Consider the following 55,479-nt stretch of genomic DNA (forward strand, 5'->3'; position numbering starts at 1 on the left):
CAAACGTTCCAAAAGCGCACTGCCTATCGTACCTGTTGCTCCCATAATAACTATCATTTTTATCTTCTCCTTTTGGATGAAAAATTAGTTGTGACGGCAAGACGCCACCGCCATGTCACTATCGTGCTTGCTATGAATCCAGACAACGGGAAATCGATCCAGACACGACCGACCCAGGCCAAGTGATCGATGGGAATAAAAATTCCCAGTAAATCTGATGTCACCCATGCGGCGAATAGCCCCAACAAAGCCCCGGCCAACGCGAACATCCCTACCACAACCAAGTGAGGTGCGCCGATGATCCATCGTTTACGGCCTCCTCGGCTGCGCAACCAAAGGCCAAGAATCAAAGCCACCAAGGCCGATGTTCCACCGATTGTGGTTAAGGCCCCTATTTGGAGCCCCTTGTCGGCAGAGATCAAGCCCCCAATACCTGCCATGATCGCAGGAGCAGCATAGGCCATTACAACTTCACGCCATAGTACAAAAGTCTTTTTCTTGGAACCAGCAGCCTTGATGCCGTAAACACCATCTATCTGATTCGGGTAGTTCATTTTGTTCATCTAGTTACTCCTCCTTACTTTTCTAAATAGTTCTGCGATTCATTTCAGTAATATAATGATTAGGAACCTAACTATATAAGAGTAAAAATAGGCTAGCTTCACTAGCCCGTTCTACTCATTACTGATGTTTCCCTTTGGTTTCCGAGCCTAGTTCGCCCGTAAGTGCTGAGATGCCTTGTGTAACTCGGCCTAGCAGGTCGAGAAATACGCTGCGCTCCTCGATATTGAGTAAGCCCACCATGGCCTCCAGCCGAGCGAAATGCTCAGGAGCCATTTCACGGAGCTTCTTCGCGCCTTCCTCCGTCAAAATAACCGATCTCTGACGTCCATCGTCTGAGCTTGATCGCCGAGATACTAGGCCATCTCGTTCAAGAATGTCGATAAGACCAGTCACTGTAGCACGTGTAACGCCTAGATGCTCCGCTAATTGCGAAGGCAACTCTTCTCCTTCGTTATCTTCAAGATCTGCCAATAAACGATATCGCCCTGTTGATAAACCGAATCTAGAGAAATGAATCTCCGAGGCATGTCCAAGCTTGGCTCCCGCTGCCATTAGCCTAGACGCGACGAGTATAGCCTGTGCGTCTATGTCTAGGTTATAGCGATCAATCTGCCGCTTGGATTGTACAAGCGAGGGAATAGCGTCAATGTCATTCGTTACTTTATTATTGTTGTTCATATATGTAGTATGGCTCCTAATTACTTTTGTGTCAACACATTGTTATAACACTTAAGAAAATAAAATAAAGGGTTCTACATATTATGCATGACTAATATGTGGAATCCTTTATGTTTAACTATCGTTCGCCGTTAGGTTAATGGTAAAACCTGGAAAGCCGATGGTAGCAATGGCCAGACGATTAATCTCCAGATCCACGGGTGATGCCTTCGCCAGCGGTATCTGATTGCTAAAGCTACCTGATACTCGAAACCTTCATTAGTGAAATCTAATCCCGCCCACTGATCATTGAAGAGTTCAAAGAGCGTCTGTAGGCGGTGGCGGTTGATACAGTCACAGCGATGTCGGATAGCAAGCTGGTATTCAGGTTTAAGGACTGCTCGGAAGTTGAAGGTTAAATTGCGCAGATTACTACATTCATACCGATGCCTACACCGATGTATAAGTCGGAGTGGGCATCGGTATTTTTATGTTCTTTACACTGTCTGGTTTCATGTACGCAGAAACTTCTCCACGACTTACTCCTTCAGCGACAAATAATGCTTGATCGGAAAGGGAAATGCTGAGCGGGCGATCATCATCTCCGAAGCAGAATAAAAACAGGACGCCGATTTCTCGAAACTTATAATTACCAGCCGACAGGAAATTACTCGCTGCTCCTGTCTTTCTGCTCCCTATTTTTCTGTCAGTCAGTAATCTGTTTCATGATTGGATTAAGCTCGAAAAAGAGAATGTATCCGTTAGATACGGTTATGAATTTATATCTTACTTTTCAATCAAAGTATTCAACTTGAAACACTACCTTGACAGTCATGGTAGTGTGTCGTATTATACAAACATGGAGGTTGATTACATGAGTGAGAACAAAATTACATCCGACCTGCTGCGAGGACATACCGATACGATGATTTTACGGCTCTTATCCGAAGCTGACCGCTACGGCTACGAGATTGTCAAGCTGATTGCCGAGCGCTCAGACGGCGAGTATGAATTAAAGGAAGCCACCATGTATTCGAGCGTCCGGAGGCTTGAGGCCGACGGTGATATCGAGTGGTATTGGGGCGATGAATCACAGGGTGGTCGGCGTAAATATTTTAGGATTACCGAAAAGGGCAAGGATGCTTACGCCCGCAACAAAAGCAATTGGGAGTACGCAAAGCGCGTGCTTGAAAACTTATTATAAGGAGAGTTGATGTATGAATGAGAAATTGACCAACTATTTGAACGGCGTTTTCGCACCTTACGATGGGGTAAAAAGCGTTACCGAATTAAAGATTGACCTGCTCTCCGATTTGCAGGAGCGGTACCGTGAACTCAAAGCCGAGGGCAAGGACGATGAAACGGCTTTTGAGATGACCATTGATAGCATCGGCGACATTGAGCAAACGGTACAAGAGGTGGCTAACCTCTCCCGCTCGCTGGAACGGCAGGTACTGACAAACTTTAGCGCGAGCAACCTGCCAATGAGCGACTTTGCGGGCGTTATTGCGCATAAAGGAAATTTTACATCGAGCGCGTTACGCGGTTCCGACTTTGCGGGCGCAGACTTGACCGGCAGTTCGTTTAAGACCAGCGACATACGTGAAGCCAATTTTGACGGCGCAAATCTGACCGACTGCAACCTATCCGCCAATGATCTTTCGAATGCAAGCTTCAATAAATCGATCCTTGTACGCACCAACTTCAGCATATCGGGGCTGGACGGAGCAAAATTCACAGGCGTAAAACTGACCGACGTCACGCTAACCAAGACCGACCTTAGAAAAACAACCTTTGAAGGTTGTATCTTTGACGGCGTGGTCTTCAAATATTCCGACCTGAGCGGGCTGCGTTTTGACGGGCAAACATTTATCGGCGTTAAGTTTGACAAGTCGGCAATAAACGATGTTTCGTTTAGGGGCGCTACGCTCAAGAATGTGTCTTTTCAGGCGTATTTTTCGTTGACCAATAAGTATTACCGTGCTATCAAAACCATCTGCTTTGACGGCGCAGTCATGGATAAGCTGACCTATGCTACGCTTAAAGGCATGGGGGCCGATTTGTCCAAGGTTACTGTTCGATAAGGAGGGGGAAGTTATGCAAAATAATTCGATTCAAGTCATTGGACTGCAAAAATCCTACAAGCAGCATCAAGTCCTAAAGGGCGTAGATTTCGAGGTGGAAAAGGGCAGTATCTTCGCCCTGCTCGGCTCCAACGGGGCGGGCAAAACAACGGTTGTCAAAATCCTCACTACGCTGCTCAAACAAGACGGCGGCACCGCCACCGTCAACGGATTCGATGTTGCGTCAAAGCCCGACAATGTGCGGCAGGCGATCAGTCTGACCGGACAATTCGCCGCCGTAGACGAGATACTGACCGGACGGGAAAATCTTATCATGATCGCCAAGCTACGATACCTCAAAAATCCGCGTCAGGTTGCGGACGATTTGCTTGCACGCTTCGGCCTGACAGACGCCGCCGACCGCAGGGTTTCTACTTATTCGGGCGGTATGCGCCGCAGGCTCGACATCGCCTTGAGTATTGTCGGCAAACCTCAGATCATATTCCTCGACGAGCCGACCACTGGGCTTGACCCCGAGGCGCGCATCGAGGTTTGGAAGATTGTCAAGGAGCTTGCCGACGGCGGCACGACGGTACTTCTAACCACGCAGTATTTGGAGGAGGCTGAGCAGCTTGCCGACCGAATTGCCATTCTGCACGAGGGCAGGATTATCGCCAGCGGCACGCTCTCGGAGCTGAAACAGCTTTTCCCATCCGCAGAGGTAGAGTATGTTGAGAAACAGCCGACTTTGGAGGAAATATTCCTCGCAATCATCGGCAACAAGGAGGGAAAGTAAATGGAGCGGATAGAGAAACATTTTTTCAGTAATATGAGCGTCATGCTTGGACGTTCCATGCGCCATATTACCCGCAGTATGGACACCATTATCACGGTCACCATCATGCCGATCGCGTTTATGTTGCTGTTCGTCTATGTATTCGGCGGTGCAATTGACACCGGAACGGATAACTACGTGAATTATCTGTTGCCCGGTATTCTTCTGATTGCCATTGCTAGCGGTATATCCTATACGGCCTTCCGCCTGTTTACCGATGTGCAACGGGGCATATTCGAGCGGTTTCACACCATGCCGATTTCACGTTCTACCTTACTGTGGGGGCATGTGCTGACCTCGCTGGTATCCAACGCCATATCGGTTGTCGTCATCATTCTCGTAGCTTTGATTATGGGCTTTCGTTCATCGGCAGGGATCATGTCATGGCTTGCCGTAGCCGGCATACTCGCACTGTTTACGTTGGCATTAACTTGGGTCGCGGCGATTGCCGGACTGACCGCAAAAACGGTGGATGGTGCAAGCGCCTTTTCCTACCCGATTATCTTCCTTCCGTTTATCAGCTCAGCTTTTGTGCCGACCGAGTCGATGCCGTCGGTCGTTCGCGCCTTTGCCGAAAACCAGCCGGTGACCTCGATCGTGGAAGCCATTCGTGCGCTACTGTCAGGTCAGCCAGTGGGCAATGATATATGGGTCGCGCTTGCGTGGTGCGTCGGGATTTTGCTCGTATCATATTTCTTTGCAATGTGGGTGTATAAAAAGCGGGTGTGAAAAAAAGGACAGCCTTTTCTGTATTAACAACAGAGAAGACAGTCCTGTAGAATAAATTCTATACCTATATAAGGGCACAACTGATGAGCAGTGTAAAAATACGAATGCCGTTATAAACATTTATACTGGGCTTACATCTAGAGGGTATTTATCCGAGTTGTCGAGCTGTGGTCGCTAATGTTGAAAATGTCATATAACATCGATTTGAGGCGCAAAATCCAACGTATCGAGGCGCTCGTTTTTTTGCGAAGCTCAAATTAATCGCTCTACAGGAATTCTAACGAGCAGCATCCCACGGGGCACGATAGTTGTATAAAAAATATTGTTGAGCAGGCTACCGCAGTCTGCTCATTTTATTAAGTTAAAACAAAACTTTATCTTGAATCCCCTTCAAAACCACCATATTATTTATATTTTATTAAGGGGTGAAGGGGAATTGAATAATGTCTATTTCATAGATTTCTTTCCTTAAGGCCCGTAACATCAGGTAGTCGAGTCGAGTACCATCTACACGATATTCTTCGCTCGCGCCATCTTTATTGCTTCTTCGCGGTTGTTGACGCCGAGCTTCGAGTAGAGAATCGAGCAGTAATTGCGGATCGTTCCCTCCGATAAAAATAACTTGGCAGCGATCGACTTGTAGCGAAGTCCGTCTGACAGATGACTCAGAATTTCTATCTCGCGTTTCGTAAGCCCGTACGGATAGTTTTCCGGACTTGAGCCGATCTTTTCCAACTGCTCACGTTGACGCTTCATCTCTTCGAAAACTCGCGTCGCAACCGATTGGTCGATCCAGGTTCCTCCGTTATAAATAAGTTTTAAGGCTTCCTTCATCTCTCGGGGATGAGTCGACTTCAGTATGTATCCTTCCGCCCCGCACTCTAATGCAGTTGCTGCCTGCAAGGAATCCTCGAACGTTGTCATGAACACAACCTTCATTAGAGGCCATCGTTGTTTTACCTCGAGTAAAGTTTCAAGCCCGCCCATTCCTTGCATACGAATTTCCATTAGCACGATATCCGGTTGGGATCGCTCACAATGTTCTAATGCTTCTCGCCCGTCACCTGCCGTACCAACGACGATAAAATCAGCATGCTGATCCAAAATCTGCTTCAAGCTGTCGGCTATGATCACCTGATCATCAACGATCAGCAGGCGGATCGCGTCATGTACAGGCTCGGTCTGCAACGGAATATGACAGATGATAAACCCGGAATGTATCGACAGTGTGCCGTGAAATTGTTCAAGCCGTTCCTTCATCCCACCCAGCCCAAATCCGAATTGGTTTTCTTCCATGCCGATGCCGTTATCTTCAATCTGTAACCGGAGTTGCTGACTATCGAAATGCAGCTGAACAGATATCACGTTCGCTTGACCGTGCCGAACTGCGTTGGTTAGAGATTCTTGAAGGCAGCGATGTAGACAAAAGTTTATTTTTTGCGTCACGAGGGTCTCACTGCCGATCACACGGAATTTGACCGTTGTACCTGTCGACTTCATGAACTCTTCGCTTAACTGCTGTAACGACTCACTTAACGAATGGCTGAGCGGAGCATGAGAGAGCTGGTGCAGATGTTTTCGGATATCAACCAGACTGTGCTGAGCGATACCGACAAGCGAATCAATCCTCTCGAACTGCGAATTCGGTACGGTCGATCGCAGCGATTCGACACCGATGATAAGCGAGGTAAGCGAATGGCCAATCGTGTCATGCAGCTCATGTGACAGTCGGCTGCGCTCCTCCAGCAGCGTAAGCTCCTCAATCCGCTTAATATGCTGCTCCAGTAGCTGTTTCTGCTCTTGAATGATTCGGGCTTGCTGATGGGACTGAATTAAGATATTGAACGCAAAGCCGATGGCAAAACCTAGGCTGCAGCTAACGATGAACTCAAACGGGAGACGATCAGCGATCCAACCGTTCAATACCGGGAATACGATTCCACAGAGGATCCCTGTCCACACATAAGTTGTTCGACTGCTCGCCAATCCGATCGTTATCACGAGCAAGACAAATGACCATAGCAGTTCTGGAGCTGCGTAGGCTAAATAAAGATAAAAAAAGCCCGTTGCCATGACTTCAATAGGAAGATACCAAGCTTCTTTTCTATAGCGGACGATGAATGGAACGAGGTAAATGACGAGAGCAAAAGAAAGTACAAACCCAAGCGACCCAGTGATCAAGGACGGATTGACAAAACCAGCGCTTGCGATAATGACCAGCCAAATTGTTCGTATGGCTACAAGTATCCAATCATACCAGAACCATTTCTTCATGATAGAGAACACGAATTATGCACACCTGCTTGTATGTTTTTTGATAATCAATTTCCTATTGATTCAGACCCTATCATGCACCATTACATCTTGACTCGTCAAGCGAAAGAGGGGGAACGGTTGGGAACCTGGCTGCAGGAAGCACGTCACATGAGATATTGACGATTTGTCATATGGCTGATGTGACAGATTTAAGGGCGATGTCATCAAAAGTTTGGCGGTTTCATCAATAGCCGTTTTTACAAATTCGGAGGTAAGGTGAAGGAGTGAATCAACACAACATTCCAAAATAATAGGAGCGATGCATATGAAATCATTCATCAAGCACAAAAGAGTTGCACTTACGTTAACAGCGGTATTGGCGGTTGCACCGGTATTTCCTGCTTATGGCACACTGCATGCAGCGGGTCACACGGCAACCTATCAAGCGATCGATAAAGCTGCCAATAGCGACAATATTCCAGGTGTTATCGTTACTGTGAAGAATGGAGATGCGGGCTGGTCCTACGCTTCCGGTGAAGGGAATATCGAAAGAAACCATAAAGTGGACGCCGACTCCGCATTCCGAATCGGAAGTACAACGAAGACGTTTGTCGCTGCGGTTGTCTTGCAGCTTGCCGGGGAGAAGAAGCTGTCCCTTGATGATACGGTGGAGAAATGGCTGCCGGGGCTCGTACAGGGCAATGGGTACAACGGCAATAAGATTAAGATTCGTCAATTGTTGAATCATACAAGCGGACTTCCAGACTACTTGACGCCAGAGCTTAGAACGAAATTACTCACGAATCCAGGTGAAAATTATACAGCTGAACAGTTAGTCGCCATCGGTGTGGGGCTAAAGCCAGTAACAGGGTGGTCATACTCGAACACAAATTACGCGATTTTGGGTCTCATTATCCAGAAGTCTACTGGGGAAACCTATGCGGAGCAGATTAAGAAACGAATTATTGAACCCCTTCAATTGAAAGAAACGTTCCTCCCAGGCAACTCGATGGATATTCCGAAAAAAAATGCCCGCGGTTACTTGGACACGGGAAATAAATTAGTAGATATTACGCTGCTTAACCCATCATTTACTAATGCCGCTGGGGAAATGATCTCGACAGGGGAAGATATAACGACGTTTTTCCGTGCCTTACTTGGCGGCAAGCTGTTGACACCGGAGATGAAGAAGGAGATGCTGACTAGCACAGTCGATTCTCCATTTGGGCCTTATGGACTTGGCATACATCAAACAAAGCTGCCTAACGGCACCAGCGTATGGGGACATGGCGGCGGTATTCCCGGATTTACCAACTTTGCGGGCGGAACGGAAGACGGTCAGCATGTCATCTCGATCAATATCAATGTACTGGGAGATGCGGTTAAACACATTGACAATATTATAGCATCGGAGTTCGCAAGCGAACCCAAAAAAGAACTCACGGAAAAGGAAAAGAAAAGCAAGCATCGGGAAGATGTCAAACGCGTCATGGATGAAGTGGTAACAAACAAACGCGTCCCAAGTGTCGTGGCTGGCGGGCTGCAGGATGGGGGACGCTGGTCCTACGCTACAGGTACAGCCAGTTACGAAGTACCAAGCCGGGTAGAACCAGATTTTTCATTCCGTATAGCAAGCATCACGAAGACATTCACCGCTTCCGTTGTATTGCAGTTGGCTGAGGAGAAACAATTGAGTCTGGATGATTCAGTCGAAAAATGGCTGCCAGGCGTCGTAAAGGGGAACGGGTATGACGGTAACAATATCAAGATTCGTCAGTTATTGAACCATACAAGCGGGCTTGCGAGCTATACGGATGACAATTTGCGGGATATAATCTTGCCTCAAAATCCTTTCCGTTACTATTCCGTCGACGATCTTATCGGCTTGGCACTTGCAAAGCCGCCTGTATATGCACCGGGGAAGGGATGGAACTATTCCAACGTCAATACGATACTTGCCGGCAAAATTATTCAGAAGGTAACCGGGGATACGTATGCGGAACAGATCAGGAAACGGTTCATCGAACCGCTCGGGCTGACGGAGACGTTCGTCATGGAGAATAGCTCCCATATTCCGAGTAAGCATGCCACGGGATATAATATGGATAGATCGGGTCATTTGTATGATTTGACTGAAATGAATCAATCCTGGGCAAATGCAGCCGGAGATATAGTATCAAACGTCAAAGATTTGACCACCTTCTTCAGTGCGCTGTTAGGCGGAAAGCTACTAAATCAAGAGATGATGGACCAGATGCTCACAACAGTAGATTCACCTATGGGTAAAGTCGGACTAGGGATTTTTGAAGGGAAAACACCGGACGGGCAATCCTATTGGGGGCATGCCGGCGGTACTTTCGGATTTGAGACGAGAGCCTTCGGACCTCTAGGTGGGAAGCATATTTTGGTAACGGCCATCAACTCGGTAGGACCGGACGCTACTGCGGCTCACATTAAATTACTCAACAAGGAGTTTGGTCGTTAAGTTTAAAGCCGACATCGCGCTCTTTATTTGAGGGCGGGTGTCGATTTTCTTAAGTGAATCGTAGTTGTCGCAGGACAAGAACATATACGCTTATGAAGTCGCGGAAATCGCGGCTTTTTTGTTTTAATGATGTAGGTTCTTAGATTTGAACTTGGTGAACCTACGACTCTTGCAATTGCCCTGACTCCCGGCGCCGCCGACTCATGAATACCAAAGACAATGCAATTACCGTGAGGATAATCCCAAGCACTTGAAATCCCTCGAAGCTGAACTTACCTCCCATTACGACACCTATTAACAATGAAGAGAGAATGGTTCCAAGGTATCTTGATGTATTAAATAATCCGGATGCTACACCTATTATTTCTTTTGGAGAACTTTGGAACATAGCTGCTTGCATACCTACATTGTTCAACCCGTTGCTAATACCGAATGCAGCCAAAGCCAAACACACGCTGATAACCGGTGAAGTTTGATTCAATGTCACGAGCCACACCGAGCCAAATGTCATCAGAATTGCAGACACCAGCAATGCTGGCCCTGGTCCTGATTTATCGATCCATCGTCCTGCTATTGGAGAAGTAACTAGCGAGCAGAGGCCTAGGGTTAGCATAAGTATCCCTGTTTGGAATTCGCTGACATGGCGTACCATTTGCAAGTAGGACGGAAGCCCGAAAAAGAGCGAGTAATAAAGTACGTTAACGAGCATAAATTCCACATTAACCCAAGTCATCGCAGGATATTTGGCGAATGTGCGTAAAGGAATAAAGGGTGACGTCGCTTTTAACTCATGTCGTACGAAAGCCGCAAGTAGAACGAGGCCTATCAGCAAGACAATGACATTTCCTAATGAGATATGCCCAGATGACTTTGCTGAGAGTAATCCAACGAGTAGGGCAACCAGACCTACTGTGAAAAGTAGGATTCCTGACGCATCCATCAAATCAAACCATTTACGAAGGGACATGCCCGGTGCAACGGATGTTGACGGTTCGTCCTTAGGAATATTCCTCCAAGATAATAGAAAGCTTACTACCACGAATGGAATATTGACGAAAAAGATAGCAGGCCAGCCCCACCAGTGTATGATGACCCCACCAATAAAGGGTCCAATTGCTGCCGCTCCGGATAGGAATATGGACAAAACAGACAGCGCTGTCGCTTGTTTTTCCGTAATATGAATTCGTACAATGGCCATTCCAACGGCAACCATCATGCTTGTTCCGATGGCTTGCACAACGCGGAACATGATGAGCCACGCGAAGTTTGGTGATAACGGAGCTAATAATGATGCAATGAAGGCTACAACAAGCCCGGTAAGGAATATCTTCCTGCGACCGAATAAATCGCTGGCCCTTCCCATGACAGGTTGAGCGATGCTACTTGCAATGTAAAAAGAAAAGATAATCCAGGAAACACCTGTAAAGTCTAGTTGAAACACATTTTGCAGACCTGGAATGGCAACAGAAACCATCGAAGAATTTAAAGGGTTCAATAGTATCCCTAGACCAACTGAAATCATTAACCACCTGCTGCGAACACTCATTTTGAATCCTCCCAAAGCTTATTAATGTCATCGTACTTGAAATCGATTATTCATTCCAACGCATTTCATGTTATGATCTCATAGACTTGAAGGAATGAATGGAGGTGCGAAATGGAACTTCTTCAACTGCAATATTTCCTCGCGGTAGCTCGTTTGGAACATGTGACCGAAGCTGCACGAAATCTGCACGTTACTCAATCATCATTAAGCAAAACGATTCAGCGCTTGGAGGAGGATCTGGGGGTCCCTTTATTCGATCGTGTAGGGAGAAAGCTGCGATTAAATGAGTTCGGAAGCAGATTTCTTCGCCGTGCAGAAAGGGCTTTGTTTGAATTGGAGCAGGGGAAACAGGAGCTTAGCGATTTATCCAGCCCGGAACATAACTCACTTGAATTAGCGGTGACTACCGCTAGCACATTACCAAATATCCTTCGCGAGTTTCGGAAAAAGCGACCCGATATTCAATTTCATGTGCAAATGCTGACCACGCAGGAAATGGTTACACTTCTTGATAGAGGAGAGGTGGATTTTTGCTTGTCCTCACCTCCTATAGAAGGGGATGACATCGAATGTCAAATCGTGTTGATCGATCCAATCCTTGTAGCCGTTCCAAAGGGGCATCGGCTGGCAGATCGAAGCAGCGTCTCCTTGACGGAGCTAAGGGATGAATGGTTTGTCGGTGTAAAGAGTGGTTATGGAACTCGCGATTTAATAGATTCTGTATGCCAATCGGTTGGATTTGTGCCTAAATATGTGTATGAGGGGGATGAACCTGCAAGGCTTAGCGCTCTTGTAGAAGCCGAAATTGGCATAGCCTTCATACCAGGCACGGCAAGGAATTCACGGGAAGACATCAAATATCTCCAAGTAGAGAATCACGAACTGGTACGGGAGATAGCTTTATTATGGCACAAGAGTCGGTACATTTCGCGGGCTGCTCTGGAATTCCGTGAGGTGGTTGTAGAATATTTTGGAGCGATATCCAAACAGACAATTTAGTCATGCTGCACAACTAATTGTTGGTAACAAACTAGTCATTGAAGTGATCAAACTGAAAGAAGCAAAAACGATAAATATCAATGATATTAAATTGTGCCATCGGTTCAAAAAGCAGAAGTCGGTCAACGTAAAATATGATGGATTCGGTAATTGGGATGGTGACGTGTTTAGCGTATTCAGTTCCAACGTTAAACAAAATTAATCATAAGATGCAGGAACAATCAGTTAAACTCCCTCAATATGATTTATTTTTCTCACTCAGGCTCATGAATTCGCAGGATTTCATCTTTAGCTAAGTGTCAGATAAGAAGGAAACAGAGGAGCCTGTAGTAAGGCATTAAATTTAGAAGATGTGGAAGATGGCGATTTAATTCATATTGATGATGATACGAATGAGGTTGCGAATGGTGTAATTGATGTCATGGCGTATTGGCATGAAAAATTACATCGTTCAAAAATAATTTTTTATTTTAGGAGAGAACGACATGGAAGTTTTTGCAGAATATTTAGCGCATATTGATAACCCACAACATCGGGACCGAACGGAAGAAGTTTTGGCTTGGGTAACTAGGAAATTTACAAATTTAAAGCCAAAAATTGCGTGGAATCAGCCTATGTTTACCGATCACGACACATTTATTATTGGCTTTAGTGTAGCCAAACATCATTTGGCTGTTGCCCCTGAAAGTGCAGGGATTAATCATTTTTCTGATGAAATTGTGCAGGCTGGCTATGATCACACCAAGCAGTTGGTACGTATCCGGTGGGATAGTCCGGTTGATTTCTCATTACTTGAGAAAATGATCGAGTTTAATATTTTGGATAAGGCAGACTGTTCAACTTTTTGGCGGAAATAAAAAAATCGGGTTATGATATCACTGAAAGTCTACCACTGAACACTTAAAGTTTGCCGCTGAGCCGAGAGAAATCCAGGTATCCACTCCTGCATTTCTCTCGGCTTTTGCTTTCCCCAAAGCATTTTTCTCAATTTATCTAAAACTATAAAACATAAAAATCCTTGCCATGACAGCATTTCCCTCGATTTTCTCGGTGATAATTCAAGGGTTTCTCGTACAAACCTACCAACAAAAAGAGAGGAAATAAAGTATATTGGGTATAGTCGCTCTGCACTTATTGAAGGTAGCAAATGTTACGGAGAATTGTTTGTGACTTTAGTATATAATCCACCTGTTAATAGTAAGTTAGGTGAGTTAGAAACTGAACCTATAGAAAAGAACAGAACGGGGGATATTATGAAGTTTGACCGCATGTTAAGCATTTTAAATATACTATTGAACAATGAGAAGATAACCGCTAACGACCTAGCCGAAAAACTAGAAGTTTCTAAACGTACTATTTTTAGAGATATTGAAACTTTAAACATGGCAGGAATACCAATAGTTACATATCCAGGGATAGGTGGGGGCATAGGAATATTAGAAGGCTACAAATTAGATAAAAGCATTCTGTCAACGGATGACATGCAAAATATTGTGATGGGATTAAAAATACTCCAAAGTTTTGAAAATGAAGATATCATCGAACGATTGATTACAAGAATATCTCCTAACACTGAAGATATTGCGCTGATGGAAAGCAATGTAGTTATTGATTTATCGACTTGGTATTCAGATGGATATACGCAAACAATGATGGATGATTTTAAAAAAGCCATCTTGAGAAAGAATCGAATCCGTATAGAATACCATTCGAAAAATAAATATAGCATACGCACAATTGAACCCTATAAACTTATCTTTAAATATACCGACTGGTATTTGTATGCCTTTTGCACAGAGAAACACGATTTTAGATTGTTTAAAATCAATAGAATTTCATCATATAAATATATTGAAGAAGTATTTACGCCTATGCCAACAAAAGATATTTCTATGGATTTTAGTCATAAAGATAATTATTTTGGAGAAACAAAGAATTACCCATTGCAAGAGATAGTTTTGGAATACAAAGCGTTAGATAAAGATTTTTTAATTGATAAGATAGGAGCAAGAAATTTTACGGAAGATGGTAAATATATTATCTTCTATTCTTCTAATACGAATTGGGCGGTTGAATTAATTATTAGTTTGCAGGATAAGGTCAAAGTTATAAAACCACAATCCATAAAAACAGAGGTTACAGATAGAATAAATAAAATGCAAGAGCAATACAAAAGATGACACGCTGTTGTCATCTTTTGTGCTATATAATCAAATTAAAAGGAGTGTTACGATATGAAAAAGGAAGTTTTGATTTTTATTTCTAATGGATATGCTGATTGGGAAGCTGGTTATATAAGTGCTGAACTAAATAAGCCAGAAAGCGAATGCAAAGTAAGCACAGTTTCTTTAAATAGCGACAATGTAAAATCTATGGGCGGATTTACTGTTATTCCTGACTATAATATAGACAGTATACCCTCCCAGTTTGAAATGTTAATTTTAATCGGTGGTACAACTTGGAAAGATAATTCAGCTATTACTCCAGTTATTGAAAAATGTATACAGGATAGGATCCCCTTAGCCGCTATATGTGATGCAACAACCTTTTTGGCAGAACATAGCTATTTAGACAACATTCCTCACACTGGAAATTCATTGGATTATTTAAAGAAATTTGCTCCTAATTATAAAGGGGACGCAAATTTCATAGAACAACAGACAGTTTCGAGTGACAATATCATTACGGCTAATGGTACGGCTTCTTTAGAATTTACAAGGGAAATTATGAAGAAGTTAGATATTTCGCCAATAGAAACAATTGATGGATGGTATCATTTTTTTAAAAATGGTTTTTATCAATCATAAGGAAGAAACTTTGTAGATAAATGGCTAAGGGAGAATCTGAAAAGATGTTTCCATGGCTGAATTGTTTTTCCGAATATGATAATTATGGCCCCAGACGATCACCTTCTGATCCTTTTACACATTATCAATGAGACTAGACCGAGCTTTCATTGCTCCCCGTCGGGTAGCGAATGGCTACCGTGTATATACGGACGATTATCTATTGAAGATTAAGCTTATTAAAGACACCAAATCATTAGGTTATTCGTTAAGGGAAATCCAAGAAGCACATTCACAACTATTTGCGATCGTTTTATATTTGGATGAGTAATTAGGGTTATAGTGCGGGGGAACGTATCTGCTTTGGGGGATAGCACTAAAATAAGCAATACTAGTAAAAGCTAGCATTGCTTATTTTTTTATATACACTCATCTAATTAATTTAATATTATTTTGTATAGTTATCAAAATAACCTTGTATAAAGATAACCGGCGTACCTTTATCTCCGCTTCCTGAAGTTAAATCGGATAGAGAACCTATAAGATCAGTAAGTTTTCTAGGTGTAGTACCTTGTGCTTCCATCGATCCTACAAGATCGGATTCTTTATTGTTAATGTATTGAGATATCGCTTGTTTAAGTTCTTCGCCTCTTAAATCTGCAAAGTTATTATCAGCAAGATATTTTAATTTTACTTCATTAGGTGTACCATCAAGTCCTGATGTGTAAGCTGGTGATACAACTGGATCAGCTAGTTCCCATATCTTACCTACCGGGTCTTTGAATGCTCCATCTCCATAAATCATGACTTCAACATTTTTGCCAGTCTTTTCTTTGAGCATATGTTGTATGGTATCAACTATAGGTTGGCAATTACGTGGGAACAGTTTAACACTGTTTTCAGTTGATTTATTTGATCCTAGCAGACCGTAAGCTTCATTACATCCACTACCATCAATAGACTCTGATAATATGTTATCGAGGCTATAAATGATGACCCCACCATTGGCTTTTAATATTTTCTTCGTTCTGAATCTTGTATGTATATCACAAGTCAGAACATTCTTTGTGTAATCTAAAATGGTCTTTGGATTATTTGAGAATATCACTTCACATTCAACACCATATTCTTCAATTAACGATTTATAATAATCAATATAATCAACACCAGTAAAAGGATGTTTATTATATCCAAAATGATCACGGAATTGTTGTTCTGTTAGAACATCTGTCCAAGGATTAATTCCTTTTTCATCAAGCATGTCTAGATCTACTAAGTGATTACCAACTTCGTCAGATGGATAGCTTAACATTAAAACAATTTTTTTAGCGCCTTTTGCAATACCACGGAGACAGATTGCAAAACGATTGCGACTTAAGATAGGGAATATGACTCCAACCGTTTCTTCACCAAATTTTGAACTAACATCTTTAGCAATATGATCGATCGTAGCGTAGTTACCTTGAGCGCGAGCAACAATTGATTCTGTTACAGTAACGATATCTTTATCATTAATTTTAAAGCCTTCAACTTCTGAAGCTTTTAGCACACTATCTACAACGATTTCCTCTATGCTGTCCCCTTGATTTATGATGGGGCAACGAAGACCTCGAACAACGGTTCCAACTACTCTTTCCAATATAATCGCTCCTTAAAAGGACTAAAGTTTATACAAATTACTTACCTACTTGTAATATACATCGGTTGAGTGATATAAGTAAAATGAATATATCGAATGATAGGTATAAGGAGTGCTTATATGATAAGTAAATTAGATTTATATAAAGTATTTTGTAAGGTAGGAAAAAGTGAAAGCTTTTCTAAGGCAGCCAAAGATCTCTATATGACACAACCAGCTGTTAGTCAGGCGATCATGCAATTAGAAAGAGAATTAGATATACGCCTTTTTAATAGAACGCCTAAAGGGGTATCTTTAACAAATGAAGGCAGTCTTCTATTTGAATATGTCAATTCTGCTATTAATTTAATTGATGTTGGGGAAGAAAAGATTCTAGAATTTAAGAATTTAACGACAGGGGAATTAAAGATAGGTGTAGGAGATACGATTTCTAGATATTTTTTACTTCCATATCTGGAGGCTTTTCATAATGAATATCCGAATATTAAGTTTAAGATTGTTAATGGTACAACATTAGAGCTCTGTTCTATATTAAAATCAGGAGAGGTTGATATTGCTATTTGTAATTTACCTCTTGATGATTCTACATTAGAACTAAGACCATGTATTGATATTCATGATATTTTTGTTTGTGGGGAGAAATACAAGAATATATTATCTAAGCCATTAAGCCTCGATGAATTAGTAAAACTGCCATTAATATTACTTGAAACGAAATCAAATTCCAGAAGGTATGTAGAGGATTATATGATAATTAGAGGTATACAGATTTCGCCGGAATTTGAATTAGGCTCACATGACTTATTATTGGAGTTTGCTAAAATAAATTTAGGAATAGCATGTGTGACGAAAGAATTTTCCCAAGAGTATTTAAATAAAGGATTATTGTATGAAGTACAATTAAATGAAGCAATACCAAAGAGAAATGTAGGAGTATGTTTTTTGAAAAGTGTGTCTCTATCACCAGCTTCAACGAAATTTGTTGAGATCATAGAAAATAAACAGGTGTAAAATAATCTCGATATAGGTTTATGAACGGGAAACGGGGATTTAAAGTGATGGAAAGCGACATACAACAGGCTGACCGTAACACGTCTCCATCAAGCGCCAAACTGCGATGCGCTTGATGGAGGGACGCGTATAGGTCAGCCTCTTTTGTAGGTGTAGCCCGTTCTAGAACGGGCTCATGCTAATCGTATTCAATTTCTCGCCTGATTGATCATAATGGTAATACCAAAACTCGCAGGTGTTGTTTGGACCGAGAATTCAATAAGGTGTAAGGAACACAAATGGCCATGTACTTACTCATATAGATGGTATTTGGATAAATCTCCACAACAAATGAACTTTCAGCATAGGCTATTCGTATTATAGTTATTCTACTAGAAAAAGCGTATGGGGAAGAAGATATGACGCTGTTCAAAGTTCTATATACGCCAAAGAAGGGGTGAAGGAAGATGCTCACAATAAAACATTTTACCAAGAGCTATAAGGGTGGTAAAAAGGCAGTAAACGACTTGAATTTAGTGGTCGAGAAGGGCGATATTTACGGCTTTATCGGACATAACGGTGCAGGAAAAACAACGACAATCCGGGCAGTAGTTGGTGTCCTTGACTTTGAAGAAGGGGATATTGAAATTGACGGCATTTCGATTAAGAAAGATCCAGTTGCCTGCAAAGCGGTTACTGCGTATATTCCTGATAACCCGGATATATACGATCATCTTACCGGCATACAGTACTTAAATTTTATTGGCGATCTCTTTAGCGTATCCAAAGCAGATCGTGAGTCACTCATTAAAAAATACGGCGATGATTTTCAGATTACAGCCAATTTGGGTGATATGATATCCTCGTATTCTCATGGCATGAAGCAGAAGCTCGCTATCATCTCTGCTCTCATTCATAAACCAAAGTTGTTAGTGCTGGATGAGCCCTTTGTTGGACTTGATCCAAAGGCTGCTCACATGTTAAAGACAATCATGGTAGATCTGTGCAGCAATGGTAGTGCAATCTTCTTCTCAACCCATGTACTGGATGTGGCAGAAAAGCTCTGCAATAAGATTGCGATCATTAAAGCGGGCAAATTGATGACCCATGGCAAGACAGAAGATGTAAAAGGTGACAACAGCCTTGAAGATGTGTTCCTGGAGTTGATAGACAATGATTAATATATGGAGATTAACGAAGGTACAGTTACTTTCTTCATTTGGCTTGAATAAAGCATTGCATACGCGCGATGGTAAGGAAAGACGCAAATTACTTCTGCTGAGCATAAGTATTCTAATAGGTGTGGTCATGATGGCAGTGGCTTCATTTGGATACAGCTTCATGATGGCACGGACCTTTGAACAAATAGGCCGTATGGATCTGCTGCTTGCCATTATGATGGCTGTAACTTCTATTATCGGGTTCTTTACAACGATCTATAAAGCAAGTGGAGTATTATTTGGCTTTAAAGACTACGACTTGGTCATGTCGTTGCCTATCAAAACAAGCCATGTTGTAGCGAGTCGTGTTCTTCAGCTCTATGTGCTGAATTTATTCTTTGCTTTGATGGTGATGCTGCCAGCTGGAGTAGTTTATGCAATAAAAGTGAATCCTGGAGCGTTATATTTTCCGTTTTTTCTGATTACATTCTTGTTTATTCCGTTACTACCCATCATTGCTGCAACCATAATTGGCGCACTGATTAGCTGGATCTCCTCCCGTTTTAAAGCGAGTCGAATGATCAGCCTCATATTAACCTTTGTCGTAATAATTGGTGTTATGATTGGTTCGTTTCGTATCAATGGAAACGAGCAGGTACTTGCTGATATGAGTACACAATTGGCAGATATGATATTTAAGCTGTACCCTCTTGCAGCCATGTATGTAGATGCCGTTTGCTCGTATGAGATTGGTTCATTGCTATTATTTATTGCGATATCTGTGCTTGCGTTTATGCTGTTTACCACTGTACTTGGCACAAGATATAAAGCTATTCATACAGGCTTAACGACCTCTCATGCAAGCAGCAAATATATAATGAAACCACTAGAAACATCATCACCTTTTCGTGCACTTTATAAGAAGGAGCTGCGTCGATACATTAGTTCTTCCTTATATGTGCTGAATACGAGTATTGGCATGATTTTTTTACTCGTGATGTCGATTTCTTTATTGTTTATTAGCTCGGAGAAACTTGGGCAACTGATAGAAATCCCGCAATTGTCCGATTACCTGAGCAAACTGGCTCCACTGTTCGTTTCTTTGTTCGTAACTTTAAGCTGCACAACGTCAAGTTCCATTTCTCTTGAAGGTAACAATTTATGGATACTAAAAAGCTCACCTGTATCGAAACAAAACATACTGCTTAGCAAAGTTGCGGTGAATCTCACCATCACAATGCCTATCTCGATTATCAGTTGTGTGATGCTCATGATATCGTTGCGTACTGGATGGATTGAAAGCTTGCTATTGCTTGTTATCCCATTGATATATGCCTGTTATTCAGCGATGATGGGAGTTATTGTCAACTTGAAACTTCCTAACCTAGTGTGGACAAGCGAAGTTACGGTGATAAAACAAAGTGCATCGGTCATAGTGTCCATGTTGATTGGCTTCATCAGTCTAGTGATTCCATTGGGTATATCGCTTATTCTATCCCATGTAAATGGCAATCTCATTTTGTTAGGCATTGGAATAATGATAATGGCGGTATGCAGTGTGATGTATAGATACATCCAGACAAAAGGGGAGCAGCTGTTTCAGGCTCTTTAACAATTAACATAAAGTGTGGAGGTAACCTTGCTTCTTTTCTTTGATCGTGAGTAAGGGAAACGCCCATCTTAAAGTGAAATGACAAAAGAGGCCTTCTCGCTGTTACAGCGGAGAGCCTCTTTTTATGATTTCAGGTGTAGGTCAAGTGGGGGGCAAGAGCGAGCCTCTAGAATCGCATCACTCTTTTGAAGCAGTCTTCAAAAGGAGGTCCTTGAATATCGCTTTATAGAACCAAGCAAGAATAGTAGATGCTCTAGTGTCTTTACTGGGTTATGGTATTTATCTTGAGAAACGCTTGAGTTCAAAGCACCGTACCATTTTGTGTAATCAATCGCAGTAAACTTGACAACGTAGTGGAGTAAATCGAGTCACTTCTATGAACAAACCATACGTGCAAATCCCGATACCCTTCAGGCAGGCGATGGGAAGCGATTATTCCTGCCTCTTCCGCCTTGGCAATCGACGACTGTGGTAGCATAGACACGCCGAGGCCAGCGGATACCCCACCTAAAATCACTTCTAACGTACCAAATTCCATAATCTGATAGTTAGTAAATCCTTTTTCACTTAGGAAACTCTCAGCCTTTGTGCGATGCGTGCATCCAACATCGAAAAACAACATCGGCTTCGTAAGCAATTCGCGCATGTCGCTCTTTCCGGGTTTCGAAATAAGCACCAACTCCTCTTCGAAAGCCGCGACATGTCCTATATCTGGATGGTTAATTGGTCCATAGACAAAGGCTCCATCTAGTTCGTAATCCAACACCTTTTGTATGAGACCATGCGTTGCACCCGTTATGAGCGATAGATTGACGTCGGGATATAGCGAGTGATACTCGGTCAGTAGAGGAGTCAGGTGAATGACCGCTGTCGTCTCGATAGAACCTAACCGGAGAGGACCAGCAGGATGTTCCGAGTATTGTGTGGATTTCACAGCCTCGTCCATCAGAATCAGAATTTTATTCGTATAATCCAGCAAGTTCTCTCCTGCCGGCGTTAATGTCATCCCCCGATTGGATCGACGAAAAAGAGGTATTTTCAACTGAGCTTCAAGGTACTGAATCCGGGTGGTCACATTGGACTGTACATAGTTCAAGACTTGCGCGGCCTTCGTTATGCTGCCCTCGCGAGCGACGGCTTGAAATATTTTCAAATCTCCGCTTTCCATTTCCATGTCACCTGCTTGGTATGATTATTTATGATAGTCACATTCGATTTTATCCATTTTACTGAATTATTTCCTCTGTGTACAATTCAATATAGATTCACGAAAAACGACTTAAGGGAGGAAACAGGATGAAAGCAATCGTACATGCGGGCATGAGTGGGCTGAGGGGTTTGACATATGAAGATGTCACTGATAGACAGCCGGGCTACGGAGAAGTGAAAGTGATGCTGAAAGCTGCAGGGTTGAACCATCGGGACTTGTTCCTCATGGCAAATAGAACAGAACGAGATGCCTCATTGATTATCGGCTCGGATGGTGCAGGCAGAATTGAAACAATAGGAGAAGGCGTATCCAATCTTACAATAGGTACCGATGTAATCATTAATCCGTGTATCGGATGGGAAACTGTCCACAATGTTCCGTCCGTTCTAGCCATTGTAGGCGGTCCTTCAGATGGTACATTCGCCGAGTCTATTATCATTCCTGCACAAAATGTCGTCAGCAAGCCATCTTACCTGTCTTGGGAAGAAGCGGGCGTGCTGTCCTTGTCCGCCTTAACGGCCTATCGGGCTCTGTTCACGAGAGGCCGCTTACAGCAAGGTGAACATGTTCTCATTCCTGGCATTGGTGGAGGTGTTGCAACTTATGCCATGCTTATGGCTTCGGCGGCAGGTGCACGAGTCAGTGTCACATCACGTAGTGAAGCGAAGAGACAAGCAGCACTTGCATATGGAGCTGAACATGCATTTGACAGTCATAGCAATTGGAAGGACAGTATGGGTGGGGACACCGTGGACCTCATCCTCGACAGCATTGGGCCTGCTACGTTCCAACACTACTTTGATATTATTAAGCCAACCGGACGTATCGTCACGTTTGGAGCAAGCTCCGGAGACCAATTGGAGATTCCGATGAGGGCCATATTTTTTCCTCAAATTAGTATCATTGGTACGTCAATGGGAAGCAGCGAAGAGTTCGATGCTATGCTTCAATTTATGGAACTCCACTCGCTCCGTCCTATTATTGATAGTGTGTATCCATTACATGACACAGTTCAAGCCTTTCACCGAATGCAGCAGGGGGAGCAATTAGGTAACATAGGGATAAGAATAAAGTAGCGCACGCTTGTACGGTGAAAACAGAAACATGAATTTTTTTGAATCGTATTTGTAACCTTTGAGAACTCCGTTGGCACTTCTATATAATACGGAAGAAAGGAGCGGGGGAGAGCATGCTTCATTGTATTGAAGACGCAAAACAAGGAGATCGGCAAGCTTTTGAACATATCCGCGTCTTAAAGGTATTTCCCGCTTATAACGAATCATCGGTACCATTTCAAAACAGTGATGTTGTTTTAACGGGGTTTGGAAAGAACGTTATGGATGGAAATGAGGACTGGGTCGAGAAGAAAGGGATAGATGAATGGTATGGCGGGGTGCATCTACAAGGATACTTTCAGCGATGGCGTTGGAATTCGTCCCTACAAACGATTCAGGATATAGGCACTGAGGTGTAACTTTGTTTATGAACAACCAAAGGCGAAAAATTTTCCTGCAATATGTCATACAAGAATTTAAAGGACACCGACATGGTGTCCTTTAAATTTGCCATAAACGTAATTAATCGTTGGTTTAGAGCCAAATCCATGTCACTGAGCTAGAAGGAGAAGCAGGAAGAACTATGCGACAGTCGGTTTTTCCAATGCTCGCAAGCTTAGAGACGTATCGGTTGAAAGCATGTTCAAATCCTTCAGCTCTTGGAGCGAGGTGATCGTGGATCGTCTGAATAAGGCGCGTAGGAGGAAGCGTTATCATTAACAGCCTGGAGGAAGATGTGACGACAATGGTCTTCTCCTTGTTCGATACAGGCATCGATATTGCTTGATGCCTGATCGGTGAAATCGCGCTCTATTACGAATTACTTAAGCAATGTAAGTGTCGCTTTTATCGCATTATCAACAAATGATCGCTGTGGACGAGACTTCATCATTACGGTTAGTCCTATTAACGCTATGATTAGCGCCTGCGCTAAAGACTTTGCGTCTGTATGGGTCTCGAGCTCACCTGATTGTATACCTCGTTCAATGGTTTCTTGAAATATGACCGATAGGTACATTTGATGTTCCCTTGTCAGAATTTCAAATCTCTCATCATGAGGCGCAAGTTCGACCATTGTATTGATGCAAAAGCAGCCCCGACTAGGATTTTCTGCATATTCCTCAGCAACCACATTTTCAAAAAAAGTGGAAAATGCTTCTTTTACAGATGAATGGTTTTGAAGTCTAGTTCGTACATCGGAAGCACGGGACATCGTGTATTTGCGCAGCGCGGCTTCGAACAATTCTTTTTTGTCTCCAAAGGCAGAGTATATACTGGGGCGTTGAATGCCCATTCTGGAAGTTAAATCGCTTAATGAGGTAGCCTCATATCCCTTCTCCCAAAATAGTTGCATAGCTGCATCTAATACTTTTTCTTCGTCAAATTCGCGGGTTCTTGCCATTATGAATACCTCTCATTACTTGATTTTTTCTTTATTGCTCAATGATCCCGATTGTAGGTAACTGCCAATTGTCTCTATTTACGTACCGAACAGTATATTATAATTTTATAATTTACCGTTTACTTTGTCAAATATAGGTTGGTTTATCCTAATAAGAGAAGATGGAATATTAAAATATAACGAGTGAAATCAAATATTATTGTTGACAGCAAGAGTAACCGTGAGATATATTTACTGGGCACTATAACATACCGATCGGTACAGTATGATGCTCAGCATCTAAAATGAATGGAGGTAAGGTGTGAACAAAATGGAGGATGTTATAGAAAAAGTAGCAGTCAATGCCGATATAAAGGCGAATTCGTCACAGGTGCCGGTGATCACGTCTGATTCAGGTCATCATGCTTCTATGTCTCGCTATGTGACCCTATTGTTTGCTGCTGCCTGCGGGATGTCAGTCGCCAATATCTACTTCGCACAGCCACTACTCGATAAGTTGTCGATTGAGTTTGGTATTGGCCATTCCATCATAGGCATTGTTATTACCGTTACGCAGATCTTTTATGGATTGGGACTGCTGCTGCTGGTGCCGCTTGGAGATTTGCTGAACCAGCGCCGCTTGATTATCGGGCAGATGTTATTATCCATAATAGCTCTGGTTATCGTTGGAACTGCCTCCACCAGTATGGTGCTATTCGCAGGTATGGCCTTGGTGGGACTGCTTGCCGTTGTGACACAGACTCTTGTTGCGTTCGCAGCGAATATGGCTGCCCCTGCCGAACGAGGACGCGTCGTTGGCATGGTAACAAGCGGGATTGTAATAGGCATACTTCTTGCGCGGTCCATTGCAGGAATATTAACGGATCTTGCGGGTTGGCGTTCCGTATATCTAGTCTCTGCTGCGCTGATGCTTTTTATGGTTTGTATGTTTTTTAGGGTGTTGCCCAATGTTGAGCGCGAGGTAAAGTCACTGTCCTATCCTCAGCTGCTTGGATCGGTGCTTATGTTGTTTATACAAGAACGGGTGTTACGCATCCGCTCTGTTCTGGCCCTGTTGATTTTTGCTGATTTCAGCATTTTGTGGACTTCCCTCGTACTGCCCCTTAGCACGCCGCCATTATCTCTTTCGCACAGTGCAATTGGAGCATTTGGTCTTGTAGGAGTAGCTGGAGCGTTAGCTGCAGCACGAGCGGGGAAGCTGGCTGATCGAGGTTACGGACAGAGAACGACGGGTATTGCTTTGATCCTATTATTAATTTCATGGTTGTTCATCAGCTATACAGAGCAGTCGTTATTCGCATTAGTTGTTGGTATTGTTCTGCTTGATTTGGCAGTGCAGGCCATACATGTCACTAATCAAACTATGATCCTTCCATTGCGTTCGGAGGCACGTAGTCGTCTTACTGCCGGGTACATGGTGTTCTATTCGATCGGCAGTGCTAGCGGTTCAATTGCTTCGACCCAAATGTATGCGCACTATGGCTGGGAAGGAGTATGCTTACTCGGGGCCTCTGTCAGTGCTTTAGCTCTTCTATTTTGGGTAATGACCAATCGCGCTACGGCTGCGGCATTAAAATAAAAAAAAATTTGTGATTTGTAAAAGGAGAGATTACACGTGGAAATAGGTATTACTTCGTTTGTAGAAACAAAGCCGGACGTTAAGACAGGGGAAGTCATAAGTCACGCACAGCGATTGCGTGAAGTTGTCGAGGAAATTGTCCTTGCCGATCAAGTGGGACTTGATGTGTTTGGCGTAGGTGAGCATCACCGGCAAGATTATGCAGCATCCTCACCAGCAATTGTACTGGCTGCGGCTGCAGCGCAGACGAAACGGATTCGGCTGACCAGCGCAGTGACGGTACTTTCTTCCCTTGATCCGGTGCGCGTTTTTCAGGATTTTGCTACGCTCGACGGCATTTCAAATGGACGTGCGGAGATTATGGCGGGCAGGGGTTCCTTTATCGAATCATTTCCATTGTTTGGCTATGATTTGAATGACTATGATGAGCTGTTTGAAGAACATCTGGAATTGCTTCTTAAAATACGGGAGTCCGAAAAAGTAACCTGGAAGGGCGGGCATCGGCCAGCGATTAACCATTTGGGCGTGTATCCACGGCCCGTTCAGAATTCTTTACCGATATGGGTTGGCAGCGGGGGCAGACAGGATTCTGCTATCCGTGCAGGTCTGTTAGGACTGCCACTGATACTGGCGATCATTGGTGGAAGTCCCACGGATTTTGCACCGCTCGTGCAGCTTTATAGGAAAGCAGCAGCGCACGCTGGTCATGACCAATCGCGGCTTAAGGTTGGGTCGCACTCGATAGGATTTGTTGGAGAGAGTACTGAACGAGCTGCCGATACATTTTTTCCTTCTACCATGGCAGGTATGAATAAACTCGGCAAGGAGCGGGGCTGGGCGCATTATGATCGTTCTAGCTACGATGCCGCACGCAGCTTTGAAGGTGCACTATATGTCGGCGATCCCGAGACGGTTGCCCAGAAGATCATTCACCTTCGCAAAAATGTAGGCGTTACACGCTTTATGCTGTATGTACCGTTAAGCACGATGCCGCATGCCGATGTGATGCGAGCTATTGAGCTGCTAGGAACAGAGGTAGCGCCCCGGGTTCGAGAGGAAATAACCAAGTGGGAAGCTGAGACGGAAAATGGATCATCATTCAATTTTGATTCATAAAACCACAATTGATTCGAGAGCACATTTAATTACTAGGAGGAATTGACATGGATTTTGAAAGTCGGATATTGCCTGAATTAAGACCAATAGTAGCACAATTTCCTGGTTTTCAATTAGAGGAAAATTTAGAGTGGAGCAGGAGCTTGTTGTCGAGTCCTCCTATTGAGAAGTCGGAGCACGTAAGCACGACAAGCCGGATGATTCCGGGCGCAGCTGGTGAGATACTGGTCAAAATTTACGAACCCGCCCAGCGAACTGGTGCTAATCTTCCGGCTATGCTGTGGATTCACGGGGGAGGTTATGTGTTGGGGCACCCCGATATGGACGATGCTTTGTGCGAACGCTTCGTGCAGGCGGCTAAGTGCGTCGTCGTATCGGTCGATTATCGACTTGCTCCCGAGCACCCCTATCCAGCTGCCATCGATGACTGTTATGCCGGTTTGACTTGGATGACGGGCGAAGCTGAGTCGCTGGGAATCGATTTGGATCGGGTCGCGATTGCCGGTGCAAGTGGGGGCGGTGGTCTGACCGCAGCGCTTGCTTTAATGGCTCGCGATAAAGGCGGGCCAGCTCTCATATTCCAAATGCCGCTGTATCCGATGATCGACAACCGCAATATTTCGGCATCGAGCCATGAAATTACAGCCGATAACGCAACCTGGAACCGGACGAACAATTTGGCGGCCTGGAGCATGTACTTAGGAGAGAGTACCGACGCCAGCGAGGTATCCCCATATGCGGTGCCAGCGAGAGCGGAAAGCTTGGCGGGGCTGCCGCCGACCTATACTTGCGTAGGCCAGGTCGATCTGTTCCGAGATGAGACGATCGAATATGTGACACGCCTTGCGCAAGCGGGCGTAGACGTCGAATTTCATCTGTATCCCGGCACCTTCCACAGCTTTGAAATGATCGTTCCGCAAGCGGAAGTGAGCCAGCGTGCCAGCCAAAGCTATGTGGATGCGATGGCGAGAGCACTTAATCCTTAAACAATTAATGGAGCTGTCTCCAAAGGTTTTTGTTCTAAATTAAATAAATGGCATCTCAACCCAAACAGTCCCGATGAAGTGTTCATTCATCGGGACTGTTTGCATATAGGACTCATGAACTTCGTTTACTCATAGAATTTGACCACCCACCATCGTCCATAGAACTTGAAATTCATCATCCAATAGGACTAGGTCGGCATCGAAACCAGATGAAATTTCGCCCTTTTGTTGAAATCCGAGAATATTGGCCGGGGTAGTTGAAGCCATCTGTACGGCATCTATCAAGGAAATTCCGGTTTCGACAGTATAACGTAATGCTTCATTCATGGTAACTGTACTGGAGGCTAGCGTCCCATCCTCTAGCCTCGCAATGCCACCCTCTACCGTGACATGATGGCCTCCAAATATATAATTCCCATCGCCCATACCCATGGCTTGTAAAGCATCTGTGATTAAGACCATTCCTTCTGGTCCTTTTATGCTATGCATCAATCGAATGATAGCAGGATGTAGATGGACATTATCCACAATTGCTTGAAGACTCACATGTTTCTCTTCGAAAGCAGCCACAATCAGACCCGGATCTCGATGATGAATCGGTCGCATGCCATTAAAACAATGCGTAACATGACTTGCACCAGCTGTAAAGGCTTGTTTGGCTTCCTCATATGTGGCATCAGAGTGAGCGATCGATATAACGACTCCTTGTTCTTTCAAAAAGGAAATTAAGTCCATTGCTCCTGGTAACTCAGGAGCAATAGTAACCATCTTAATGAGGGAACCTGCTTCCTGAAAAATGATTTTCATTTCTTCTAGGTTGGGATGCCGTAAATACTTTTCATTCTGCATTCCTTTTCGCTTCGGATTCAGATAAGGTCCCTCTAAGTGAATCCCTGCGATCTTTGCTCCTACTTCTTGTCCCATTACACGCTTGACACTACGAATCATTTCTAGAAGATCCTCCATCGTAGAACTAACAGATGTAGCCAGAAATGAGGTGCATCCCGTCGAAGCACAAGCACGTGAAACTTCTTGAATACTCTCTTCAGTACCGTCCATCATATCCAAACCATTGGCACCGTGGATATGAACATCTATCATCCCTGGTACTAACAAATGCCCTCTAGCATCAATCAGTTCATGATCTCCCTCTAGAATAGGAAGATCACCTGTGTCAATCCTCATGATTTTTCCTTCAGAAATCCACACATTGGCTGTTGGAACGATACTGTTTCGAAGTACCATTTGTACATTATGCAAAATATAATTCATAAAAAATCCTCCTCTTCCCTCTGGGTATCAATCTTGCTTTCGAACCTCTTCATGTTCTTCCTGACACTCAATAACAGTGATGTTCTTCTGATCGAGAACTTCTCTTATTTCACTCGGAATTTCTCGATTTGTAATTAAAATGTCAACGAAATCAAAGTCTAGCCGATGAACAGATTTTCCAATAAATTTTGTGTGATCAGCCACTACGATAACCTGATCCGATCTTCGGGCCATTTCTTTCTTTACTCGGACATCTTCTTCATATGGATAATAGAGTCCATCAGATCGGATTGCCGATGCTCCAATAAAGGCTTTATCAGCATGAATTTCACTTAGTTTATCGATAATGGAAGAGCCATATAAGAAACGGTGTTTTACATTCAAGTAACCACCGAGAACATAAATTTGAAGATCCTCACGATTCGATAAGATCCCTACGTTATCAATCGAGTGCGTGACAGCCGTAATATTTTTCGCGCTAATTTGTTCTGCGACAAATTGTACTGTGGTTGATACGTCTAAAATCACAGTCTCATGGTCTTGGATAAGTTTTGCCCCAAACTTGCCTATTCTTTGCTTACTCTCGGACTCATCAATCAAACGATCCTGATAAGATAACATTTCTTTCTGTAACTCAGGTAACGATAGCCCCCCATGAGTTCGAATAACAACGCCTTCTTGAACTAATCTAACAATATCCCTTCGTGCAGTATCCCTTGATACTTCAAATTGCGTACATATATCTATAACACTCATCGTTTGGTGTTGTTTCAAGTATTCGAGTATTTTTAACAATCTTTCCTCTTGATACACAATACATGCACCTCCTTATAAGTGATTATAATTATATTTATAAGTATTTACAAGTATATTTTAATTATGTTTAAGCATATATAAGTGTTTATTCCTGACAGTTGAAGAATATAACAGTACGTCTAGTACCTACCTCTTACGTGCTATTCATGAGTCTACTGAAAGACTTACATTTTGATTAGGTTTGTGGTCTTCTTAGGCTATATTTTAATCCATTAGTTTCAATATTCGTTTGAGGTTAACGGTGAATATGGCAGGACTTTGGAAAAGAGTGGAGAGAACCATTATGAGGGAATTGCAGACTTTTAGAAATATTTACAAATATTCGACTTATATGATGAAAATAAATTCTAATTTTAAAAAATGACAAATTTCGACAGCATATGACCTCGGTTAAAGACTATACTCAACTATGCTCAGCATAATAAATTTATGAAAGGGGGGGGGATTTTGAAATTTATTAGAATTTTGTTACTAATTTCAAGCTCTGTATTAGGAGTCGTTAGTTATTTCTTAATTCTTAACATTATTTTTACGATAGGAGATAGGGAGAGTGTATTTACACAGAGAAACCCCATAGTTACTGTAACATCAATTCTTTTATTATTAATAATTATTGTAAGCTATATTGTACTATTTATTAGGCCGAGTAAAAGAGGAAATGAAAAATTTATAATAATAAATATTGTAGTATATTTCTTTTTTCTAATTAGCACACCATATTTTCAGACACTTAAACTTGAAATTAGTCATTATTTGAAGACACCTTCATCACAAGCTCAACAGGATATCATTAAAAGTTTTGGGTTAGAACTTAAAAAAAATCAACTTCCTTATGAAATTGATTCAAAATTAAGTGAAAAAAGAACACATGAGGAGATTATTAGACATGTGGTTATTCTCAATAAAAATGTAGAGGGGAAAATCAAAAAAAGTGAAATAGATGCAATATTGAGTAAGACGCCTAATATTAATCTTAAGTTACGAATTTATGACAAAAATAAACAAGAATATGTATCTATTATCATAGATGAATATAGAAATATTATATATTGTAATCCAGTCGATTTTTGTGAGAATAATGACTAAATGAAATCTAAAGGGGAAAAACATGGAAAAGGTTACCTTGACGATTAAAATGTAAGCGGATACACTGAATACAAATATATGAAAACTGAAGGTGAGAGATGGTATGGAACAAATAATTCCATTATTTATCGTGACTGGTGCAAGTGGATCAGGTAAATCCTACGTTATCAATGAGTTGAGAAAAATATTGCCAGACTATGATATCTTTGATCCTGATGATATCCGTGAGTTTATTTCAGATGATACTGTAATACAAAACATCTGGCTTCGTGTTGCGAGAAATATTGCTGAAAGTGGTCGCATGACCATAATATGCGGTACAGAGATGCCAGAGGATATTGCAAAGTGTGTGGATTTTTCTTATTTCAAGCACATCTATTACCTGAATTTACATTGTGATGAGGAAACTCGTGAGAAACGATTACGTCAAAGAAACTGGTCAGAAGAAATGATTCAAAACCATAAAGATTTCGCCAAATGGCTGGTCGAAAACGCTGATAAGGCATATATGCCTCACATGCCGATCGTAGACACTTCTAATACCGATGTAAGTGAAATTGCTGCACAAATAAAAGAATGGGTTATTAAATACTCATAGCTTTACTGAGAAAGAAATCTTATGAATTTAGTGATTAGACGGTTTTAAGTCGGAAAGAGACAAATGATAACCTAGAAAAAAGATCAAGCAAACGGAATACGATAGTTACATAAAGACAGCGGTATCTGTTCTGCTTGAAATAAAAAAAATTGTACGTATATTTGAATTCATAGATGGTATAGTAATATAATATTCAAGCAACACACATAGGAGGTATAAATGATGTCAACACCACACAATACAGCACAAAATGGAGAAATCGCGAAAACAGTATTAATGCCAGGAGATCCTTTGCGAGCAAAATATATCGCAGAAACATATTTAGAAAACCCAACGCAATTCAACACGGTACGAAATATGTTTGGATACACCGGAACCTATAAAGGTGTAGAAGTATCAGTAATGGGTTCTGGAATGGGAATGCCAAGTATCGGTATTTATTCTTATGAATTATACAAAAGCTATGGCGTAGAAAATATCATTCGTATTGGTAGTGCGGGAGCATATACAGATAAATTAAATTTGTATGATTTGGTTCTTGCAGATAGTGCATGGAGTGAATCTACATTTGCCTTTGTGCAAAGTGGAGTAGAAGGAAATGTACAACTACCAAGTGAATCATTAAATGAAAAAATGGAAGCAGCTGCTAAGCGCATTAACAAACCACTCATGACTGCAAGAATCCATTCAAGTGATGTATTCTATCATGAAGATAATGTGCCTAACCACAATGATTTCTACAATGAACATGGATGTGTCTGTGTAGAGATGGAAAGTTATGCATTGTTCCATAATGCGAAAGTATTAGGTAAACATGCTGCTTGTATTCTTACAATCTCAGATTCACTAGTAACACATGCTGTAACAACCGCAGAAGAAAGACAATCTTCTTTTAATAACATGATGGAAGTTGCATTAGAAGCGGCGATTTCTATTGCACACTAAAGAATTTGTAGTAGATTAAGATGCATGTTTTGGACGGGTAAAGTAAACTATATATACAACAAAACTTAAAGCCGAGCAGAAATCAGGTGATTACTCCTGATTTCTGCTCGGCTTTTTACACTTAATTGAATTAACCATCTGTTTTATCGACTGACCATAATCACCATGTTTACTGAGGGGATGAGTAAGAAGAGTAGCAGATAAGCCACTAACCTAGTTTGAACCATGTAATAGCCAGTAGAAAAGCTGTGCATTGGCTTATAAGCCAATAAAAAAACAATGAAAGCTTAGTGATAGCTCTCCTTAACTAGTGAAAGCGATAATTCGGCAATTAAAATTAAGCACGGTAATTGCTCTTCTGCTACATCTGGTTCACAAAAAAAATGCTCCTCTTGAACACAAGAATATCCAATTATTAACAGGGTTAAAACATTAAATATAAGTATGAGGAATAAGTAAACAAAAGTATCATTTTTTGGTTATTAATGATAAAGTTGTATTAAAATAGTGTTCTTTGACAAATCAATAGACTCATAGATTGCAACAAAATAATTATCCTTTTACTAGATTAATTACACAAATTCACGAATTACCATCTTTGGTATCGAGACATGTAACATCGTCAGTTTTCCCCCAACAAGTAAGACTACACGTTAATTTATAATCACATACCCTATTACGAACTCAGCATTCGTACTCAATCCACTCGAATAAGTACTATTTAATTCAATCTACTAACCTACTAACTCACATATCTCAGATGATTTCTATTAACTTGGTTTTTTGGTGTCTCCAGTTAAGGCATTGAAGCATTATTTATGCTGTTAAAGATTATCTCTATTTAATATTCCATAAGGGAGCGTGTATTTATGTTTAGAGAAATCCATAAGTCCAAAATCCATCGTGCAGTTGTAACAGAAGCAAATTTAAATTATGTAGGAAGCATTACGATCGATGAAGATATTCTAGATGCGTCTAATATCATTGAGAACGAGAAGGTACAGATCGTTAACATCAATAACGGAGCAAGACTAGAGACATATGTCATTGTTGGACCAAGAGGATCTGGTGTTGTTTGTCTAAATGGAGCAGCTGCTCGGTTGGTACAACCTGGTGATCTGGTGATTATTATCTCGTACGCAATGATGGAAGAGAGCGAAGCAAGGAATTACAAGCCTAATGTAGTTATTATGGATGAAAATAATCGCATCGTAACGGACTCTTATAAAGAGCTGCATTCCACTACGGTTTAATATCTGAGACGAAAGTAGGGGAGCTAAATGAGCTTAGTCCACAATCTCTCGCAAGTACTCCTTGCAAGTCTAAGAAATGGTGCTGGAATAACGTTTTGTGAAGCGGGAAGAGAGCGATTCATGTCGTATGGTCAGCTTCTCGAGACTGCTCAAGTGGTATTAGGCCAACTGCAAGAAAGAGGAATGGGGGTTAAAAGTTATGTTGTACTCCAGACAGAAGACAATGAACGGTTTATTGTTCTGTTCTGGGCCTGTGTATTAGGCGGAATGATCCCAGTTCCGCTTACGGCGGGACGAACGGATGAAGGACGAAGAAAGCTACTCCAAGTAAGTAAGCAGCTTGGTGAACCGTATTTGCTGTGTGAGCCCGACATTTGGGAATCTGTTGTCGCTTATTGTTCGAAGAATGAAGAGGATCATGCAGTAGAGAAGCTCCAGAGCAGAATGATGTATATCGAAGAAGTGATGGAAGCTGGAGTTGGGCTTGGTCGACGGGGTAGCATTTATGATTCAACAGAAGAAGATGTAGCCGTTATACAGTTCACCTCAGGCTCAACAGGAGATCCTAAAGGTGTTGTATTGACGCATGGTAACCTGTTGTCGAATATGCGAGCGATCATGGCTGGGTCACAATCAACAGAAGCAGATTCATCTCTAAGCTGGCTACCGTTAACCCACGATATGGGCTTAATCGGATTTCATCTGACCCCAATTCTAGGGGAAATGAATCAATGGCAAATGCCTACGTCGATGTTCGTGCTTCATCCAATGAAGTGGATGGAACTGACGAATAAACATCGTATTACTTGTTTGTCATCGCCAAACTTCGGATATGTTCATTTTCTCCAGCACTTTAAAGCTGAGTCAGCGCTGCATTGGGATTTATCTTCAGTACGTCTTATCTTCAACGGGGCAGAGCCAATATCAGCGACTCATATTCGGCAATTCATTGTGCACATGAAGCCATATGGGCTTAATGAAAATTGCATTTTCCCCGTATATGGATTAGCCGAAGCTAGCTTGGCTGTGACGTTCCCACATGTGGAGGAAAGGTTAAATACACTTTACTTGAACAGGAAGAGTCTCAATATCGATGACGAGATACAAATCATTTCATCTGAGGATCCAGATTATATCGAAATTGTCGAGCTTGGATTTCCAGTGCTGGATTGTAATGTACGAGTATGCAACGAGAAGGGGAAAGAAATATCAGACAGCAACGTCGGTCTTGTACATATCAAAGGTAGCAATGTGACCAAAGGTTATTTCAATCGACCTGATGTAAACGAAGTAACGATATCTACAGACGGTTGGCTTAATACAGGCGATCTCGGATTTATACGAGATGGCCGTTTATATGTGACGGGTCGTATGAAGGATATTATCTTCGTGAATGGACAAAACGTATATCCACATGATCTTGAGGCACTTGTAAGTGAAGTAAACGGTGCTGAAATCGGAAAAGTGGCCATTTGTGCTGTCCAAGATGATGTATCAAAACAGGATGAAATCGCGGTGTTTATTCAGTATCGCGGTAAGTTGGGTGGATTCATGTCGCTAAGAGATCAAATTCAGAGGCTCTTAAACCGAAGAACTGGATTCCATGTGAAACTTATTGTTCCGGTACGACGCATTCCAAAGACAACCTCTGGTAAAATCCAACGATATGTCCTTGCCGATAGTATGCGTTGCGGTGAGTTTGCCTCTGTTCTCGCAGAGCTGTACTTACTGGAGCAAACACTGGAAATCGTACCTACTGAAGAAATCATTGTTCCTCCTAGCACGGATAGCGAGCGCAAAATATTGTCTATTTGGCAAAAGGTATTAAAGAGGGATCGGATCGGTATTGATAGCCATTTTCTAGAGCATGGGGGCAATTCGTTGCGGGCTACATACGTAGCTGCCCAACTGCAAGAAGCGTTCGGTAAAGACATTTCGCTTGGTGAGCTCTTCCAACATCATACGGTCCGATCACTAGCCACGTTTATTGATAATATGGAGGGAAACGTTCGAAGTAACGCGCTAGGACGTATTGAGAAGGCGGAGTCGAGGGAACGGTATCCAGCTTCATCTGCACAGAGGAGATTATATATTCTCGAAGAGATGAATCCGGGCTTACTTAACTATCACCTGCCACAATCGATTACCATAGCCGGGAAGTTGGATCTGGATAGATTCAAGCAATCTTGGCGATTACTTGTTGGACGGCATGCCGGATTACGCACTTCATTCGTCATGGAAGATGATCGGGTTGTACAGCAAATTGCTAAGGACGTAGAAGTGCCGATTGCATATGCGGACGGTCGCGAATGGTTGGATAGTGGAATACAGAGCAGGATGAAGTCATTTCTTCAACCCTATTCACTAGACAAGGCACCATTGTTCCGGATTGAACTGATCACGCTAGAGGATGAGCGTCATCTTATGTTGTTCGACATGCATCATCTGATTACGGATGGTACGGCGATGGGTATTTTGATTGGAGAATTTGTTGCCTTGTACGAAGGTAAGGAACTTCCTCCATTGCCGGTAGACTACGGCGATATTGTCTTGTGGGAGGAGGCAACCAAACAAGATGAACGCAAGGTTAAACAGCAATTGTACTGGCGACAATTATTCGACAATGGTGTTCCGATGGTTAATATTCCAACGGATTATTTGCGTCCGCTTAGCCCTAGTTATAGGGGAGCTACAGAAAAGGTTGTTTTGGATGCGAAGCTCACAACAGAGCTGGAGCTACTGGCTACTCAAACGTGGAGTACGCTATATGCCGTATTAGTTTCGATTTATTACATATTACTAAGTAAGTATACGGAAGCTGATGACGTCGTCATTGGTACAGCAGCAGCTGGAAGAACACGCTCGGAGATGGACGGTATTGTTGGCTTGTTCGTCAACATGGTGCCGCTTAGACTCCAGGTGGACCACACACTACCATTATCCCAATGTTTGAAAAAAATGAGCGGAGATATGATGGCATCACTAGATAATCAGGAAGTTCCTTATGAAGAGATTGTGGAACTGGCTCAGGCTAAACGGGAATATGGACGCAACCCAATGTTCGATACCGTGTTTACGTTGCAAAATATGGAGCTTCCGGAATTCAGAGCGACGGAAGTAACATTTAAACCAGCGCCTATGGACACGAACACAGCGAAGTTTGATATGAGCTGGGAATGTGTATCGTCAGAAGAGGGCATTCATATTTCCATCGAATATGCGCTTGATTTGTATAGTTCAGAGACGGTACAGCAGTTTGCTCGTCACTACATCGCCTTGGCGAGAGAAGCGGTTCGGTATCCCGATGCGCCTCTGATCGAACTCAATCTGCTGGATACGGATGAACGTTCAATGCTTATGGGCAATAGCCAAGCACAACAAACGCCGTACCCTAGGGATATTCCACTTCATCGGATATTTGAACGGCAAGTTTCACTTGTGCCGGAACATATCGCAGTTGTGTTGGAAGAAGAGTCCATGACATATGCCGAGCTAAATGAGGCGGCGAATGCGCTAGCGAGATGGATGACAAATCGTGGGGTAACCCAACATTCGCGTGTCGCGCTTGTGCTTTCTCGATCTTGTGACATGCCGATTGCGATTCTCGCAGTCTTGAAAACAGGTTCGGCTTATGTACCAATCGATCCCAAGTATCCAGCAGATCGTATTCGATTCATGCTTCAGGATGCTGGTATTTCCACACTTATCGCGGGTGCCTCGACAACCAGTATGTGCCGGGAGCTTTTGCACGATTCCGATATCGATGTCATTGATATGGATGCTAGACGCGGGGAGTGGAGGAAGGAAGACAACCATAACTTGTCTGTTGAATCAACGGCGCAGGATATTGCCTATATTATGTACACCTCTGGCTCTACGGGTATCCCGAAGGGCATTTTGACAACTCATCGCAACGTTTCCCGAGTTGTTGTGGATACAGATTATATTCGTTTAACAGATGAAGATGTCTTGCTGCAGTTGTCTAATTATGCCTTCGATGGTTCGACCTTCGACTTATTTGGAGCTTTGTTGAATGGAGCCAAGCTTGTTCTTGTAAATGAAGAAGATCTGTTAGATGTCGATCAGCTCATAAGGTTGATTAGAAGTAATAATGTTAGTGTGTTTTTTACGACTACGGCACTGTTTAATACGTTGGTCGATCATGGACTGGAAGAGTTATCTAAGCTTCGTCACATTCTGTTCGGTGGTGAACGGGCATCTGCCCCGCATGTTAAGAGAGCGTTATGTGCTCTAGGCCCTGGGGTGCTATTACATGTATATGGACCGACAGAATCAACCGTCTTTGCAACTTGTTATAAGGTTGAAGAGTTGGAACCAGACGGAGTAATCATTCCAATTGGCCAGCCAATTGCACATTCAGAAGCGTATGTCTTGGATGTGAGTGGTAATATGGTTCCTGCACTTGTTCCTGGTGAGCTATGTATTGCAGGTGATGGCGTAGCTTCAGGTTATTTAAATATGCAAGAGATGACTGACTCTAAATTCATTCCGCATCCTTTCAAGGCAGGGGAATTGTTATACAAGACGGGAGATTTGGTCAGACGATTGCCAGATGGAAATTTAGAGTTTATGGATCGAATGGATACGCAGGTGAAGTTGCGCGGATTCCGTATTGAGCTTGGAGAGATCGAGAGTAAGCTGCTAGAGTGCATGGGCATGAGAGAAGCGGTTGTTGTCTTGAAATACCGTGATAGTGATCCGCTGTTATGCGCCTATGTCGTAGCTGGAGAGTCGATATCTATTGAACAGTTGCGTACGGAGCTTGGAGCGAAGCTTCCGATGTTTATGATTCCCTCTGCATTCGTACAGCTAGAGAAGCTTCCACTCACCGCGAATGGGAAATTGAACAAAAATGCGTTGCCTGAGCCGGATTATACCGCACAAGGAGTGGCTGCTGCATATGTCGCGCCGGCGACCCTTACGGAGGAGAAGGTTGCGGGGATCTGGCAACAGGTGTTGAAGGTAGAAGCTGTCGGTGTATGCGATCATTTCTTCGAACATGGCGGGCATTCTCTGAAAGCGGCGACGCTTGTATCTGAAATTTATAAACAATGCCAGGTTCGAATGCCGATCAAGGAGATTTTCCAGCGTCCGACGGTGAGAGAACAAGCAGCATGGATCGACGGAGCGAGTAAAGAGGCATTTGATCCAATCTTACAGGTACCTATGTCATCATCTTATCCATTGAGTCCTTCACAACAGCGAATATTCCTTATTGAAGCCATGGGGGATGTTGGGATAACTTATCATATTCCGCTTGTACTGCGTTTAACGAAGCAAGTTCAGCGCAGTGAGCTTACGTGGGGTATTAGGGAGCTTATCAGCCTGCATGAACCGTTACGAACATCGTTTCGTTTGATTGGCGGCGAGGCATGTCAGATTGTGCATGAACAAGTCCATTTCGAGCTACAGGAAACGGAATGTGAAGAGAATGGGTTAGAAGAGTTGTTTCGAACATTCGTACAACCGCTCGACTTGGCGCAAGCGCCATTGCTCGACGCGCGTCTTGTAAGTTGTGAATCGGGTGAAGCCTACCTATTCTTTAATCTACATCATATTATCGCTGATGGCATATCTATCGGGTTAATCATGGAGCAACTTGTACAACTAGTGGATGGAGAGAACCTAGAGCCACCTCTTGTTCATTACAAGGACTATGCCGTATGGAGAACAAAACAGAACGTGACTGAGCGACTGCTGGAGAGTGATCGTTATTGGCAGTCTCAACTTGCTGCACCGTTACCACTTTTAGATATGCCACTTGATTTCCCTCGTGGAGAACGGCAATCTTTCGGTGGTGAGACAGTGATATTCGACATTCCTGTTCAGCTATCTAATCGCCTCCAAGAGTTGTCCGACACCATTGGCGTTAGTCTAAACAGTGTGCTATTTGCTTCCTACGCGATATTGCTCCAGAACTATACGGGTCAGAGGGATTTGGTCATTGGTGCCCTAACGGCTGGAAGGACCCATCCTGATACGACGAATATGGTCGGGATGTTTAATGGATTCCTACCTATTCGTCTTGAAGTGGAGGAAGTCGAAAGCTTCATTCAGATTGCAAAGGATGCCCATGAACAATTGCTTGCAGCATTCGAGTATCAAGAAACATCCTTTGATCGAATGATCGAAGCGGCACAATTGTCGTATGAACCATCGCGTAATGCGCTGTTTGATACGATGCTGATTTTGCATAACCAGTTCGATGCCAACCCTGAAGTGAAGGGGCGTACATGGGGATTACAACCCGTTCCAATTAGCGGGAATGCTACGTCCAAGCTCGATTTCAAATTAGATATTTATGGTCAGGGCAGCAGCGGTTTGCGTGGAGAATTGGAATTTAACACAAGTCTGTTCCGAAGAGATACGATGGAGCGTCTTGCTCAGCGATTGATGATTCTGCTGGAGCAAGTGATAGATCATCCAGCGGAGAGTTCTTCTTCTATTCGCTTGATCTCGGATATGGAGGAGCAAGTCCTACTTCGGGAATGGAATGATACGACTAATGATTATCCTCAAGGCTACACGATTCATGGAATGTTTGAGACACAGGTAGCGAAGACCCCTGATGCCATTGCGATCCGATCTCGGGAAGGGACGCTTACTTACTGGGAACTGAACGAGCGGGCAAATCGACTCGCTCTGCAACTCCGTAATAAGGGAGTCGAGGCAGATTCGATCATACCGATTGTTGCACAACGTTCCTTTGCAATGATGATTGGCATTATGGGTATTCTGAAGGCTGGAGCCGCTTACTTGCCTATCGACCCTGAATTTCCTGAGGATCGGATTCGCTACATTCTCGAAGATAGTGGGGCCACACTTCTGTGCGCAGAGCGCAGATGGATGGATCGGTTGTCATTCGAAGGAGAAATTGTTGATCTCGAAGGTTTAGAGGAGAGCGTACAACTTCATTCGGAAGTGCTGGAACCGATATCTAGCTCACGGAATTTGGCCTACGTCATTTATACGTCTGGATCTACCGGTAAGCCGAAGGGTGTCATGATTGAACACGAATCGGTCATAAATAGATTGAATTGGATGCAATCTCAATATCCTATAGATTCACAGGATATTATTCTACAGAAGACGCCTATTACGTTCGATGTTTCGGTATGGGAACTATTCTGGTGGAGTTTTGTCGGCGCTTCTGTTTATTTGTTGGATCCACATGGAGAGAAGGAGCCACAGGTGATGATGAACGTTGTGGACGAGGAGTCCGTGACAGTCATGCACTTTGTTCCTTCCATGCTTGGCGTATTTCTTCAATATGCAACGGAATCGGGACGTCATAAGCCACTCGGTGATATGCGTTATGTGTTTACCAGCGGAGAGGCATTGAAGCCTGCACATGTGGAAGGTTTCTATCAAATGATTTCACGTGGAGAGGCGAACACTAGACTCATTAATTTGTACGGACCGACAGAGGCAACTGTGGATGTCAGCGCTTATGATTGTGCCAACTATTCACAAGGGTCAGTCCCAATTGGTGCGCCGATATACAATACACGATTATATATTGTTGATGAGCAGTTGAGTCTTCAGCCTATTGGCATTCCAGGAGAGCTATGTATTGCAGGGGTTGGTCTCGCTAGAGGTTATCTCAATCGTGGTGAGTTGACGTCAGAGAAATTTGTCACCGATCCATTCTTCCCTGGCGAGCGAATGTATCGGACAGGTGATCGTGCACGTTGGTTATCAGATGGTAATATCGAATATTTGGGAAGATTCGACCATCAGGTTAAGATCAGGGGGCTCCGGATTGAATGCGGAGAGATAGAGCATGCTCTACTGCAGCTTGAGACGATCTCCGATGCTATTGTCACAACAGTGAAGGATCGAGTCGGTGAGGTCGCCTTGTGCGCTTACGTAGTAACAACTTATACATTTGATGAGCGTGAACTGAAGAATACACTCAAGCGGTCGCTCCCAGAATATATGGTTCCATCGCTATTTGTTTTCATGAGTGCGCTACCTCTGAGTGCTAGCGGCAAGACTGATCGTAATCGGCTTCCGCAACCGACTTTTACTGATTCTGTTGGCGGGGGAGAGCCGCGAAGTGAAACAGAACGGAGACTAGCAGAGTTATGGAAGCATATCCTTGGCGTTGATCGAGTAAGTGTAGACGACCATTTCTTCGTATTAGGCGGACATTCGCTACGCGCTGCGCAGTTATCCGGAGCGGTGGAACAGCAACTAGAGGTTGCCTTCTCGTTGAAGGATGTGTTCGGGGTTCCAGTATTAGAAGATATGGCGGCGTTCATCGATGCGGCGCCGAGGAAAGCGGTAGTGCATATTCAGAGAGCGAAGCAGCAGGCTACGTATCCATTGTCACTTGCCCAGAACCGAATGTTCGTGCTGCATCATGTGAATCCTTCCGGCACGACATACAATTTGCCACTAGCGCTAAAGATGATAGGTGAGCTAGATATGGAGCGGATGCAACGTGCGCTGCAAGGTCTCATCGACCGGCATGAACCGCTAAGGACGAGCTTCGAATGGAACGATGGTGTGCCTGTTCAACGCATTCATGAAGATGTGACGTTGATAGCAAATGTAACAAGAGTTGAAGATGTGGATAATGCGGATGGAATGCAAGAGTTTATTGAGCCGTTTGACTTACAGCAGGCTCCGCTTCTACGTGCTTCGCTGATAACGAATGGTGAACAAGATCATATGCTATTGCTCGACATGCATCATATCGTATCAGATGGTATTTCCATGTCTGTACTGGCAGGAGACTTCGCTGCGTTGTATGGCGGAGGCACGCTGACTCCGCTTGACATTCAATACAGAGATGTCGCGGTATGGCAACAAGCTTGGATGAGTAGCGATGAAAGATATCGACAGGAGCAGTATTGGCAGGAGACGCTGTCGGGAACGCTACCACTTTTGGATTTGCCAACAGACAGGCCTCGTTCCTCCGAGCAGAGTTTTGCGGGAAGCAAGCTTATCGATACGCTACCTCCTTCCTTGATGGAAGAGGTAGAGTCATTAGCAATCGCTTCAGATATGACACCATACCATGTCATGCTAGCGTGTTTCCACGTTCTACTCTACAAAATGACGGGACAAGAGGATATTATCGTTGGAACGCCGATAGGCGGAAGATTTCATCCGGTCACAGAGCCGCTTGTTGGAATGTTTGTCAACACGGTTGCCATACGTAGCGAGCCATCGGGTGATCTGACCTTCCTCAAGTTCGCAGAAGCGATAAAAGGGAGTGTGCTAGGAGCGATGCACAACGGCATGTTGCCGTTCGAGCATTGTGTGACCGCACTTGATGTGCCGCGCGATCTAAGTCGGAATCCGATCTTCGATGTAATGTTTGTTTTGCAGAACATGGAGACTCCAACAATGGAGGCAGATAAGCTTCAATTGAAGACATGTTCGTTGGAACATGCTGTATCCAAGTTGGATATGACGTTTGAGCTGGCAGAACGCGAAGGCAGAATAGATATCGCCGTAGAGTATGCGACGGCTTTGTTCGACACGGAAAGCATTCGCAGGATGATAAGCTACTATATTCGCATTGTAGAAACGGTTACGCGGGATGAGCATATACCATTGTGTCAAATTAGCTTATTGACAGTAGAAGAAGAAGCGAAGCAAATCACTGATTTCAATGAGACTGCTATAGCTTATCCAAGTCAAAGGACTGTAGAGAGCTATCTGGAAGCACAGGCAGAGTGGATTCCTCATGCAACGGCCGTTGTAGATGAATCAGCGGAAATATCGTATGGAGAGTTGAATGAGCGTGCCAATCGGTTGGCAAGGGCATTGAGAAAACGCGGAGTGAAGTGTGAGGATACGGTTGCCATCATGATGGAACGTTCCATCGAGATGATCATTGCGATCTTCGGCATATTGAAGGCGGGAGCGGCGTATGTGCCAATAGCGCCTCAATTACCAGAGGAGCGCATCCAGTATATGCTTTCTGATTCTGGAGCAACGATCGTACTTACACGGGGCACAGGAATACGTAATTTACCTCTAGGTTCCGAGATATTGGATGTCGCTGTTGTGCTACAGCAAGAGCAGAATGGTTCGGCTTTGGAGAAGATACATCATTCGCGAAATCTGGCCTACGTACTGTATACATCGGGTTCAACGGGACAACCAAAAGGTGTCATGATTGAGCATCATTCTGTCGTTAACCGTATCATGTGGATGCAGAATAACTACGCCTTGGATATGAATGATGTCATTTTGCAGAAAACGCCGATCACATTCGATGTATCAGTTTGGGAGCTGTTCTGGTGGAGCTTTGTTGGAGCTAAGCTGTGCTTACTTGAACCTGGTGGAGAGAAGGATCCTGGCGCAATCGTAAATGCGATCGCCAAACATGCGGTGACGACCATGCATTTCGTACCATCGATGCTTCATCTCTTTATGGACAGTCCCGGCATCGTTGACGCTGGTGAGGATCTTGCGAGCTTGCGAACTGTCTTCGCAAGTGGCGAAGCACTTACAGTCGACCATGTGGAACGATTCAGAAGTAATCTAGGCAAACCATATCATGTCGCGCTCGTCAACCTATATGGTCCGACGGAGGCGACGGTTGATGTATCGTATTACGATTGTATGCGAGAAGGATCTCTGACAAGTGTACCGATTGGGAAGCCAATCGACAACATCTCTTTATATGTGGTGAATGACGCTCTGCGGATACAACCTGTAGGAATAGCTGGAGAGCTGTGTATCTCAGGTGTTGGCTTGGCTCGTGGTTATTGGAGACGGCCTGATTTGACAAATGATAGGTTTGTGAAGAATCCGTTCGTATCAGGTGGCGTTATGTACCGGACAGGCGATTTGGCGAGATGGCTACCGGACGGCAATATCGAGTACTTGGGACGATTGGATCACCAAGTGAAGATAAGAGGGTATCGCATTGAGTGCGGTGAGATCGAACATGCACTCACGAATCATCCTAGCGTGAAGGAAGCCGTTGTGATTAAGCGTGAAGGAAATGCTGGTTCATCCGCATTCCTCTGCGCTTATGTCATAACGGAAGAATCTGTAACCTCGATACAATTGCGTGAGCATTTGGCGACTACATTGCCAGACTACATGATTCCAGCCTTCTATATGGAGCTTCCTCAGATGCCGTTGTCTCCGAATGGCAAAGTAGATCGGAAGGCATTGCCAACACCAGATGGGATGTTGGATACGGGGATAAGTTATGTAGAGGTTTCAGGTGACACGGAGCGAACGATCGCTGTTGTATGGGGAGAGTTACTTGGTCGCTCGGATATCGGTGCGAATCATAATTTCTTCGATGTCGGTGGAGAGTCGTTGCTACTCATCCGCGTTCATCAACGTCTAGACGAGTTATACCCTGGTGTACTGAAGGTGACGGATTTGTTCAACTATCCGACGATTGCATCGCTTGCTGAGTATATCGAATCACATGGTGATAAGCTTCGCCTCTGGCATTGGAGTGGTATTCCGTTGCGGGATGATTGTAGCAATGAAGCATATGCTGCGCAATGGAAGAGCTCGTTCCAGTTAACTCTGGACACAGATTTGGTCCAAGGGCTAGCGAAACTCGCGGAGTCTCAATCGGTTGCTGTAGAATCGGTAACTTTGGCGCTTTACCTGCTGTTCTGGAAGCAGCAAGCGAATTCGAATCTTATTCTATTGCCTGTTGCAACATCTAAAGGACGGATCGCGCCTATTGAGATTGATTTCAGCACAGTGAAGGAGTTCAACGAAATGCTACAAGTAGTTGTTTCGTCGTTGAATGATGCTGAGGTGGAATATGATGTGCAACAGGTGAAGTTAGAGCGCGGAAGTCATGATGGATTTAGTGTGGCGCCGTTGTATGTGGATGGATCAAAGAATAGCATGACTGCCGGACAGGAACTGCTCCAAGTATTTGATATTGTCCTTACGATGGATATTAACAAAGGAACGGCAGTTAAGGGTGTCATAAATGGATTATTGGAATTTAATGCACGCCGTTTGAAGAAGGAGAAAGTCAAGGAATGGGCGCAAGGGTATGTCAAACTGCTAAGAATGGCTGTTCATCAGTTTCAACAGACGGCAAATTCCGGCACGGACGATAACTAGACAAACAAATCTAATAAGCAAAGGAGCACCTATGTGAAAAAGATATTATTAATGATTGGGAATATTGCTCTCTATTTGGGTATCTTCTATGCCGTGCTATTTTTGCTAAGGGCGACCTATCAGTGGGAGGCTACTACTGGCTTTGCGAGATTTCTAGATTATAATCCTGCTATGTTCATGGCAGTGCTCTCTGGTTCAATCTTGTTGCTCTATATGCTGTTATTCCGCTTGAAGAAAAGTATTTGGCCCGGGCAGGGGCAAACCTTGTTTCAGGCGAGTAGGTTTAAACGAATTTCATTCAAAAATACCGTGTTTATGTTTGGGATGGGGTTAGCAGGCTGTCTATTTAGCATCGGGCTTATGGAAATAGACCTTGTAGCACGCAACTTCCCTTCCATTCCAGGTCTTGTGAATGACATGTTGAGAAGTGACTCCATAGTCTTCGTCATACTTGGAGTAGGTCTTCTAGGTCCAATTTACGAGGAGATATTGTTTAGAGGATTAATTTACAATCATTTACGATCCGTTATGCCTATGATCGCTGCGATTATTGTACAAGCTGCAGTCTATGCATATTTTCAACCGAGTCTAAGTTTGTCTGCTATCGGACTTGGATCGGGGATTATATATGCGATATTGTGCATTCGACTGTCCTCCATATGGGCTCCAATTATTTTACAAACTTCAGCGATGAGTCTGATCTTTATTGCTAAGTATGTTGGATTCTATGAAACAGTAGATAAACTAGGCGAAGGTATGCTTTATGTCATAACCATTGTGAGCTTACTCAGTTTACTAGCAGGTACTGTATATGTATGGAGAAATGGCAATGGAGAAACTAGGAACCCTGTACAAGGGAAATCTATTCCGACGAGTGGGGGGTTATAAGTTGAAACAATGGGGTCTAATGTTAGCAAAAGTTGGCGTTATTATCGGCATTTATTTTGCTTGGTTTTTCACGGCACTTTATATATTCAATCATTTCATTTATCAGGATAATGCCTGGTTTCAACAGAATACATTAATCTTTATCGTCTTTAATGATATTGTGAGTTTCCCGCTTATGTACCTCGCACTGAAATATATTTTTAAAGTGAATATATTTCAAGCTGCACGGTATCGGAAGATGGGAGGGAGAGCGCTTGTGCTTTCCCTAGTTGTTGGCTTAGGAGCAGGGTTATTTACGGTTGCATTCGCACAATGGCCAGGAATTCAATCCGAATTGGTTCAATTCAATACGCTTTTTGATTACCTTTATCGAGTTGAGTGGTATGTGTTTCTACTGTTCCTTCTTCTTGGAAACATATATAAGGAAACGTTATTCAGAGGGGTACTCCTTAATGCGTTTAGAGGCGTCCTTCCATTAGTTATTTCCATTATTCTTCAAGGTATTTTGTACGGCGTATTATTTTTTACCGGTGATATCCCACTATCGATTTATGGGTTTCTAGGAGCTGTTATTTTTGCTCTGATCTATGTCTGGTTCGATTCCATATGGGCGCCAATAGCCGCTCAAGTGGCTTGCCAAGGCATACAGTATATCCTGTGGCATTGGGGTCCTAAGACGGATAATCTTCCTGTTTTAATAACTGGAATGGTCATATCACTCGTAATCATTGTCATCGGAATGTTCTTATCCAAGCGGGCGGTTCGTAATACATCAACAAATCAAGGGGCGATTAATCTGTGAGAACAGTATTGATATTCGCTAAATCTCTGTTATATCTCATCATTTATGCAGGAATCGTCATGGTTATGAATCAAGCGATATATAACTGGATAACACAGCCGGAGCTAAAAACTTGGTTTAACAACAATCCAGCGAGCATTTTTATTATCGCAAATCTCATTGTTCTCGCACTCTATGTACCTCTACAACGCTTGCAACGTATTTCTTTTGCCGATCTGGGTTTTGTCCCTCCGAAATCGTTGATGGTTAGCGCTGGAGCGGGCCTTTCACTGGGTCTGTTTATTGCATCATTCTCAGGGATCTCATGGATCAAGGACAATTATCCTGAAATATCCAATCTAGTAACATTCATTATTGATGGAGGGCACTTTCTGGTTATTTTGTTTGGCAGCATCCTACTAGGCTCTTTATTGGAAGAATGGCTCTTCCGTGGTTTGTTGCTACATTTGTTCCGCGAGCGATTCTCCACGCTATTGTCGGTATTGCTACAAGCTGTGTTTTTTGGGGCTGTTTTTATGAACATAACCGTAGGTCTCTTTGCGGCACTAGGAGCAGTTATTTATGGTGTGATTCGTGTCTCGACAGGGTCGCTATGGTCATCATTAATTACACATATGATCAGTACGACCTCCCTGTATGTTGTATCGCTATTCATAAAAGAATGGTCTTCAGGTACGGTGGTTGCACTTACCATTATTAGCGGATTGGCGCTACTAGCGCATATCTTTGTTCTGTTATTTCGTTCTCGCCGACTGCCACAGAATAAGCAAGCAGCAGGTAGCTTCAAATAGAGTAGGAAGGGAGTGTGAGGCATGTTTCAACTTGATCTGCTGGAGGAGAAATCGGATATACTCAAATCGGATGTATTCGATGATGAAATTATAGAAACATCATTAAACGAAATAGCAATTGTAGGTATTTCCGCAAAGTTGCCTCAGGCTCAGACTCATAACGAATTTTGGGACGTGTTGCTTAGTGGTATCGATTGTGTAGGTGAATTTCCGGAGTCTCGTCGACGTGAACTTGAACCGTATTTACACAAGCTTGGAGCAATGTACAACCATGTTTCTATATTTGATGGAGCATATCTGGACGATATTTCGTCATTTGATTATTCATTCTTTCGATTATCTCCCAAAGAAGCTTCTTTGATGAGTCCCAACCAGAGGTTGTTTCTACAGACGGCATGTAACGCACTTGAGGATGGTGGATATGGGGGAGAGGCGCTTCAAGGTACGCGTACGGGTGTTTTTATCGGTCATAATGCAGATGCGTTACATGATTACAAAAGGGTGATCGAGGCGGTTAACCCAGATGCACTCTCTCTAGCAGCTCCAGGAAATTTAAGCTCAATGATAGCAAGCCGGATCTCATATTTACTCAATCTAAGAGGACCAGCAATTAGTGTAGATACAGCATGTTCTTCGTCGCTCGTGGCAGTTCATCTGGCTTGTCAGTCTATTCGTAGTGGAGAATGTGACATGGCATTAGCTGGTAGCGTAAAGATCAATCTGTTACCGCTTGATATCGGTATTCGGTTAGGTATTGAATCAAGTGATAATCGTGCCAAACCGTTTGATGATTCCTCGAACGGAACAGGTATCGGAGACGGTGTTGTAGCCATGTTACTTAAACCACTGTCCACAGCGCTTCAAGATGGAGATCACATCTACGCTGTCATTAAAGGCAGTGCTACCAATCAAGACGGAAGTTCAGTTGGTATCACTGCTCCGAATGCGTTGGCACAAGAAGATGTGATTGTTCGTGCTTGGGAAGCTGCGGGAATTGATCCTGAGACGGTGACTTATATGGAAGCGCACGGTACGGGGACTACGCTAGGAGATCCGATTGAGGTTGACGGTATAACACGTGCATTCAGCCGATTTACGGATAAAATGCAGTTCTGTGCAATCGGTTCTGTTAAAAGTAATATCGGTCACCTAGATCATGCGGCAGGTATCGTCGGTCTACTAAAGGGAGTACTCTCGCTCTATAATAAGCAACTTCCGCCGACGTTGCATTTTCGATTACCGAATCGCAAAATTTCATTTGTTGATTCTCCCCTCTATGTGAATAACGAGTTGACGCCATGGAGCGATGAAGACGGGGCGAGACGTTGTGGGGTTAGCGCATTTGGTATGAGTGGTACCAATTGTCATGTCGTACTGGAGGAAGCTCCTCCAATAATTAATGAGATTAGTAATTATGAAGCAGAGAATGATATGAGTATTCTCTGCTTATCTGGGCATAGCAAGAGAGCACTGAAACAGATCGTTCAGAATTATCGGGAATGGATTTCTGCCCGTGATATGGATAGTTGGAGCATGGAAGATCTTTGTTTCACTGCCGCCACGGGACGTGGTCATTACAAGTATAGACTTGCTATCGTTGCAACTGATCAGGTTGAGCTTAGACGAATTCTTAATTCGCTGGACATCGAACGGATTGGGGACATAAATACGCAGGATGTGTATTATGGGCTGTCGGCTTCGTCGGACACTGTCATAAGTGACGAAGTGCTTGTGCAGGAGCTTCTGGATCACGAAGCGAGCGGTAAACGAAGAGATTGCGGGAAACTAAACCAAATAGCTGAGCGTTATGTTGCCGGCGTTAGAATTAATTGGGTACGGATGTACAGTAGAGGGTATCGAAAGCGTATTCCTATCCCCGTATATCCTTTCGACCGTCATTCCTGCTGGGTTGAAGAGGCAAGTGTTAAGTCGAATGTTTCCCCACTATCCATGATTCAAGACTTGTGGACACGCAATGAGGTTCCAGCGGACCTGAGAATCGAAATGGAAGAAACATTTGCTAACTGGCGTGGTAGGCTTCAGCAGCAGGATCAAGGAGATAAGGGGCAAGGAAAAGTCGTATTACTACTCGGTGAATGCGGCAATATGGAAGTGGGACAAAGCGTAGCAGAGGTATGGGGAGAGATGCTCGGATACAACGAGCTTCATACCGAGGCCAATTTCTATGAGCTTGGCGGAGATTCTATCATCGCTCTCAAAATTATGAATAGGCTGAGTGAACGATTGAGTGTTCGGCTTGAAATCGTTGATCTGCTCGCTAACCCTGTACTGGGAACGTTTGTTGATGCAGTTGCTGAACGTAGATTGAAATCTGTGCAGGAAGTGGAGGATGAAGCAATCATCATATTGCCGATTCCATCCGGCGAACATTATGCCATATCTTCTCCACAGCAACGAATGTATCTTCAGCAGTTGGCAACACCTGGCGACCGAAGCTACAATTTGCCGGAACTCCTCCACATTGATGGCGTTATTGATGCATCTAAGCTGGAATCTTCCATTCAGACTCTCATTCAACGCCATGAGATGTTGAGAACATCGTTTGCAGTTGTTGAGGGAGAAATTCGGCAGTTTGTTCATGAACATGTATCCTTTACATTAAATAGGTTGCAGGTGAACGAAGAAGAGCTGCCGTTGGTGTTGCAAGACATGTTTGTTCCCTTTGATCTAAGTAAAGCTCCACTACTTTATGCGACATTACTCACGATTAATCCAGACCAGCATGTATTGTTGTTGGATCTTCATCATATTGCTTCTGATGGGATGTCGGCAGGCATATTACTCAGTGAGCTTATAAGTCTTTACCGTGGAGGTTTATTAGAACCTCTTAAGCTACAATACCGCGATTATGCTGCTTGGCAGCAACAACTGCCGCAATCGAAGCGTTTGGAGCGGCAGCGTCAGTACTGGATCAATCAATGTGAGGGCGAATGGCCTGTTCTTCAGTTGCCAACGGACTTTCCTCGCCCTCCTGTGAAGAGCAGTCGTGGCGAAACCTTTGATCTTTATGTGGATGCTGGGTTGACCGCAAGCATTCGAGAATTGGCAAAAGGGACGGAAAGCACACTGTTTATGGTATTGCTTTCTGCATACTACACACTGCTTGCGAAATATACAGGTGGAGAAGATTTTGCTGTCGGTACACCCATTTCCGGACGCGTAAATCGTGAAGTAGAGTCAGTTGTTGGTATGTTCGTAGGTACACTTGTGTTGCGCGGCTATCCACAAGCTAATAAAACGTTCCTACAGTTGTTGTCTGAGGTGAAAGCAACAGCGGTTAACGCATATGAGAATGCAGATTTCCCATTTGAAGAGCTAGTCCAACGGGTCGACAGACGTGATGCCAGTCGAAATCCACTGTTTGATACGATGTTTATTATGCAAAATTTAAATACGCCAGATTTCTCCGCAGAAGGTCTGACCTATAAGCATGAACGTTTCCCCCATGGAACGGCTAAATACGATGTAATGATTCAAGCAGTCGAAGGAAAAGAAGGGATACGTTTAGTTGTCGAGTATTGTACCGATTTATTCCGTCCTGAGACTGTGCAGACATTTATGCGGCATTATATATCCTTATTAAAGCATGTAACAAGCAATCCGGGACATACATTAGCGGACTGCGAAATGTTATCTGTGCAAGATTATGACCAGCTTCTATCTGATTTCGGAAGTCGTGATACACAGTTCGATCCACCGCGTAGGTTTCATGAATCTTTCGAGGAGCAGGCGTGCTGGGTGCCGGAGAGTTGTGCGATTTCGCACCGTGGAGAGTCGATCACATACAGAGAACTCAATGAACGAACGAATCGATTGGCTCGGAGGCTTCAACAGAGCGGCGTCGGTACTCATACCATTGTAGGTGTCATGGCAGAAAGATCGATACCTATGCTGGTAGGTATGATCGCTATTATGAAAGCTGGCGGCGCTTATTTACCCATTGATCCGAATTTCCCTCAAGAACGAATTAATTATTTATTGTCTGACAGTGAAACGAAGTTGCTTCTAACAGATCAAATAGATGCTGTGGAAATCGAATCTTCAATAGAATTGATCGCACTTGATGGCGATTATGTATATGAGGGTGATGGAAGTAATCTGGAGCTGACAGGTTCTGTTGAAGATCCAATGTATGTTATTTATACTTCTGGATCTACAGGCGAGCCAAAGGGTGTGGTTGTTTCCCATCGGAGCTTATTCAATTTCGGTCATTCGCTCAAGCGGTTTTTTGGTGAGAGGTTTGATGAACGCGATCGATGCTTGAGTCTGACGAACATTTCGTTTGATGTGAGTGTATGCGAGTTGTTTATGCCACTTATGTTTGGTGCAAGTGTCATCCTCTATCCTGAGCCTAAACTGATTGACCCAAGGCAACTTGCTTCTGTAATCGCTTCGGAGGGGGTGACCTTTGCCTACATACCTCCGACGTTACTTAAAGATGTCGCGCGCGCATTGGAGCAATCGAACACTAAACCTCAGCTTAACAAAATGCTCGTTGGGGTTGAACCTATCAAGGATGAGACACTGGAGTTATTCGTAAGCTTGAACCCAAATATATGTATAGTGAACGGTTATGGACCTACAGAAGCAACGATTTGTTCCAACATGTATGTGTATGAGCATGGAACGCCATCTGGAAAGACTGTGCCTATTGGAGGACCGATGCATGGCGTCGAAATTTATATATTAGGCTTCGGAGACAGACTCGCCCCAATAGGGGTAACGGGTGAGCTATGTATCGCCGGTAGCGGCCTAGCACTAGGTTACTATAATAAGCCTGAGTTGACTGCAAGCCGTTTTGTCCAGCATCCAATGCTGGATGGTAAGCTGTTGTATCGTACTGGCGACCTGGCGAAATGGCTTCCGGACGGCAATGCGATGTATTTAGGCAGGTTGGATCACCAGATTAAGATTAGAGGCATTCGTGTTGAGTTGGGTGAAATACAGATACACTTGTTACGGCATGAAGCGATAGAGGAAGCTTTTGTTATCGCTACTGAAGATAATGAGGGTGACAAGAGTATTTGCGCTTATATCGTTGTGAATCGTGAAATCGAAAAGGTTGAAATTAAAAACAGCTTGAAGAGCAAGTTGCCTGATTACATGATCCCGTCCCATTTGATAACGATTGATGCGATACCGCTCACACCAAATGGTAAGGTAGATCGGAAGGCTCTGCCTGAGCCTTCCCTCCAGTTGCAGGAAGTAAGAGATATCGTACTGCCACGTACAACATTGGAAGCGGATGTAGTTGAGGTTTGGCAAGATGTATTAGGCTTCGGTGATTTTAGTATTTATGACGACTTTTTTGAGCTTGGTGGTCATTCACTTAAAGCTGCCGTGCTGGCAGGCCGCATTCATGCGAAGATTGGCATCGAGGTGCCCCTCGGTATCTTGTTCCAGGCACCCACTGTTGCGTTGATGGCAGCATGGATTTCAGACGAGGTAAGTCGCAATGATGGTCAGTTCACACCAACATATGAGCGAATTCAGCGACAACCAGATCGGGTAAATTATCCGATGTCACGGGCGCAAAGAAGATTATATTTGTTGGGATTATTATCAGTAGAGGATACAGCATATAATTTGTCATTTGTCTTGCATATGCGTGGGAGGCTGGACGTTGCCAAGCTTGAGGAGGCATTTGTTGCAGTCATCACGAGACATGAAATTTTGAGGACAACCTTTCATTATGAGGGGATTGAGTTTAACCAGCGTATACACGCTAATGTTATGTTCGATCTTGATATCATCGAATTGAGTGAAGATGAGAAATCTAACATGTTATCCGATGCAACAATAGTGACAACCAAGGCTTTTATCGATGAACTGATGTTGAAGTTTATACAACCATTCAACTTGGAAACAGGGCCCTTACTTCGTGTAGGCCTGGTTTCGTTGGACCAGGATAGTCACTTACTATTGTTAGATATGCATCATATTGTGTCTGACGGTGTATCCATTGGCGTGCTGGTGAAGGAGTTGACTGACCTCTACGGCGGTAACAGTCCCTTGGATCTTCCTATACAGTACAGAGATTATTCAGTATGGCAAGAACAGAGACTGCAAGGTGCAAGCTATGCAGGGCACGAGGAACATTGGTTGCAGACGTTCGAGGGAGAGTTACCTGTACTGGAGTTACCAACGGACAAGACACGTCCGTCGGTTCAAAGCTATGAAGGACGAACTATTAGTTTTACTTTGAATGCAGAAGTGGCACAAGGCGCTCGTCGATTGGCCAGTGAGAATAACACAACGCTTTATACGGTTCTGTTATGTGCTTACGCGATATTGCTAGGCAGATACAGCGGCCAAGAGGACATGATTATCGGTACGCCTGTAGCTGGTCGGAGCCATGTTGATGTGGAAGGCTTAATTGGAATGTTCGTGAATACAGTAGCCGTTCGAACTCGACCAGAAGATGCGCAGACGTTGGGTGAGTTCGTAAATCTGCTTCATCATGAAGTATTACTTGCGCTGGAGCATCAGGAATATCCGTTTGAGGAACTGGTAGAGCGTTTGGCCATTGAGAAGGACCAAAGTCGTAATCCGCTCTTCGATACGATGTTTATTTTGCAAAATATGGATCAGTCGGTACTGAAAGCGGGAGAATTAACGTTCGTGCAGTTACAGTTCGATCCAGGAGTAAGTAAATTCGATCTGACCATGATTGCAGCAGAAAGTGGAAACGAAATCGTGTTTACTCTGGAATATGCAACGAGCTTGTTCCATGAAGAGACGATACAGCGATTAGCGCGTCATTATCGTGCAATTGTAAGTGAGATGACCGTTAGCGACGGATCCACACGAAGATTAGGCGAGCTAGTTATTATGGATGACGAAGAAAAGGCTCAGTTATTAACCGTGTTCAATCGAAGCGCGAGTGAAGTAGGGACGGAAGGCTTCGTACCTGCTGATGAACATGCACAATGGGTAAGCATTTTAACTGAGATTGAGCAACAAGCGGAGCGAACGCCGGATGCAGCAGCGATTCAGTTCGGTACGGAGCAAATGACGTATCGTGAACTGAACGAACGGGCGAACAGCCTTGCACATACGCTTCGCAGTCGTGGGGTTGGGCCCGAACGTATCGTTGCGTTGATGGCTGATCGTTCACCACAGTTGCTTGTAGCTATCCTCGGCATACTGAAGTCTGGTGGAGCGTATGTCGCGATTGATCCGTCCTATCCAGCAGAGCGTATAAGTTGGATGCTAGAGGATTGTGGCGAGCAGCTATTGTTGACG

General features: G+C 43.6%; 37 protein-coding genes and 1 pseudogene. 28 read left to right on the forward strand and 10 right to left on the reverse strand.

Annotated features, from left to right (window positions below; genetic code table 11):
• Positions 1 to 59 precede the first annotated feature (59 nt).
• Both PGLA_RS11560 and PGLA_RS11565 read right to left on the reverse strand, forming a co-directional pair.
• Complete coding sequence (locus tag PGLA_RS11560; protein ID WP_211269534.1) at positions 60 to 563, reverse strand: hypothetical protein; 504 nt, start codon at positions 561 to 563, stop codon at positions 60 to 62.
• Between the two features lie 118 nt (positions 564 to 681).
• The gene (locus PGLA_RS11565) at positions 682 to 1,242 is read right to left on the reverse strand and encodes a MarR family winged helix-turn-helix transcriptional regulator (RefSeq protein WP_068532751.1); all 561 of its coding nucleotides are present in this window, start codon (positions 1,240 to 1,242) and stop codon (positions 682 to 684) included.
• A gap of 853 nt (positions 1,243 to 2,095) precedes the next feature.
• Between PGLA_RS11565 and PGLA_RS11570 the strand changes: the two genes are divergently transcribed.
• The 4 genes from PGLA_RS11570 to PGLA_RS11585 are packed head-to-tail and all read left to right on the forward strand — an operon-like array spanning position 2,096 to position 4,848.
• Entirely contained in the window at positions 2,096 to 2,425 is a 330-nt protein-coding gene (locus PGLA_RS11570; RefSeq protein ID WP_068532754.1) for a PadR family transcriptional regulator, read from the forward strand.
• Between the two features lie 13 nt (positions 2,426 to 2,438).
• On the forward strand, positions 2,439 to 3,305 hold the full coding sequence (locus PGLA_RS11575; RefSeq protein ID WP_068532756.1) for a pentapeptide repeat-containing protein: 867 nt from the start codon (positions 2,439 to 2,441) through the stop codon (positions 3,303 to 3,305).
• 13 nt (positions 3,306 to 3,318) lie between these two features.
• Positions 3,319 to 4,080 (forward strand): ABC transporter ATP-binding protein, encoded by a 762-nt coding sequence (locus PGLA_RS11580; RefSeq protein WP_068532759.1) that lies wholly within the window; start codon positions 3,319 to 3,321, stop codon positions 4,078 to 4,080.
• Entirely contained in the window at positions 4,081 to 4,848 is a 768-nt protein-coding gene (locus PGLA_RS11585; RefSeq protein WP_068532761.1) for an ABC transporter permease, read from the forward strand.
• A 507-nt stretch (positions 4,849 to 5,355) separates the two neighbouring features.
• On the opposite strand, the gene PGLA_RS11590 is transcribed toward PGLA_RS11585, so the two are convergent.
• A complete protein-coding gene (locus tag PGLA_RS11590) occupies positions 5,356 to 7,134 on the reverse strand; it encodes a helix-turn-helix transcriptional regulator (protein WP_068532764.1) in 1,779 nt (592 codons plus the stop codon).
• 295 nt (positions 7,135 to 7,429) lie between these two features.
• On the opposite strand from PGLA_RS11590, the gene PGLA_RS11595 reads away from it, so the two are divergent.
• Positions 7,430 to 9,589, forward strand: a complete 2,160-nt coding sequence (locus tag PGLA_RS11595; RefSeq protein WP_068532766.1) for a serine hydrolase domain-containing protein — start codon at positions 7,430 to 7,432, stop codon at positions 9,587 to 9,589.
• 160 nt (positions 9,590 to 9,749) lie between these two features.
• Here PGLA_RS11595 and PGLA_RS11600 read toward each other — a convergent pair whose 3' ends face one another.
• Positions 9,750 to 11,135, reverse strand: coding sequence for an MFS transporter (locus PGLA_RS11600; RefSeq protein WP_068532769.1), 1,386 nt, complete (start codon positions 11,133 to 11,135; stop codon positions 9,750 to 9,752).
• A gap of 111 nt (positions 11,136 to 11,246) precedes the next feature.
• Here PGLA_RS11600 and PGLA_RS11605 point away from each other — a divergent pair, with 111 nt between their 5' ends.
• The 6 genes and pseudogenes from PGLA_RS11605 to PGLA_RS26740 all read left to right on the forward strand — a co-directional run.
• Positions 11,247 to 12,134, forward strand: coding sequence for a LysR family transcriptional regulator (locus PGLA_RS11605; RefSeq protein WP_068532773.1), 888 nt, complete (start codon positions 11,247 to 11,249; stop codon positions 12,132 to 12,134).
• Positions 12,106 to 12,336: a hypothetical protein gene (locus PGLA_RS11610; RefSeq protein WP_068532776.1), complete on the forward strand. Its 231-nt coding sequence runs from the start codon at positions 12,106 to 12,108 to the stop codon at positions 12,334 to 12,336. Before PGLA_RS11605 ends, PGLA_RS11610 begins: the two co-directional genes overlap by 29 nt.
• Positions 12,337 to 12,619: 283 nt before the next feature.
• Entirely contained in the window at positions 12,620 to 12,991 is a 372-nt protein-coding gene (locus tag PGLA_RS11615) for an iron chaperone (RefSeq protein WP_068532779.1), read from the forward strand.
• Between the two features lie 309 nt (positions 12,992 to 13,300).
• Positions 13,301 to 14,314, forward strand: coding sequence for a helix-turn-helix transcriptional regulator (locus tag PGLA_RS11620; protein ID WP_084410973.1), 1,014 nt, complete (start codon positions 13,301 to 13,303; stop codon positions 14,312 to 14,314).
• Between the two features lie 54 nt (positions 14,315 to 14,368).
• The gene (locus tag PGLA_RS11625) at positions 14,369 to 14,941 is read left to right on the forward strand and encodes a type 1 glutamine amidotransferase family protein (RefSeq protein ID WP_068532782.1); all 573 of its coding nucleotides are present in this window, start codon (positions 14,369 to 14,371) and stop codon (positions 14,939 to 14,941) included.
• Between the two features lie 127 nt (positions 14,942 to 15,068).
• Positions 15,069 to 15,206 (forward strand): annotated as a pseudogene (locus tag PGLA_RS26740) (MerR family transcriptional regulator); the annotation flags it as partial.
• Positions 15,207 to 15,368: 162 nt separating this feature from the next.
• Here PGLA_RS26740 and PGLA_RS11630 read toward each other — a convergent pair.
• A complete protein-coding gene (locus PGLA_RS11630; RefSeq protein ID WP_068532785.1) occupies positions 15,369 to 16,559 on the reverse strand; it encodes a coenzyme F420-0:L-glutamate ligase in 1,191 nt (396 codons plus the stop codon).
• 120 nt (positions 16,560 to 16,679) lie between these two features.
• Between PGLA_RS11630 and PGLA_RS11635 the strand changes: the two genes are divergently transcribed.
• The 3 genes from PGLA_RS11635 to PGLA_RS11645 all read left to right on the forward strand — a co-directional run bounded on the left by PGLA_RS11635 (position 16,680) and on the right by PGLA_RS11645 (position 20,321).
• Entirely contained in the window at positions 16,680 to 17,570 is an 891-nt protein-coding gene (locus PGLA_RS11635) for a LysR family transcriptional regulator (protein ID WP_068532787.1), read from the forward strand.
• 446 nt (positions 17,571 to 18,016) lie between these two features.
• Positions 18,017 to 18,730 (forward strand): ABC transporter ATP-binding protein, encoded by a 714-nt coding sequence (locus tag PGLA_RS11640; protein WP_068532792.1) that lies wholly within the window; start codon positions 18,017 to 18,019, stop codon positions 18,728 to 18,730.
• Positions 18,723 to 20,321 (forward strand): putative ABC transporter permease subunit, encoded by a 1,599-nt coding sequence (locus tag PGLA_RS11645; protein WP_068532795.1) that lies wholly within the window; start codon positions 18,723 to 18,725, stop codon positions 20,319 to 20,321. Before PGLA_RS11640 ends, PGLA_RS11645 begins: the two co-directional genes overlap by 8 nt.
• 301 nt (positions 20,322 to 20,622) lie before the next feature.
• Here PGLA_RS11645 and PGLA_RS11650 read toward each other — a convergent pair whose 3' ends face one another.
• Positions 20,623 to 21,489 (reverse strand): LysR family transcriptional regulator, encoded by an 867-nt coding sequence (locus PGLA_RS11650; RefSeq protein ID WP_068532798.1) that lies wholly within the window; start codon positions 21,487 to 21,489, stop codon positions 20,623 to 20,625.
• A 128-nt stretch (positions 21,490 to 21,617) separates the two neighbouring features.
• Here PGLA_RS11650 and PGLA_RS11655 point away from each other — a divergent pair, with 128 nt between their 5' ends.
• Both PGLA_RS11655 and PGLA_RS11660 read left to right on the forward strand, forming a co-directional pair.
• On the forward strand, positions 21,618 to 22,607 hold the full coding sequence (locus tag PGLA_RS11655) for a zinc-binding dehydrogenase (protein WP_068532803.1): 990 nt from the start codon (positions 21,618 to 21,620) through the stop codon (positions 22,605 to 22,607).
• A 113-nt stretch (positions 22,608 to 22,720) separates the two neighbouring features.
• Positions 22,721 to 23,005: a hypothetical protein gene (locus PGLA_RS11660; RefSeq protein ID WP_068532806.1), complete on the forward strand. Its 285-nt coding sequence runs from the start codon at positions 22,721 to 22,723 to the stop codon at positions 23,003 to 23,005.
• 115 nt (positions 23,006 to 23,120) lie between these two features.
• Here PGLA_RS11660 and PGLA_RS27945 read toward each other — a convergent pair whose 3' ends face one another.
• On the reverse strand, positions 23,121 to 23,360 hold the full coding sequence (locus tag PGLA_RS27945) for a hypothetical protein (RefSeq protein WP_161487876.1): 240 nt from the start codon (positions 23,358 to 23,360) through the stop codon (positions 23,121 to 23,123).
• 46 nt (positions 23,361 to 23,406) lie between these two features.
• A complete protein-coding gene (locus tag PGLA_RS11665) occupies positions 23,407 to 23,988 on the reverse strand; it encodes a TetR/AcrR family transcriptional regulator (RefSeq protein WP_068532812.1) in 582 nt (193 codons plus the stop codon).
• Between the two features lie 310 nt (positions 23,989 to 24,298).
• Between PGLA_RS11665 and PGLA_RS11670 the strand changes: the two genes are divergently transcribed.
• The 3 genes from PGLA_RS11670 to PGLA_RS11680 are packed head-to-tail and all read left to right on the forward strand — an operon-like array spanning position 24,299 to position 27,669.
• Positions 24,299 to 25,567, forward strand: a complete 1,269-nt coding sequence (locus tag PGLA_RS11670; RefSeq protein ID WP_084410979.1) for an MFS transporter — start codon at positions 24,299 to 24,301, stop codon at positions 25,565 to 25,567.
• A 36-nt stretch (positions 25,568 to 25,603) separates the two neighbouring features.
• Positions 25,604 to 26,683, forward strand: coding sequence for an LLM class flavin-dependent oxidoreductase (locus PGLA_RS11675; protein WP_068532815.1), 1,080 nt, complete (start codon positions 25,604 to 25,606; stop codon positions 26,681 to 26,683).
• A gap of 47 nt (positions 26,684 to 26,730) precedes the next feature.
• The gene (locus PGLA_RS11680; protein ID WP_068532818.1) at positions 26,731 to 27,669 is read left to right on the forward strand and encodes an alpha/beta hydrolase; all 939 of its coding nucleotides are present in this window, start codon (positions 26,731 to 26,733) and stop codon (positions 27,667 to 27,669) included.
• Positions 27,670 to 27,798: 129 nt separating this feature from the next.
• On the opposite strand, the gene nagA is transcribed toward PGLA_RS11680, so the two are convergent.
• Together nagA and PGLA_RS11690 are read right to left on the reverse strand one after the other, a co-directional pair.
• Positions 27,799 to 28,941: an N-acetylglucosamine-6-phosphate deacetylase gene (gene nagA, locus PGLA_RS11685; RefSeq protein WP_068532821.1), complete on the reverse strand. Its 1,143-nt coding sequence runs from the start codon at positions 28,939 to 28,941 to the stop codon at positions 27,799 to 27,801.
• Positions 28,942 to 28,968: 27 nt separating this feature from the next.
• Complete coding sequence (locus PGLA_RS11690; protein WP_211269535.1) at positions 28,969 to 29,754, reverse strand: DeoR/GlpR family DNA-binding transcription regulator; 786 nt, start codon at positions 29,752 to 29,754, stop codon at positions 28,969 to 28,971.
• Positions 29,755 to 30,204: 450 nt separating this feature from the next.
• On the opposite strand from PGLA_RS11690, the gene PGLA_RS11695 reads away from it, so the two are divergent.
• From PGLA_RS11695 to PGLA_RS11735, 9 genes are all read left to right on the forward strand, one after another.
• On the forward strand, positions 30,205 to 30,843 hold the full coding sequence (locus PGLA_RS11695; RefSeq protein WP_068532825.1) for a hypothetical protein: 639 nt from the start codon (positions 30,205 to 30,207) through the stop codon (positions 30,841 to 30,843).
• Positions 30,844 to 30,946: 103 nt separating this feature from the next.
• Positions 30,947 to 31,441, forward strand: a complete 495-nt coding sequence (locus tag PGLA_RS11700) for a P-loop NTPase family protein (protein ID WP_068532830.1) — start codon at positions 30,947 to 30,949, stop codon at positions 31,439 to 31,441.
• A gap of 222 nt (positions 31,442 to 31,663) precedes the next feature.
• Positions 31,664 to 32,386, forward strand: a complete 723-nt coding sequence (deoD, locus tag PGLA_RS11705) for a purine-nucleoside phosphorylase (protein WP_068532833.1) — start codon at positions 31,664 to 31,666, stop codon at positions 32,384 to 32,386.
• An 869-nt stretch (positions 32,387 to 33,255) separates the two neighbouring features.
• Entirely contained in the window at positions 33,256 to 33,639 is a 384-nt protein-coding gene (gene panD / locus PGLA_RS11710) for an aspartate 1-decarboxylase (RefSeq protein ID WP_044877452.1), read from the forward strand.
• 27 nt (positions 33,640 to 33,666) lie between these two features.
• Entirely contained in the window at positions 33,667 to 45,732 is a 12,066-nt protein-coding gene (locus tag PGLA_RS11715) for a non-ribosomal peptide synthetase (RefSeq protein ID WP_068532835.1), read from the forward strand.
• 33 nt (positions 45,733 to 45,765) lie between these two features.
• The gene (locus PGLA_RS11720; RefSeq protein ID WP_068532838.1) at positions 45,766 to 46,620 is read left to right on the forward strand and encodes a CPBP family intramembrane glutamic endopeptidase; all 855 of its coding nucleotides are present in this window, start codon (positions 45,766 to 45,768) and stop codon (positions 46,618 to 46,620) included.
• Between the two features lies 1 nt (position 46,621).
• Positions 46,622 to 47,422, forward strand: coding sequence for a CPBP family intramembrane glutamic endopeptidase (locus PGLA_RS11725; protein ID WP_084410977.1), 801 nt, complete (start codon positions 46,622 to 46,624; stop codon positions 47,420 to 47,422).
• Entirely contained in the window at positions 47,419 to 48,213 is a 795-nt protein-coding gene (locus PGLA_RS11730) for a CPBP family intramembrane glutamic endopeptidase (protein WP_068532841.1), read from the forward strand. The genes PGLA_RS11725 and PGLA_RS11730 overlap by 4 nt, the downstream gene beginning before the upstream one ends.
• A gap of 21 nt (positions 48,214 to 48,234) precedes the next feature.
• Positions 48,235 to 55,479: non-ribosomal peptide synthetase (locus PGLA_RS11735; RefSeq protein ID WP_068532844.1), on the forward strand; the 7,245-nt coding region annotated here is incomplete at its 3' end.

The organism is Paenibacillus glacialis (assembly GCF_001637205.1).
In the GTDB taxonomy this organism is placed as follows: domain Bacteria; phylum Bacillota; class Bacilli; order Paenibacillales; family Paenibacillaceae; genus Paenibacillus_AQ; species Paenibacillus_AQ glacialis.

Coding starts and splice junctions, on each gene's coding strand:
- PGLA_RS11680 (WP_068532818.1), top strand. CDS start 26,731: ATGGATTTTGAAAGTCGGATATTGCCTGAATTAAGACCAATAGTAGCA.
- PGLA_RS11605 (WP_068532773.1), top strand. CDS start 11,247: ATGGAACTTCTTCAACTGCAATATTTCCTCGCGGTAGCTCGTTTGGAA.
- PGLA_RS11575 (WP_068532756.1), top strand. CDS start 2,439: ATGAATGAGAAATTGACCAACTATTTGAACGGCGTTTTCGCACCTTAC.
- panD (WP_044877452.1), top strand. CDS start 33,256: ATGTTTAGAGAAATCCATAAGTCCAAAATCCATCGTGCAGTTGTAACA.
- PGLA_RS11715 (WP_068532835.1), top strand. CDS start 33,667: ATGAGCTTAGTCCACAATCTCTCGCAAGTACTCCTTGCAAGTCTAAGA.
- PGLA_RS11700 (WP_068532830.1), top strand. CDS start 30,947: ATGGAACAAATAATTCCATTATTTATCGTGACTGGTGCAAGTGGATCA.
- PGLA_RS11650 (WP_068532798.1), bottom strand. CDS start 21,489: ATGGAAAGCGGAGATTTGAAAATATTTCAAGCCGTCGCTCGCGAGGGC.
- PGLA_RS11565 (WP_068532751.1), bottom strand. CDS start 1,242: ATGAACAACAATAATAAAGTAACGAATGACATTGACGCTATTCCCTCG.
- PGLA_RS11600 (WP_068532769.1), bottom strand. CDS start 11,135: ATGAGTGTTCGCAGCAGGTGGTTAATGATTTCAGTTGGTCTAGGGATA.
- PGLA_RS11635 (WP_068532787.1), top strand. CDS start 16,680: ATGATAAGTAAATTAGATTTATATAAAGTATTTTGTAAGGTAGGAAAA.
- PGLA_RS11625 (WP_068532782.1), top strand. CDS start 14,369: ATGAAAAAGGAAGTTTTGATTTTTATTTCTAATGGATATGCTGATTGG.
- PGLA_RS11615 (WP_068532779.1), top strand. CDS start 12,620: ATGGAAGTTTTTGCAGAATATTTAGCGCATATTGATAACCCACAACAT.
- nagA (WP_068532821.1), bottom strand. CDS start 28,941: ATGAATTATATTTTGCATAATGTACAAATGGTACTTCGAAACAGTATC.
- PGLA_RS11665 (WP_068532812.1), bottom strand. CDS start 23,988: ATGGCAAGAACCCGCGAATTTGACGAAGAAAAAGTATTAGATGCAGCT.
- PGLA_RS11670 (WP_084410979.1), top strand. CDS start 24,299: ATGGAGGATGTTATAGAAAAAGTAGCAGTCAATGCCGATATAAAGGCG.
- PGLA_RS11655 (WP_068532803.1), top strand. CDS start 21,618: ATGAAAGCAATCGTACATGCGGGCATGAGTGGGCTGAGGGGTTTGACA.
- PGLA_RS11570 (WP_068532754.1), top strand. CDS start 2,096: ATGAGTGAGAACAAAATTACATCCGACCTGCTGCGAGGACATACCGAT.
- PGLA_RS11660 (WP_068532806.1), top strand. CDS start 22,721: ATGCTTCATTGTATTGAAGACGCAAAACAAGGAGATCGGCAAGCTTTT.
- PGLA_RS11580 (WP_068532759.1), top strand. CDS start 3,319: ATGCAAAATAATTCGATTCAAGTCATTGGACTGCAAAAATCCTACAAG.
- PGLA_RS27945 (WP_161487876.1), bottom strand. CDS start 23,360: ATGCCTGTATCGAACAAGGAGAAGACCATTGTCGTCACATCTTCCTCC.
- PGLA_RS11640 (WP_068532792.1), top strand. CDS start 18,017: ATGCTCACAATAAAACATTTTACCAAGAGCTATAAGGGTGGTAAAAAG.
- PGLA_RS11645 (WP_068532795.1), top strand. CDS start 18,723: ATGATTAATATATGGAGATTAACGAAGGTACAGTTACTTTCTTCATTT.
- PGLA_RS11585 (WP_068532761.1), top strand. CDS start 4,081: ATGGAGCGGATAGAGAAACATTTTTTCAGTAATATGAGCGTCATGCTT.
- PGLA_RS11560 (WP_211269534.1), bottom strand. CDS start 563: ATGAACAAAATGAACTACCCGAATCAGATAGATGGTGTTTACGGCATC.
- deoD (WP_068532833.1), top strand. CDS start 31,664: ATGTCAACACCACACAATACAGCACAAAATGGAGAAATCGCGAAAACA.
- PGLA_RS11595 (WP_068532766.1), top strand. CDS start 7,430: ATGAAATCATTCATCAAGCACAAAAGAGTTGCACTTACGTTAACAGCG.